The following is a 57,671-nucleotide window of genomic DNA, read 5'->3' as shown; positions in this document are numbered from 1 at the left end:
CATAATTGTCAAATGGTTCGCCGATGCCCATGATGACCACATGACTCACGCGTTCTCCAAGCTCATCAAGTGCCTTCTGTACTTTTACGACCTGTGCAACGATTTCTCCTGCTTCTAAATTGCGTTTTAATCCGCCAAGTGTAGATGCACAGAACGTACAGCCAATCCGGCATCCGACTTGTGTTGTTACACAAACCGAATTTCCATATTCATGGCGCATCAGTACGGTTTCAATCGAATATCCGTCATGAAGTTCAAATAAAAACTTCATTGTGCCGTCATTTGAAGTTTGCTGAATGATTGTTTTAAGTGTTGTTAAAACAAAGTTCTCATCAAGCTTGCTTCTCAGCGCTTTAGGTAAATTTGACATTTCCTCAAAAGAGGATGCTCTTTTAATATAAAGCCAGTCAAAAATTTGAGCAGCTCTGAACGGCTTTTCGCCTTTCTCTGTTAACCAATCTTGCAATTCTCCGAGTTCAAGAGAATAAATGGAAGGTTTTACTTGATCTTTGATGACTGTTTTTTTTGTGCGTTTTACTTCTTCCATTTTTACACCTTCTTTCTTAAGCTTGCTATATAAAATCCGTCCGTGCCGAAATAATGCGGCAGTATTTGAAGCTGTCCATCAGCAGCAAATGGTTTTGCGGGCTGCGGCAAACGGTCAATTAATGAATGATCGAGCTCGTAATCACTGTGTTTTTCTAAAAATGCCTGTACGACTTGTCCATTTTCTTCATGATCAATTGTACATGTGCTATAGATTAGTGTACCATCTTTTTTCAATAAAGGCGCGACTGAAGAAAGAATTGCCAGCTGAATTTCAGAAAGACGCCCTACATCCTCTTCTGTTTTTGAATATTTAATATCCGGTTTTCGGCGAATGACGCCAAAACCCGAACAAGGTGCATCCACTAAAATTTTATCAAACTGGCCGTTTTTAAATCGCGTATGAGCCTTTCTGCTGTCGAGCGCTTCTGTCTCAATATTGCTCAGGTGAAGACGTTCTGCCTGCTCTTTAATTAATTTCACCTTATGCTCATGCAGATCAAGTGAATGAACGGATCCTGTGTTCTCGAGGATCTCAGCAATATGTGTTGATTTCCCGCCTGGTGCAGCGCATGCGTCAAGCACACTGTCGCCTTTTTGCAATCCAAGCGTTCGTGCTACAAGCATTGAGCTTTCGTCCTGGATTGTAAAGCAGCCCTTTTTAAATTCTTCTGTTTGAGCAAGATTTCCCTTCAGGCTTTTAATGGCGTCTTCTGTCAGGTCGCCTTTTTCAGTTTGAATCCCTTTTCGCTTGAGCATGTCCATCAATTCCTCAGGTGATTGTTTCATTTGATTCACCCTTGCTGTCACACTTGGCGCTGTTATATTTGCCTCGCACATTTTTCTTGTCTCGCAGGTTCCAAGCTGGCTAATCCAGCGCTGAACAAGCCAGAGCGGATGACTTGTTTCTACTGCAATCCGTTTTGCATCATCTTTAATGGAATCAAAGGATGGAACACCTTCACGCTGAAGCGACCTTAAAATTCCATTTACAAAAGAGGCAATGCCTTTATGCCCCCTGGACTTGGCAATTTCCACCGCTTCAAATAATACGGCCCTCTCAGGCACCCGGTCCAGATAAACCATTTGATAAACTGAAAGGCGAAGCAGATTCATGACCCACTGTTCTGTCTTTTTGGCATTTTTCAAGAACGGTGCCAGGTAAAAATCAATCGTATCTTTGCGCTGCAGAGTTCCATAAACCATTTCAGTCAGCAGAGGAATATCGATTTCTTTCACGTTATTCTTCTTTATCATAGAATTTAAAAGAAGATGGCTGTATGCCTGATTTTTTTCAATTGTCAGCAGTGTTTCCAAAGCAACCTCGCGGACATTATTTGTTTTCTTCATTTTGCTCTCCCAACTTTTCTCCTGCCTGCATTTGCGTTCCTCTCAGAAAATCTTCTCCGCTCATCTTTTTCTTTCCGGATGGCTGAAGCTCTGTAATTTTGATTGCCGTGCTGTCACCTGTTGCCACAACAAAGCCATCAGAATCGATTCCAATGATTGTTCCAGGTGCTGCTGTATTTTTATTTGGCAGTTTTTCACCCCACCAAATCTTTACAACTTGATTATTCATATGGGTATAGGCAACTGGCCATGGATGCAGACCACGGATATGATCATAGATTTCCTGGCCGCTTTTCGTCCAGTCAATCTTCTCTTGTTCGCGCTTGATGTTTGATGCGAATGTTGCTTTTTCATTATCCTGCTTGCGCGGAGTCAGCTTTCCTTCAAGCAGCAGGGGCAGCGTTTCTGCCAATAGATCAGCTCCGGCAGCACTCAGTTTATCATGTAGAGTCCCTACATGATCACGCTCTTCAATTGTCACTTCTGCCTGAGTCAGGATATCACCGGCATCAAGTTTTTCAACCATGTACATGATCGTGATGCCCGTTTTCTTTTTGCCCTGAAGAATGGAATAATGAATAGGAGCTCCGCCTCTTAGTTCAGGAAGCAATGATGCATGAACATTTATGCAGCCGAACTTGGGCGCTTCTAATAATTCATTCGGGAGAATTTGACCGAATGCAGCTGTTACGACCAGGTCCGGTTTGAGAGCAAGCACTTGTTCGAGCTCTTTTTTATCTCTGATTTTTTCCGGCTGAAGCACAGGAATCTTCTGTTTTTCTGCTTCTACTTTTACTGGAGGAGGTGTCAGTGTTTTTTTACGGCCTTTAGGACGGTCAGGCTGAGTGACAACTCCAACAACTTCATATCCTTCTGCCACGAGTCTTTTTAAAACAGGAACTGAAAAATCAGGCGTTCCCATAAAAACGATTCTTGTCATGCCAATCATCCTTCCAATTCTTCTAGCTCTTCTTCTTTAATGTATTTTTTCACTTTAGACGTAAACAAAATTCCGTGCAGGTGATCAATTTCATGCTGTATTGCTCTAGCTAAAAAACCATTTGCTTCAATGACAAATGGTTTGCCTTTTCGATTTTGAGCTCTTACTTTAACAAAATCGCTGCGTTCTACTTCTCCATATAATCCCGGGAAGCTTAAGCAGCCTTCTGGTCCTGTCTGAGAGCCGCTCTTCTCTATAATAACTGGATTAATCAGTTCGATTGTTCCATGATGATCATCTATGTCAACAACAGCTGCCTGAATGGGTACTCCCACTTGAGGAGCAGCAAGACCCACCCCGTCAAGTTCAATCATTGTATCATACATGTCTTTTAATAACTTTGAAAGCTTTCTGTCAAAGACGGTGACAGGTTCGCATTCTTGCTCCAGCACTTCTGCCGGGTGCACTACGATTGGTTTTATAGCCAATGAAACATCCTCCATATTTATCTTTATTTTATTTAGTTTAGACGCATATACTGCATCTAAACCCTACATCATTGTATTTGGATTTAAATCGATGCTGATGGATAATTGATTTTTATTCATATCCTGCTGATAGCGTTCGATAATCATTTTAAGCGATGCGTGCAGATTTTCTTCCCGCTTGTATTTTATCATGCATTGATAGCGATATCTATCGTTTATCCGTGGAATGGGTGATGCTACAGGTCCAAGGATCTGCACAGTATCTGAAAGTCTTTGATTCAGGTGCTTCGCTATTTTTTCTGTGACGGAAACAGCCTTCAGGAGATCGGGATGAGACACCGTGACTAAAGCAAGATAATAAAAAGGAGGATAAGCATGCTGCTTTCTTGACAGCATTTCCTGCTGATAAAATGAATCATAATCATGATGGCTTGCAAGCTGAATGCTGTAATGCTCAGGTGAATAGGACTGAATCACAACCTCGCCCGGCAATTCATGCCTGCCTGCTCTGCCGCTTACTTGTGTCAGCAGCTGAAACGTTTTTTCAGATGAGCGGAAATCCGGCAGATGCAGCATCGTATCTGCGGTTAATACCCCTACAAGGGTTACATCCGGAAAATCCAGGCCTTTTGCAATCATTTGCGTGCCTAAAAGGATATCTGCCTCTTTATTGCCAAACTGCGTCAGTAATTTTTCATGAGACCCTTTCCGGCCGGTCGTATCCACATCCATGCGGATAATTCTTGCTTCCGGCAGTACTTTTGCAAGCTCTTCTTCTACCCGCTGGGTTCCCGTTCCAAAGAAACGGATATGTTCGCTGCTGCATTCAGGACAAACCTTTGGCATCGGCTCCTCATGTCCGCAATAATGGCACTTTAATTGAGAACCATGTTTATGATAGGTTAAGGAAATATCACAATGCGGACAGCCGGTCACACAGCCGCAGTCTCTGCACATGACAAAAGAAGAATATCCCCGTTTATTTAAAAATAAGACGGATTGCTCCCCTTTTTGGGTTCGGTCCTGAAGCTTTTCAAGCAGGGATGATGAAAACATCGTTCTGTTCCCGCTTCTTAATTCATCTCTCATATCAATCACTTCAACTTGGGGAAGCGGCCGCTGATTCACACGCTCTTTTAAGGAAAGCAGCTGATAAACCTCTTTTCCTGCTCTTGCAAACGATTCTAGTGAAGGAGTTGCACTCCCTAAAACAACTGGACATTGATGAAATTTTGCACGGTAAACGGCGACATCCCGCGCATGATAGCGGGGATTCTCTTCTTGCTTATAGCTTCCTTCATGCTCCTCATCAATAATAATCATTCCAAGATTCGTGAATGGAGCAAATACGGCAGATCTTGCTCCAACGACAAGTTTTACCTCACCGCGATGAATTTTTCTCCATTCATCGTACTTTTCTCCGACTGAAAGACCGCTGTGCAGCACTGCCACAAGTGAACCAAATCTGCCTTTAAACCGATTGACCATTTGCGGGGTAAGCGAAATTTCTGGAACAAGAACAATTGCTTCTTTCCCCTGATTGAGGACAGACTCGATTGACTGCAGATAAACCTCTGTTTTCCCGCTGCCTGTTACACCATACATTAAAAAGACATCATGCCGGTTTTGTTCAACCGAGTTCAGAATTGGAGAAATGGCAGTCTGCTGCTCAGCTGTCAGTGCAAGCGGCTCTGTCTTTTTAAAGGTGCGATCCTCGTATGGATCACGATAAACCTCTATATTCTCTTCTCTTAACAGTTTCTTTTTAATAAGCGTTTTTACAGGAGAGTCTGTAATGTTCAGCTGTAAAAGAAGTTCCTGAAGCGGCACAGATAGACCGCTATTTTCAATAAAGTAATCGAGAACAAGCTTTTGTTTTGCTGCCTGCGAAGTACAAGAGTCTGATTCCTTCTTTAATTCGGCTATTTGTACATTCGAAGTGATATACTTTTGAGTCTTTTTTTTGTTTTTTTGTTTTACCTGGTAAATCACTTCAAGGACTCCCCGTTCGATTTCCAGCTGAAATTCTTTTACAGAATCGCTTTTTTCGATCTCTTTCCAATAAATGCTTCTTCTGCTTTGAAACCATGGAAGGACTTTCGGATGAAGGTTCGGTCTGTAATCATCAGAAACAAGGACGATTTCCTTCTCATATTTCGCTTTCATCGCAGCCGGCAGCATAGCCTGGAACGCGGAAATCTTAAAGCATAACGTTGTTTGAGTAAGCCAATGGCCGATATCGAGCAGTTCCTTTGTTAATGCAGGCGTAATATCCATCACTTCAGCAATTGGCTTTACCCTGTCAAATTCACTTTCATTTTTAAGGCCAATCACAAACCCCTGAACTTTGCGGGGGCCAAACGGCACGATTACACGCATACCGGCTTTAATAAAACCTGTCCATTTATCAGGAATGAGATAATCAAATGCTCTGTCTGTCTGCATTGCTTTCACATCAACGATTACGCTTGCGAACCTCATGATTTATACTCCTTTATCAAGACGGCTGATTTCTCCTAAAATTTGCTTTGCAACTTCTTGCTTAGACAGCACAGGAAGCTCGATTTTTTCACCGCTCTTTTTGTATATGGTCACAATATTTGTATCCGTTCCGAAACCGGCTCCGGTTAGCGTCACATTGTTTGCCACTATCATATCCAGATTTTTCTTCTGGAGTTTTCTTAACGCATATTCCTCCACATTTTCCGTTTCGGCTGCGAATCCTATGAGAATCTGGTTTTCTTTTCGCTCTCCCAGATCTTTTAAAATATCTTTTGTCCGTTCCATTTCAATCGTTAATGAACCGTCCTGTTTTTTCATTTTCTGATCAGAGACGATGCGCGGCCGGTAATCGGCAACTGCCGCAGATTTAATGACAATATCCATTTCACTGAAGCGGTTCAATACTTCATGATGCATTTCTTCTGCTGATTCAACCTTCAAAACCGTCACTCCAGAAGGAGGAGCAATCGAAACCGGGCCTGAGATCAACGTAACTTCCGCACCCATTTGATATGCAGCCTCTGCAATGGCATAACCCATTTTCCCTGAGGAATGATTAGTAAAATAACGGACTGGGTCTACTTTTTCACGGGTCGGTCCCGCAGTAATCATCACGTTTTTGCCTTTTAAAGTCTTCAAGTCCTTATCAGAAAAAAAACCTTCTATTAAAGAGACAATTTTCTCAGGTTCTTCAAGTCTTCCTTTTCCGACATATCCGCAGGCTAAATAGCCTTCACTCGGCTCAATATATTGATATCCATACTGAGATAACGTCAGAATGTTTTTCTGAACGGCCGGATTGTCATACATATGAACATTCATAGCTGGAGCAATCCAGACAGGTGCAGTTGTCGCAAGCAATGTCGTTGTCAGCATATCGTCTGCAATTCCATTTGCTAATTTACCGATCGTATTTGCAGTGGCAGGTGCGACAACAACAAGATCTGCCCAATCCGCAAGATCAATGTGTGAGATAACGGCAGGATTTTTCTCGTCAAATGTATCAAAATAAACGTCATTTCTGGATAAAGCCTGAAATGTCAGCGGGTTAACAAATTCTCGCGCTGAGTTTGTCATGATTACTTTTATTTCTGCCCCAGCCTGAATGATTTTGCTTGTTAAAGCTGCTGCTTTATAGACGGCAATTCCTCCGCTTACGCAAAGAAGAATTTTCTTCCCCTTCATTTCACATTCCCCCATCAAAGTCATAATAGCTACTATTATAGCTGTGAATTATCAAGAATGAAAAAATAACAACCCATATTGTTTCAGGTTGTTATTTTAAAGTGCCATTTAATTAGTCTTGTTTTTCATAATCCAGCAAGCCTGAATTAATTTCTTCAAGTGCTTTGCCGACATATTTATGAGAGACAGGCTTCACGATTTGCTGGTCGTGATTTTCCTGCATTTCCCGTGCGCGTCTTGCCGCCACTGTTACGAGTGTATATTTTGAATCAAGCTTATTCATGAGTTTATCAATAGATGGATATAACATATTATTTATTCAACCTCCAGCATTTTCTTATAACGAAGTGCAATGCGGTCACGTCTGCAATGTTCAGCTGTGACAATCGCACGAATACGTCCGCAGGCAAGATCCACATGATCATTTTCAACGACGTAATCGTAAGCATCCATCATTTCAATTTCTTCTTTGGCAACCTTCATGCGATTATTAATGATATCCTGTGTTTCTGTTCCGCGTGTGACGATACGGTTTTTAAGCTCGCTTAAGCTCGGCGGCATAAGGAAGATGAATAACCCTTCCGGAAATGCCTTTCGCACCTGCAATGCTCCCTGAACTTCAATTTCAAGGAAAACATCTCTTCCTTCGCTTAACGTTTTTTCCACATAGTCAATCGGGGTTCCGTAGTAATTGCCAACGAATTCCGCCCACTCCAATAAACGATCTTCTTTAATTAATTGTTCGAATTCCTCTTTTGATTTAAAGAAATAATCAACTCCGTCAACTTCGCCTTCACGCGGTTTGCGTGTGGTCATGCTGATCGAATATTGAAAATCTGTATCATTCTGTGAAAAGATAGCTTTTCTTACAGTACCTTTACCAACACCAGAAGGACCCGAAAGCACGATGAGTAATCCTCTTTCTTTCATATCCAGAACTTTCCCTACCCTTCATCTGTTAACTCGTCTTTATTTGAAAGCCTGTGGGCAACCGTTTCTGGCTGAACCGCAGATAGTATAATATGATCACTGTCCATAATCACAACCGCTCTCGTTCTGCGGCCATACGTCGCATCAATAAGCATGGCGCGGTCACGGGCGTCTTGAATGATCCTTTTAATCGGAGCTGATTCAGGACTTACAATGGATATAATGCGATTGGCTGAGACGATATTGCCAAAGCCTATATTAATTAACTTAATACTCATCTGTTCGCTCCCCCTAGTAAACGACAAAACTATTTTTGCCCTAAATGGCCCATTATAAACGATTTAACTGCTAATTATTCAATATTTTGAACTTGCTCTTTTAATCTTTCTATGACGCTTTTCAGTTCTACTGAACATTTGGATATATCTTTATCATTTGCTTTAGAACCGATCGTATTCGCTTCTCTATTCAGCTCCTGAACAAGAAAATCTAATTTTCTTCCAATTGATTCTTCTTTTTGCATCGTTTCACGGAATTGTGAGAGATGACTTCTGATTCTCGTAATCTCTTCTGCAATATCCGCTCTGTCAGCAAAAAGGGCAGCCTCTGTTACCAATCGGCTTTCATCAATTGTGCCCTCGGAGAGCTCAGCCATCTTTTTTTCCAGCCTTTGTTTGTAGCGGATTACGACCTGGGGTGCATATTTCTCAATATCAGATACATAAGATTCCAAAAATGCCAGCTGCTTGTGCAAATCGTTTTTTAGATGTGCACCTTCTGCCATTCTCATATCTTTCAGCTTTTCTGCTGCATCCTGCACAGCCGCAAAGATCATAGAATGAATTTCTTCATTCCCTTTTGCCTGTTCTCCAACTGCAATAACATAATCCAGCTTAAGGAGATCTGTCAGCTGCAATCCATTATGTAAATCATACCGGCTTTGCATCGAAGCAGCCGCCTGAACATATTGATCAAGCAAATTCCAATCAACTTCGATAAACCGGTCTGCCAATGATTCGCCTTCAATTGTTATGTATACTTCCACGCGTCCTCTATTAATGATAGAAGAGATCACTTTTTTGATTTTATCCTCTATGGACATCAATTGTCTAGGCATTCTTACGTTAATTTCAAAAAAACGGTGATTAACCGATTTCATTTCGGCTGTAATGGTCAATTTATCATTCCCAATTGATGAACGTCCGTATCCTGTCATGCTGCAAACCATATATTTCACATCCAATTCTTTGATCAAATCATAAGAAATGCTCTTTGATTCAGTTCCAAAAGGCTGTTTTCGCATAGATTGCTGTTTTTCATGATAAATGTTGTCCGTTCCTTGCAGCGAGAGGAACTTGCTTTCCGCGGGGAGCATGGGAGCCTCCTCGGCGTTGCCTGTGGGGTCTCCCATTTTGCTCTAATTCCCGCAGGAGTCAAGTTTATCCGCTACAATACACTTAAGGTTTTAAACATTTAGTTCATTAACAACAATATTTACGAAAAGAGCTTCTAACAAAAGAAAAGGTAATAGACTGAGCTATTACCTTTCGAATTATAGCATATTTTAACTTTTTTTTCTTGTCAAAAGTGATCCTGCCAGCAAAAAAGTTGGAATGGCTGATAACCCAAGCACCAAGAGCCAGTCTCTTGCCATGATTGGCACTGTATGGAAGATCGGCTGCATCGGGGCATAGTAGATCACAGCAAGCATCAGCAGCACAGATGATATAACCGCGCCAACAAGGTAGATATTCTCAAACGGATTTCTCAAAAACACAGACCTTTCGCTTCTGCAGTCAAACACATGAATCAACTGAGCCATAACCAATGTTGCAAACGCAATGGTCTGGGCATAAATCAAATTCTCAGGATCACGGTGATAGACAATCATAAACGCAGCCAGGGTCACAATTCCAATCAGGAATCCCCTAGAAATGACTTTCCAGCCAAGACCCCGTGCAAATACCCCTTCCTTATGATGCCGCGGTTTTCTCTGCATTAAATCTCCCTCTGGCTGATCTAAGCCGAGAGCCATCGCAGGCAGACCATCTGTCACAAGGTTGACCCACAGAATCTGGATTGGAACAAGGGGCAGCGGAAGCGCGAGCAGCATGGCAAAAAGCATAACCAGAATTTCGCCGACGTTCGAAGCAAGCAAATATCGGATAAACTTCCTTATGTTCTCATAGATATTCCGGCCTTCTTTAATAGCAAGCTTGATCGTGGCAAAATTATCATCCACTAAAACAAGGGCAGATGCTTCCTTTGCCACATCTGTTCCTGTAATCCCCATTGAAATGCCAATATCAGCAGCTTTAATAGCAGGTGCATCGTTTACTCCGTCCCCAGTCATCGCAACGATATGCCCTCTGCTTTGAAGCGCTTTAACAATTTTCAGCTTGTGTTCAGGCGATACCCTTGCAAACACATAAATATCGTCTACAATCTGCACAAGCTCTTCATTTGGCATGGCCGAAAGAGCTGCCCCATCTATTACTTTTCCATTTGGCGGAAGGAGGTCGAGCTGTTTGGCAATGGCTCTTGCCGTATTGACATGGTCACCTGTGATCATCACCGTTTTTATTCCGGCCTGCCTGCATTCTTTCACTGCTTGTTTCACTTCAGGACGCGGCGGATCGATCATTCCCTGAAGTCCCAGGAAAACCAAATTCTTTTCAGCTTCATGCTGATGATAAATGGTCTGAGCAGAGACAGGCTTAAAGGCTACCGCAATCGTCCTTAGTGCTTGTGATGCCAGATTGTCGATTGCTTCATTTATTTTCGTTTCGTATTTAGAAGATATATAGTGCTGTTTTTCGTCCCACAGCACAAAATCTAATTTCTGAAGAAGAATATCAGGCGCACCTTTTGTAATAACAAAGCGCTTGCCGTTTTTATCCTCGATGATGACGCTCATCATTTTCCGGATGGAGTCAAATGGAAATTCCTCGATGATTTTAAACTGCTTGGAAAGCGCTTCTCTTGAAAGCCCTGCTTTCATCGCAGCTACAACAAGCGCCCCTTCCGTCGGATCTCCGTCCAGAATGTAGTCATCATCTTTCTCATAAATGTTTGCCGTATTGCAAAGCATGCCAAATGTAAGAATTTGCTGAAGGGATTTATTGTCCTTTACTAATACCTTTTGTTCATTGGCGAAGAATTCGCCTTTTGGCTGATAACCTGTTCCGCTGAGCTGCCAAGTGCGTCCGCCGGACCATATATGCGTAACGGTCATCTTGTTTTGTGTCATCGTTCCAGTTTTATCTGAACAAATGACGGATGCACAGCCAAGCGTTTCTACAGCAGGCAGCTTTCTGACAATCGATCTTTGCTTGATCATTCTTTGTACACCTAGTGACAAAGCAACCGTTACGATGGCCGGAAGTCCTTCTGGAATCGCAGCTACAGCAAGAGATACACCTGCAAGGAACATATCGTAGAGCTCGTGCCCTTGAATAACTCCGACTGCCACTACTAAAAAAGTTAACGCAAGAGCAACTACAATTAAGATTTTTCCGAGCTGTTCAAGTCTTCTCTGAAGCGGTGTTTCCATCGTTTCAGCAGACTGAAGCAAGTCGGCGATCTGTCCCATCGCCGTATTCATGCCCGTTGCAACAACAACTCCAACCCCATTGCCCCGAGTGACCAAAGTTCCCATGAAGGCCATATTGGTTAAATCCCCAATACCCGCATGACCGTCTGACAGAGCATTCGTAAATTTAGATACAGGAAGTGACTCACCCGTTAAAGCAGATTCCTCTATTTCCAGGCTTTTTGCTTCAATCAAGCGGAGATCTGCACCAATTCTGTCCCCGCTTGTAAATTTCACAATATCTCCGGGAACAAGATCCTTCGATTGAATCCTTGTCCATTCGCCTTCTCTAAGTGCCTGAACTTGAGGCGCTGACATCTCTTTTAGTGCTTCAAGTGATTTTTCCGCACGCCGCTCCTGAAAAAAACCAAGTATGCCATTAATTAAAACAATGGCAATGATGGCAATGGCATCAATATATTCGCCAAGCAAACCCGAAATCAGTGTTGCCGCCAGCAAAACCAGCACCATAAAATCTTTAAACTGCTCCAAAAATAATAAAAATGCTGAAGGTTTTTCAGCTTCCTTAAGTTCATTGAAACCGTGATGCTTCACTCTTTTTTGAACATCTTTTTCCGTTAATCCGTTTTCTCTGCTTGTATTAATTGACTGAAGAACTTCTTCCGGTCCAATTTCATGCCATTTCATGAATTTTTTTTACACCTCTCAATACGTGGAATAGTTGGACAATCTCTTATAATGTCAATTTATTCAGCCCTGTCCAAAAAAATGCTATAATAATTTGAATGTGGAGATTTGATCCAACTTACCTATAGAAAAGGGTGCTTGCGATGTCATTTGATGGCATGTTTACATATGCGATAACAGAAGAATTGAAAAAAGAACTGGCAAATGGAAGAATTTCAAAGATCCATCAGCCGTATAAAAATGAACTGATTTTTATCATCCGGGCAAATGGGGGCAATCACCGTCTCCTGCTGTCAGCCCATCCAAGCTATGCAAGAATTCACTTAACAACGGAAAGCTATGAAAATCCGAGTGAACCTCCAATGTTCTGCATGCTGCTCAGAAAGCATCTCGAAGGCGGAGTCATAGAAAGAATCGGACAAATCGAATTAGAACGGATTCTGTATATTGATGTGAAAGGCAGAAATGAAATCGGCGACGTTACTTATAAGCGCCTGATTATTGAAATAATGGGCAGACACAGCAACATTATTCTAATCGACCGTGATCGGAATATGATTCTTGACAGCATTAAGCACATCTCACCTGCTGTTAATCGTCACCGCACAATTATGCCGGGACAGGAATATGTTCTGCCTCCTGAGCAGAATAAACTGAATCCCTTTGAAGCGACAGAAGAAACGATTTTGCGCAAAGTGGATTTCAATTCAGGAAAATTAGATCAGCAGCTTATGCAGAAGTTTGCCGGAATCTCTCCTCTTTTTGCAAAAGAGATCCTGTTCAGGGCAGGCCTTGCCAGCAGAATTAGCCTGCCGGAATCCTTTTTAAAGCTTGTTTCTGAGATCAAGAATAATGACATCAGAGCATCTATGATTGAAACAAGTGATAAAGAATATTTCTATATTCTTCCACTTACTCACTTAAACGGGACGAGCAAGGTTTTCCCTTCGATTTCTGAGATGCTTGACCGCTATTACTATGGAAAAGCAGCCCGTGACAGAGTGAAGCAGCAAGGCAATGATCTAGAGCGTTTTGTACAAAACGAACTGAAGAAAAATAAAACAAAAATCAAAAAGCTGCAAGCGACGCTTAAGGATGCCGAAAAAGCAGAGAAATACAAGCTTCGAGGCGAGCTGATTACAGCTAATATGTATGCAATAAAACGCGGGGATAAATTGGCTGATGTCATAAACTATTATGACGGAGAAATGGTCAGCATTACCTTGAACCCGCAAAAGACACCGTCTGAAAATGCACAGGCATATTTCCAAAAATACAACAAGGCGAAAAAATCGGTTGCTTTTGTTGAAGAACAAATCAGACTCGCTGAAAATGAAATCCTCTATTTTGAAAACGTGTTTCAGCAAATTGAATCCGCTTCTCCGAAGGACATCGAAGAGATTAGAGAAGAATTGATGGATGGCGGCTATTTAAAGAAAAAACAAGCAAAAGGAAATAAAAAGAATAAGCCGGCAAAAATAATCCTTGAAAAATATGCGGCAACTGACGGCACGGAAATTCTAGTTGGAAAAAACAACAAGCAAAACGATTACTTAACAAACAAAACAGCAGCACGGGATGATATTTGGCTCCATACAAAAGACATACCAGGCTCTCATGTTGTTATCCGAAGCCAGGAACCAAGCGAGGAAACGATTTTAGAGGCGGCGAGTCTTGCAGCTTATTTCAGTAAAGCAAAAGGATCAAGCTCTGTCCCGGTTGATTTCACAAAAATACGGCATGTCAAAAAGCCAAATGGATCTAAACCTGGTTTCGTCATTTATGACAACCAGCAAACCGTATATGTGACACCTGATCCGGATTTGGTCATAAAATTAAAAAAAGCATAGACTCTTTATGAGTCCATGCTTTTTTTTGCAAGCTGAATTAATAGTCTTTTCTTTTCATCCTGACTAAGATCGGCAGCTTTTATTTTTTCCCGTTCTTTAAAGAGTTCTTCTAAGAGATCAAAAAACGCATCATCAAACTGATCAATAAATTGCTTCGATAAATTTTTGGCGAGAGTCGGACTTGCGCCGCCGGTGGACACAGCAAGTGTCAATCTTCCACGCTGATGAAAAGAAGGAACTTGAACATTGCCAAGCTCTGACTCACCGGCAAGGTTGACAAGCTGATGTTCGCCCGCCTCCCTTGCCGCCCAGGCATTCACTTCTTTGCTGTCAGTTGCAGCAACAATTATGAATGCTTCTTGTAAATCATCTATATCTGCTTCTTTTTGCTTCCACTCAATTTGTGATTGAGCGTGGAGGAGGCTGATTTCTTCGATCACGTGCGGGCTGATCACCTTTATTTTGGCACCCTGCTTTAAAAATACAGAAAGTCTTCTATATGCAATTTTTCCGCCGCCGATGACGATAACCAGGCGATTTCGGACATCAACCATTAATGGCAGCATTGCATGTATCTCCATATCTGAAGGTGTATTTTGAATCATGATTATTGATTGCGGACTGGACTCTCTCGGCAAAAACTTGTTCAACTTCAGAGTCATAGCCCAGATACCGGCAGAGCTTGATTTTTTCATGGTCAAGCTTATCAGCCTTTGTCTGAATTTCCCTCATAAGCAGCCCGGTAAATAATAAATAGGGAACCAGGAAAACCGTTTTCTCTTTGAGAAGCGAAAGTTTTGAAAGCATCTCATCAAGACTCGGTTTTGCAGCAGTCAGAAAGCAGATTTCCACATTGCTGACACCGGCCTCACTCTTTACAAGTTCACTTATGGCAGTCAAATCTCTTACTACGTCCGCGTCTGAGCTGCCTCGTCCAATCAGAACGATGATCGATTCAGCATCTGGTCTGCCCTGTTCATAGATTCGGTTCGTAATGCTTTTTGCCATCTTTTGGTGCACGCCGATAGGCAGGCCATATGTAACAGCAACTTCCGGATGATTTTCTGCAGCCTTTTTCACTTCCAGAGGAATGTCCTCTTTTGCATGAACAGCCGTAAGCAATAATAATGGCACAACGGCAACATGGGTGGCCCCTTGCTTGATGCAGGAAGCGAACCCTTCTTCAATAGAAGGCTCAGCCAGTTCAAGAAATGAGATTTCCTGAATATCAGCATGAATATGCTTTTGCGTTCTCTCGATAAAAGCAATGGCCTCATCACAGGCTTCTTTCACACGGCTGCCATGGCAAACATATAATACTGCTTGTTTCATTTTATAACGCCTCGCTGATTGGAGATGAAGTCTGCATTTTCTCTTCAAACCATTTAATCTTTTCGCGGTAGCGGACTACTTCTCCAATAATAATCATACTTGGATTTTTTATATTCTCTTCTCGGACAACATCCAGAATATTTTCAAGTGTGCCTGTCACCGTTTTCTGAACATCTGTTGTTCCCCAGTGTACCAGCGCAACAGGAGTTTCTTTGCTTTTTCCATTTTTCAAGAGCTGCTCCTGAATATATGGAAGATTGCCGACGCCCATATAAATCGCTAACGTATCTATGCCTTTTGCAAGGCTTGCCCACTTCTCATCTTCTTTTTCATCATTTTTGTGATGGCCTGTTACAAAAGCCACGCTTGCACTTACGTCCCTGTGCGTGACAGGAATTCCTGCATAGGCAGCCGCTGCTATGCCCGAGGTGATGCCAGGCACAATTTCAAATGGAATCTTCTGTTTTGCAAGTGCTTCTGCTTCTTCTGCACCGCGCCCGAATACAAACGGATCTCCCCCTTTTAAACGGGTAACGATCTTGCCGCTTTTCGCATAACGGATTAAGAAGTGATGAATCGTTTCCTGCTTCATTAAATGATAGTCAGGAAGCTTGCCGCAATAGATGAGATCTGCTTCCTTTTTGGCATAGGAAAGCAATTCTTTATTGACCAGGCGATCATACAAAATAACATCTGCCTGCTGGATGCATTTGATGGCTTTGAGCGTGATCAGCTCAGGATCTCCGGGCCCCGCTCCAACTAAATAGACCTTTCCCATGGATAGACACTCCTTACTCATCCGCAAATGTCCCGCGCTTCATTTTGAGACAGCTGCCTTCATTGATGATTTGATATACTTATAGAATAATATATCAATAAATTTAAACTTTTTGAGGATTTTTTTCTTGGTTATTCAGCCCTTAGTAGAAAACCTTTAAATTAAACCCTTCTCAATTAAGGTTTTCGTCAATTGTTTGACACAGTCGTCAATTGAATGTTTTTCTGTATCCAGAACAATTTCAGGGTTAGCAGGCTCTTCATACGGTGCACTGATTCCTGTAAAATGTTTGATCTCTTCATTTCTCGCTTTTTTGTAAAGTCCTTTAGGATCGCGTTTTTCACATTCTTCAATCGAACATTTAATATAAACCTCGAGGAATTCATCCTTTTCAACCAATTCTCTTACAAGGTCACGGTCAGCACGGTAAGGAGAAATAAAAGCTGTTAAGACGATCTGTCCGCTTTCAACAAACAGTTTCGAAACTTCTCCAATCCGTCTGATATTTTCCTTGCGGTCTGTCTCATTAAAGCCAAGATCCTGATTCAGGCCATGGCGAACATTATCCCCATCAAGAACAAATGCCTGAGCGCCACGGTCAAATAAAGTCCGTGCAAAAGCGTTCGCAACAGAAGATTTGCCGGATGCTGACAACCCTGTAAACCAGAGTATAAAACTCTGGTGCTTATTTTTATCTCTTCTCTCTTGTTTTGAAATAGAGGATTCGTGCCATACAATATTGCTGCTCATCGCTGTTTCTCCCTTCTTATGAAACGACTTCTTTTTTAAGTCCGTTTATTAAAACCTCAATGACTTCAGGACGGCTGAACGTGCTTGGCGGAACTTCACCATTTCTCAGCATTTGCCTTACCTTTGTTCCTGATAGAATGATATGTGCCGAACTGTCATGTGGACAAGTTTTCGTTGTCGCCATTCCTTCGCATTTGCTGCAGTAGAAACTGTGATCGAATTTCAGCGGCTTGATTCCAAGCTCCTGCTCTTCAAACTGATCAAAAATCTTTTGGGCATCATAAGTTCCGTAGTAATCACCTACACCGGCGTGGTCTCTTCCTACAATAAAATGAGTGCAGCCGTAATTTTTACGGACAATGGCATGGAAGATGGCTTCTCTTGGTCCGGCATATCTCATCGCTGCAGGGAAGACGCCAAGCTCAACCCGTTCTTCCGGATAGTAGTTTCTTAGAAGAACCTCGTAGCTCTCCATTCTGATTTCGGCTGAAATGTCATCTGATTTTGTTTCCCCTACAAGCGGATTTAAAAATAATCCATCTACTGTTTCAAGGGCTGATTTTTGGATATATTCATGAGCTCTGTGAACCGGGTTTCTAGTTTGGAATCCAACGACCGTCTTCCAGCCTTTGCTTTTGAAAATTTCACGAGTTTCAATTGGATCGAACGTGTATTGCTTAAACGGCTTTACAGGTCGTTTAAGCAGTGTAATTTTGCCGCCTACATAGACATCTTCCCGTTCATGCATTTTTTTTACGCCCGGATGCGCAAGGTCTGCAGTTCCATAAACGTTTATGGCTTCAATCGCTTTGTCGGGTTCATAAACATCCTCAACCTGTATCAGGCCATATACCTCTCCTTTGTAAAGAAGTCTTGCTTTTTCTCCGACTATTAATCTCTCAGCTGACTCCTTGGAAACAGGCAATGTAATCGGGATGCTCCAGACAGTGCCTGAGGCCAGTCTCATCTCATTTACGACCTGCTCATAATCTTTCTGAGAAAGAAATCCTTCAAGCGGACTGTATGCTCCAATTCCTATTAATTCCAAATCACTTAATGCCATTGCATCAATTTCAATTTCTGCGTGAATCTCCTGATATTTTTCCTCTGGGTTATATGCTTGTATTAACAAACCTCCGTGCGGCTGTAAACTCATTATTATAATTCCTCCTAAACATACCATTTTAATTGGTTTTAAAGTTAAATGCCCCCGCCTTCTTCATGCACAGCCCGCTTTTCCTCTTTGATGGCCTTCATCAAACTGAGGGCTCCTAAGGTTGCAAGCATGACACTGACAAGAACGGTGATTGAGTAAAGATCACTTTCTAAAAATAATTTGACTAAGAAATAAGAAATGGCCAGTGAAAACAGAGGTGAAACAATCCATATGCGGACAATCTTCTTCACGATGTGCTTATGAAGAATTTCGCTTCCATTTTTCGCCATTCCAAGACCGATAATCGCTGATGAAGTGACCTGAGTGAGCGGAACCGGCAATCCGAAAATGGAACTGATAATGACGAGACCGGCACCAGTTCCCGAGATTAATATCCCTTCAGGCTTTGAATATCTGGTAATCTTCTTGCCGTTGGTCTCCAGTACTTTTTTTCCCAGGAAAATAGCTCCGAGTGCTACAAAAGCTCCCCCGATCCAGGTTCCTTTTGAAACAGTGATCAAGCCTGCTCCCACAAGAGGACCGACTGCATTCGCTACATTATTCATTCCCGCAGAGAAGGCTTCAAGAAATCCTGCAAGAATCAAAATGCCGGTAAGCCACGGACGATCATGCAAAAACCCCTTATTCTGCAGCAAATAGAGTCCTTTCCCGAAAATCCAGGCTAAACCGAAAGCAGCAACAGGAACGATCACCCAAAACATCATAATGACCAGCAGCGAATTGACAAACAGCACCTGATACGCAATACCGACTCCTACTACCGCCCCTACCGTAACTTCACTGGTAGAAAGCGGAATGCCGAGCAAGTTTGCAAAAAACAGGGAGCTTGTCGCAGATAGAATGATAATCAGCACGATTTTTACATTAATAATGTCCTGAGGTATGATGCCTCCGCTGATTGTCTTTACAACTTCTCCGCCTCCGAGCACTGCTCCGGCAAAGACCCCTGCTGCACAAATGAAAAGGGCATGCCTTGCTTTTGGGACTGCACCTGACCCATAAGCAACACCCATCGAGGCAGCAGCACCGCTTGCCCCTATATTCATTGCAAAAAAGAGACTGATGGCAAGAGCCGCTATTTCAAGCACGGCGCATGCTCCTTATCCATGTAATCCGCATTCTGTTTTACCCTGCCCGCTCCATCTTCCGGAACGCAAATCATCAGCATTAAACGCAGGTGCGGTGCAGTGAGAGCAGCCAATGCTCGGGTAGCCCCTGTCATGCAGAGGGTTATAAGGCAAATCATTTTTGTGAACGTACCGCCACACATCTTTCCATGTCCAGTGAATCAGCGGACAAATTTTCACCGACTGAAATTTATCATCCCGGTTAATAAATTGAACATGTTTCCTTGTTTCTGACTGCTCTCTGCGCAGTCCCGAGATCCATGCTTCAGATTTAGATAACGTCTCGTTCAGAGGCTGAAGCTTTCTGATTTGGCAGCACTTATTCGGGTTGGTTTCCCAAAGTTTATCTCCATGTTCCGCTGCCTGTTCCTCTAATGTGAGTTCCGGCTTCTTCATCACGATATTCAGGCTCGGATATTTTTCCTTTACCCGGTCAATCGTTTCATATGTTTCTTTAAAATGAACGTCCGTATCCAGAAAAACAATGGTTGCATCCGGCTCTACTTTCGAAATTAAATCAACAAGCACAATCCCTTCTATTCCAAAGCTGCAGGCATAAACAATCTCTTTGCCATAATGACTGTAGCTCCACTTTAAAACGTTTAATGCGCCTTTATATGTGTCATCAACTTCAAAGTCAGCGGCTGGCTCCTGCCAGGTTTCATACGTAAGCATGTGAATTCTTCCCCTCTATCAGCCAGGTCCCGTTAAAAAAAGACATTTTAACAGAATGACGGAACCCGTTCAGTGTTAAAATGCCTCTAGTTTATCTAGTCAGCACATTATTTAATTCTTACTTTTTCGTTTTTCTCAAGCTGTATCACTTTTCCGTCCTGAACAATCAATGTGACAGAACCATAATTCATCGTTTTCAGCATTTCCCTTAATCTTTCGATGACGAGTTCTAGCTGTTCTTCATTTCCCACTGCAGTCCCCCATTTCATTTCTTATCCGCTCTTTTTTTCTGAGAAATGCACCGCAATCTGAGAATGTAAAAAAGCCTTCCAACTTGAAAGACTGTTCAGGTAATGTACCTTATCTTTCAAAATGGGTTTACATTTTGCTGGATTTAGCACCTTGCCAAACGCAGGTTGCCGGGCTTCACAGGGCCAGATCCCTTCGCCTCTCTGGATAAGTTTATTATATTTTTCTAAATTTTATCACAATTACCCGTTATGTCAACCCTAGTTTTTCGATCGGAATTAAAAATTTTCTTATTTTCAAAAATAGAAAATTTTTTCTTGACTAATTATTGGAAAATCATTAATCTGAAGTTAGCTACTTTGTTATGCAAGTTAGTGTAATGATATCAACTACCTTGCAATGCAATATATCAAAAGGATGTGAAAGCTTGTCGACGAAAAGTCAGTTGCTAAAAGGTATACTTGAAGGCTGTATTCTTGCCATTATTGAAAAAGAAGATGTTTATGGGTATGAGCTAATGCAAAAGCTCGAACAGCATGGTTTTACATTCGTAAGTGAAGGCAGTATTTATCCTCTGCTTTTGCGGCTTCAAAAAGAGAAATTGATTCAGGGAGAAATGCGTAAATCAGATACAGGTCCAAACCGGAAATATTACTTTCTGACAGACACAGGACGCTGTACCCTTGCCACAATAAGAAAAGACTGGGTTGAAATCAGCACGCCTGTGACAAGCCTTCTATTTCAAAAAGGAGATGATTGAATGAAATCCAAAGATCTTAGAATACGAATGAAAGAGCTGCAAGATGACCTTTCTGCTGAAAACAGGGAAGCCTATATGAATATGTCCCTTTATATATCCTCGAGTTCACGATCTGAGAGGGAAAAACAAGAGTTATTATTGGAATTACTTGAGCATTTAGTGATCGCACAAAATAAAGGAAAAACGGCTTATGAAATTTTTGGCAGCGATCTAGAGGCCTATTGCAGAGATTTGCTGTCGAATATGGAAAAACCGGGAATGAAACTTAAGGCAATGGACTTTTTCTTTTTTGGTTTGGGAGCTGTTGGATTTTTCGCTCTAACAGAAGGGATTATGAACTATTTGTTCGCTCCATTTTTTTCGGAACTTATAGGTGAAAGGAATTTAGTCCCGCTTGTCTTTTTGTTTTTAATGACATACGCCATGACAGCCATCATCTTTTCCTTGTTCAAACACTATGTTTTTAAGAAAAACGGAAAAGTGAAGATGATTCTTATACCTGTAATCATTAGTTTTGCCTTGATAAGTATACCTGTTTATATTTTTGCTGCCATTGATCTTCCGCAAATTGCTGTTCCGCCTTTACCGAATTATACTTATATTCTGGCTGGTGCAGTTCTTATAGCATTTTCTTTTACTTGGATATTCAAATTCAGAAATGCATAGAGGGAATGCTGTCATATTATTGATTAATTCCGCATAAAGTTAATGGATTAAAGAACACTTCCGCGGGGTGATCAATATCCTATTCTCTTACATCATCACTATTTTCACTTTCTTTCTAGGCGGATTTTCATTAGCATATGCCGTGGTCTTGCTCGATGATCATCATATTTTTCAAAAAATCAAAAAAGAACAATCTGGACTTTTTTGGATATTTGGCTGGATCGGCCATGCGAGCTTTTCGTTTTGCAAAAGGTTTCTTAAAGAAGCATGGCAGATAAAAATGTTCCGAACTGGTTATCTGCTTATAAGCCTTGTTTCTATACTATTTTCTATTTTGATTTGGATATAAAAAAGCAAAGCCAATAATGGCTTTGCTTTTTTTGCCTATTTAAACAGTCATCCATGCTTCATTTGCCGGATTTTCACGCCATTTTTTCAGCTTTTCCAAATCTTCTTTTTCAATGGATCCCTTATTCAGAGCTACATCAATCAATGAAGAATAATCGGTAAGAGATACAGCATGAATGCTTGCTTCTGCAAGCATTTCTGCGCCTTTTTGCAGTTCATATGTGAAGATGGAGACAACTCCTATAACCTCACACCCTGCCTCTCGCAGAGCCTGAACAGCCGTAATAACGCTTCCTCCTGTTGAGATTAAATCCTCAACGACTACGACTTTTTGACCTTCGTTCACTTTCCCTTCGATCTGATTGCCTTTTCCATGGCCCTTCGGCTTGCTTCTTACATAACACATCGGCAGATTAAGAAGATCACTTACCCATGCAGCATGCGGAATACCGGCTGTTGCCGTTCCTGCGATCATTTCAGCTTTTGGGTACTCTTCCCTGATCAGCTTTGTCAGCCCCTCTGCAATGTCTTTTCTGACTTCAGGATAGGATAACGTTAACCGATTGTCGCAATAGATTGGAGATTTGAGGCCGCTTGACCATGTAAATGGTTCATTTGGACTTAAAAAGACGGCTTCAATTTTTAACAGCTGCTCAGCAATTTGATGTTTCATACAGGCAGACCCTCCCATGCGTTTTTCATTTGTAAGTATACTTTCAGCGGATCATCCGCTTTTGTGATGCTTCTGCCGACAACAATGGCAGTTGATCCAAGCTCTCTTGCCTTCTCAGGAGTCGCCACTCTCACTTGATCATTCACTGAGTCTTGCGCCATGCGGATTCCAGGCGTAATGGTTTTAAAAGAACGCTTCAAATGATGATAGATTTCTGGTACTTCAAGCGAAGAACAGACAATCCCATCGAGTCCGCTCTCATTCGCCGATTTTGCATAGTGCAGAACAGTTTCATTGAGGCTTTTATCAATGAGCAGTTCATGTTTAAGCATGGACTCTGATGTACTTGTTAATTGCGTGACAGCAATACAATCAGGCCTTTTTGCCCCTGCCCGCGTTCCAGATTCCAGCCCTTCTATCGCAGCCTGCATCATCGCGCTTCCCCCTGCAGCATGAACATTGACAAGATCCACTTCAAGCTTTGCAAGTCCTTTCATAGCCTGTTTGACTGTCTGCGGAATATCATGGAGCTTCAAATCAAGAAAAATGTCATGCCCGTCTGATTTAAGCTGATGGATAATCGCAGGACCTTCCTGATAAAACAGCTCCATTCCCACTTTTACATAAAGCTTTTGATCAGGCAGCTTTTTTAAAAATCCGTCCACTTCTTTTCCGTCCGGAAAATCAAGCGCGATAATTAGCGGTCTTCCTTTCATTTTTCCAGCTCCTTCCGATGCATTCTGAAATATGTTCAAATCCATATTCTTTTAATGTCTGAGGCAATTGTTCGATGATTTCAGGACAGACAAACGGATTTACAAAGTTTGCTGTTCCGACAGCGACTGCACTTGCACCTGCATACATAAATTCAATGACATCTTCAGCTGTCTGCACGCCTCCCATGCCGATAATCGGAATGGAAACAGCCTGGCTTACTTCATACACCATTCTGATCGCGACAGGCTTAATGGCAGGGCCTGATAATCCGCCGGAGCGATTGGCGAGAATTGGTTTTGCCGTTCTCATGTCGAGCCTCATCCCAAGCAGCGTATTAATCATCGTTAAACCATCAGCACCTGCGTTTTCAATCGCTTTAGCGATTTCAACAATGTTGCTTACATTTGGAGAAAGCTTCACATATACAGGCACATCTGATACTTCTTTTACTGCCCTTGTCAAAGAGGCGGCAATCTCAGGGTTCGTTCCGAAAGCAATTCCCCCCGTTTTTACATTCGGGCAAGAGATATTCAGTTCAATTGCGTGTACATTTTTTGCCCTGCTGATTTCTCTTGCTACTTCAACATAATCCTCCTGTGCGGAGCCCGCTACATTCGCAATAATAGGCACGTCATAAGACTCGAGCCAGGGAAGCTCTTGTTCGAGGACTCCCTTGAGGCCCGGATTTTGAAGGCCAATGGCATTCAGCATGCCAGCCTCTGTTTCCGCCACTCTTGGCGTCGGGTTGCCAAAGCGTGCTTCTGCCGTGGCAGCTTTAATCATAATCGCACCAAGACTGCTCAAATCGTACAGGTTTGCAAATTCTTTACCGAAGCCAAAGCAGCCTGAGGCCGGCATAACCGGATTTTTCAGGGATAAACCGGGCAATTCGATGTTCAGCATGATAAAAGCACCTCCCCCGCTTTAAATACTGGACCGTCACTGCACACTTTTTTATAAGAAGTGCCAGCAGGATCATCAGCTGTATGACATACACATGCGAAGCATGCGCCAATTCCGCAGCCCATCCGTTCTTCGAGTGACAGAAAGACAGGCTTGTCAGGAAAAAGTCTTTCTATGTTTGCAAGCATCGGAGTGGGTCCGCAGGAAAATAAAGCATCAAAAGCGAGTTCATATTCTTTAATCAAATCTGTGACGAACCCTTGCATTCCATAAGTGCCGTCTACAGTCGTTACATAAGTTTCTCCTAGCTTTTGAAACTCTTTTTCATAGAAAACGTGCTCTTTTGATTGAAAGCCCAGAACATGCTTGACCGTTACCCCTCTATTAATCAGGCGTCTTGACAGTTCATATAAAGGAGGCACGCCGATCCCGCCTCCGACAAGAAGGGCTGTATCGCCTTTTTCCATCTGTTCAGGATCAAATCCATTGCCGAGCGGTCCAAGTACATCAACGAGCTCGCCATTCTTTCTTGCAGAAAGGAGCTTCGTGCCTGCTCCCTCTGCTCTGTATATCATGGTAAATTCCTGATTCTCTTTATCTATTTTCGCTATGCTGATTGGTCTTCTTAATAACGGTGAGGCCGTCTCTGAAACTTTTACATGTACAAACTGCCCTGGCTGATTCATGTGATCGACTAAACTGCCTTTTAATGTGATTTCATAAATGCCTGCTGCCAATTCCCTGTGATCTGCAATCGTCATCCATTCTTTTTGTATCAAGCGTATGTCACCTCTTTGCTGATAGCACGCTTTGGCATTTCGTCTGTAGAGAAAGTCATGGACTCAAGCACTCTTAATATCGCTTTTGCTGTATCGAGCGATGTTAAGCACGGAATGCCGTTTTCTACAGATTCACGGCGGATTCGGAATCCATCCCGCTGCGGCTGTTTTCCTTTTGTCAATGTATTGATGACAAACTGTGCTTCGCTTGTGCGGATGATGTCAAGCATGTTTGGCGCCTCGCTGCCGATTTTATTCACAATTTTTGCAGAAACTCCCTTGGCATGAAGGTATTCCGCCGTTCCGCTTGTCGCCATAATCTGATAGCCGATGGCGCTGAAGCGTCTTGCAACTTCAAGACCTTCTTCTTTATCTTTATCTGCAATCGTCAGCAGAACCTGTCCGTAATTCTGCACTTTCATTCCGGATGCAATCAGCCCTTTATACAGAGCTTTTTCAAGCGTTGTATCCTTGCCCATGACTTCTCCGGTAGATTTCATTTCAGGGCCGAGTGTAATATCGACTCTGCGCAGCTTTTCGAAGGAGAATACCGGAACTTTCACATAGACGCCGGCACTCTCAGGCTGAATGCCTGTTTCATAGCCAAGCTCATGAAGTGTTTTTCCTAAAATCACCTTTGTAGCGAGATTCGCCATCGGGACTCCCGTAATCTTGCTTAAAAATGGAACCGTGCGGCTTGATCTTGGGTTTACCTCAAGCACATAAACTTCATTTTTGTAGATAACAAACTGGATATTCAGCAAACCTTTTATATTTAATCCTTTGGCAAGAGCGATTGTTCTTTCAATAATCGTTTCCTTTAATTCTGCAGACAGAGTTTGCGGCGGATAGACAGCAATTGAGTCGCCTGAGTGAACACCTGCACGTTCGATGTGTTCCATAATTCCTGGGATAAAGACCGTTTCGCCGTCTGAAACCGCATCTACTTCGATTTCTTTTCCGGTTAAATATTTGTCAATGAGAACGGGATGCTGCGGATTTACTTTTACCGCATTTTTCATATAATGCAGCAGGTCTTTTTCTTCATATACAATTTCCATTGCCCGGCCGCCGAGAACATAGGATGGTCTAACTAATACCGGGTAGCGGATCTCAGCTGCAATTTTAACTGCTTCTTCAACAGAAGTGGCTGTTTTACCCAGCGGCTGAGGGATGTTAAGTTTGCCTAATGTGTACTCAAACTTATCTCTGTTTTCAGCGCGGTCCAAGTCTTCAAGGGATGTGCCAAGGATCTGCACGCCTCTTGCTTCAAGCTCTTCTGCAAGATTAATAGCTGTCTGTCCGCCAAATTGAACGACTACGCCGCGTGGTTTTTCAAGTTCTACAATATGCATGACATCTTCTACAGTAAGCGGTTCAAAGTAAAGCTTATCTGAGATGCTGAAGTCTGTAGAAACAGTCTCAGGGTTATTGTTGATAATGATTGCCTCATACCCGGCCTCTTTGATGGCCCAAACAGAATGTACCGTTGCATAATCAAATTCCACGCCTTGGCCGATTCGAATCGGTCCTGACCCCAGGACAATCACACTTTCTTTGTCTGTTACAGCAGATTCGTTTTCATCTTCGTACGTGCCGTAGAAGTAAGGAGTTTCTGATTCAAACTCGGCTGCACATGTATCAACTGTTTTGAAAACCGGGAACAGCTTAAGCTGTTTTCTGTATTCATAGACTTCACGTTCAGTCAGGTTCCAGAGCTTTGCGATTGCAATATCCGAGAAGCCCATTTTCTTAGCTTGCTTTAGGACATCAGCATCAAGCTTTGCTTCTTTCAGCATATTTTCAAACTTGATGATTTTTTCTATTTTCACTAAGAAGAACAGATCAATCGCACTCCACTCATGAATCGTTTCAATGGATACCCCTCTTCTGATTGCTTCAGAAAGATAGAATAGACGCTCGTCTCCTGCTTTCCTGATTCTCTTTTCGATAAGTTCATTGCTGAATTCATCAGCATTCTTCAGATCCAGATGATACTCATCTGATTCAAGTGAACGTACAGCTTTCAACAATGATTCTTCAAATGTTCTGCCGATCGCCATTACTTCTCCTGTCGCCTTCATTTGAGTTCCAAGGCGGCGGTTTGCTGACTCAAACTTGTCAAAAGGCCATCTTGGAATTTTCGTCACGATGTAGTCAAGTGCAGGCTCAAAGCAAGCATACGTCTTGCCTGTAACAGGGTTCATCATTTCGTCAAGCGTCAAACCGACAGCGATTTTAGCTGCAAGCTTTGCAATTGGATAGCCAGTTGCTTTTGAAGCAAGGGCAGATGATCTGCTGACGCGCGGATTGACCTCGATGATGTAATATTGAAAGCTGTTTGGATCAAGTGCGAGCTGAACGTTGCAGCCGCCTTCGATTTGCAGAGCCCGGATGATTTTAAGCGAAACATTCCGGAGCATTTGATACTCCCGGTCGCTTAAAGTCTGGCTGGGTGCAACGACGATTGAGTCACCTGTGTGAATGCCGACAGGATCGATGTTTTCCATGTTGCAGACCACAATCGCACTGTCATTTTTATCGCGCATGACTTCATATTCAATCTCTTTAAAGCCTGCGATGCTTTTTTCAAGAAGACATTGAGTGACTGGGCTGTACTTTAATCCGCTTGTTACGATCTCAATCAGCTCGTCTTCGTTCGAACAGATACCTCCGCCTGTACCGCCAAGCGTATAGGCAGGTCTTACAATAACGGGATAACCTACTCTATCTACAAAAGTGAACGCTTCTTCAAGGTTATGCACGATGTCACTTTCAGGCACAGGTTCACCAAGTTCGTTCATTAACTGGCGGAATAGATCACGGTCTTCCGCTTTTTGAATCGCGCTGAGCTTTGTTCCTAAGATTTCAACATTGCACTCTTCAAGTACACCGGCATTTGCAAGCTCTACTGCCATATTCAATCCGGTTTGTCCTCCAAGTGTCGGAAGAAGGGCATCCGGCCGTTCTTTTCTGATGATTTTTGTTAAAAATTCCACTGTTATTGGTTCAATGTAGACTTTATCCGCCATTTCGGTATCCGTCATGATCGTTGCCGGATTGGAGTTTACTAGAATAACCTCATAGCCTTCTTCTTTTAAAGCAAGACATGCCTGTGTTCCGGCATAATCAAACTCTGCTGCCTGGCCAATAATAATCGGACCTGAGCCTATTACTAGAATTTTTTTAATATCTACGCGTTTTGGCATACTTTGACCCCTTCTTTCTTGTGAGTTTCAATCATGTCGATAAATTGATCAAAAAGTCCGTTTGCATCTTCCGGTCCTGGTGATGCTTCCGGGTGATACTGAACTGTAAATGCAGGAAGTTCTTTATGTTTAAGGCCTTCAACTGACCCATCATTCAGCGCAATATGTGTTACTTCAAGATCAGTTGAAGCAACTGAATCAAGAGTGACAGTGTAGCCGTGATTTTGAGAGGTTATCGCAATTTTTCCTGTAGCTAAATCTTTTACTGGATGATTTGAACCGCGATGTCCGAATTTCATTTTTTCAGTGTTTGCTCCTCCCGAGAGAGCGAAAAGCTGGTGGCCAAGACAAATTCCGAATAACGGAATTTTCCCGAGCACTCCGTTGATCATATCAAGTGCATGCGGCACATCTTTTGGATCCCCAGGTCCATTTGAAAGCATAATGCCGTCTGGATTCAATTGAAGGATTTCTTCTGCTGTCGTTGTGTGTGGAACAACAACGACGTCACAATCGCGCTTATTGAGCTCGCGCAAAATGCCATGCTTCATTCCAAAGTCCACTAATGCAACTCTGCAGCCTCGTCCAGGACTTGGATAAGATGTTTTTGTTGAAACGGTTTCCACTTGATTGGTTGGAAGGTTTGCTGCTTTTAATTTTGCAAGCACCGCCTCCGTATCTGCATTCTCTGAGCAAAATGCCCCTTTCAGGGTTCCATATGTCCGGATAATCCTTGTGAGTTTACGAGTATCGATTCCTGCTAATCCAGGTATTTTTTTTAGTTTAAAATACTCATCAAGTGAATACTCGCTTCTGAAGTTTGATGGTACTTCACATAATTCTTTTACGATAAACCCATTAATGAAAGGCGAGATGGTTTCAAAATCATCGCGGTTAATTCCATAGTTTCCGATAAGCGGATAAGTAAGTGTGACAATTTGTCCGCAATAAGATGGGTCAGATAAAATTTCCTGATAACCTGTCATTCCAGTGTGGAAAACGATTTCCCCAATCGTATCTTCTTCGCTTCCAAATCCTTGTCCTGTGAAAATGGTTCCGTCTTCGAGAATTAGATGTCTGATCATGCGTTTACTCTCTCCTTTTTCCAAACTAGCTGTCCTTGCGCGATTGTTGCAATTGGCCATCCTTTGCATTTCCATCCTCCAAACGGAGTGTTCTTGCCTTTTGACAGAAATGCTTCAGGATCAATTTCTTTTACTTCTTCTAAATCGATGATTGTAAGATCTGCCGGACTGCCAACTTCTAATTTTCCATATGGAAGGTTAAAAGCTTTACTCGGCTTAATAGTCAGATAGTCGATTAGCTGCTTCAGTGTCCATTCGTTCGACTCTACAAATCGTGTATATAGCAGAGGGAAGGCGGTCTCCAAACCTACGATCCCAAATGGCGCAAGCTCCATGGTTTCTGCTTTTTCCTCTTTTGTATGCGGAGCATGGTCTGTTGCTATAAAATCGATGGTTCCGTCAAGCAGTGCTTCAATTAAAGCATCCGTGTCATCACTTCCGCGCAGCGGCGGATTCATTTTGTAGTTCGTATCAAGTTCAGGAATATCACTGTCGCAAAGCAGCAGGTGATGTGGCGTAACTTCAGCCGTGACGTTAATGCCCGCTTTCTTTGCATCTCTCACCACTCTTACAGATTCCTTTGTGCTGATGTGACAGACATGATAATGACAGCCTGCAGCTTCTGCAAGCAATACATCTCTCGCAATCTGGACTGCCTCACACACGGATGGAATACCGTTTATGCCATTTCTTTTTGCAAATTCTCCGTCATGCAAAGCTCCCTTATAAATCAGCGAGTTATCTTCACAGTGTGCAACAATACTCACTCCAAGCGCGGCAGCTTTTTTCATTGCCTCAAACATCATGCCGGCTGACTGCACTCCTACACCGTCGTCTGTAAAAGCAAACGCACCTGCCAGTTTTAATCCCTCAAAGTCTGTCAGCTCTTTCCCTGCCTGGCGTGTTGTAATTGATGCGTATGGCAGCACGCGGACTGAAGCCGTTTCTTTTATGCGACTTTGCAGCCAGTTCATTTGTTCAGGATGATCCGGCACTGGTTTCGTGTTGGGCATCGCGGCAACCGTTGTGAATCCTCCCGCTGCAGCTGCTTTTGTGCCCGTTTCAATGGTTTCCTTATGCTCTCCTCCTGGTTCTCTCAGATGGATATGTAAATCGACAAAGCCAGGAGAAACAATATTGCCTTTAGCATCAATGACCTGTGCCGTTTCATGCTTGATATTTTCTTCTATTTGAACAATGATTCCATCCTGAATCAGAATATCCGCTTTCTTCTCTGCACCGCTGTTATCTAAAATCCGTCCATTTTTAATGATAAAATGCATAAGTATTTTCCTCCTCGCTTAATTTGGCACTTTCTAAAGCCCGCTTCAGTACGGCCATTCGGATAAAAACGCCATTTTCCATTTGCTTGAAAATCCTTGATTTTCTGCTCTCAACAAGCTCGCCTGCAATTTCTACTCCGCGATTAACCGGTGCAGGATGCATGATGATGGCACTCGGCTTCATGTTTTTTTCTCTTTCAATAGTTAATCCAAACTTGCTGTGATAGTCTGAAAGACCATCATTTTCACCGTGGTGTCTTTCATGCTGAATTCTAAGCAGCATCACCACATCTGATGTCTTTATCGCTTCATCTGTCGGTACGTATTGTCCGTACCCATTTGATGAGTCTCTCCATTCCTCCGGCCCTGAAAGTAAAACGTTTGCTCCGAGACGCTTCAGCACTTCTGCATTTGACCGTGCTACCCGGCTATGTTTGATATCTCCGTGAATGGAGATTGTCAGACCTTCAAATTGTTTGAACTCCTGCTGAATCGTAAGAAGATCCAGCAGCGACTGTGTCGGGTGATGACCGCATCCGTCTCCGGCATTTAATATCGGAATCTTTACTTTATCTTGCAATTCTGTAAAGTACTCATCGTTTGGATGTCTGATGACAACTGCGTTTGCTCCAATCGCCTCAAGTGTCCTTACCGTATCGTACAAGGTTTCTCCTTTTTGAACACTGGAGTGAGAGGCGTCGAAATTGAGCACATTCAGTCCAAGTCTTTTTTCTGCAACTTCAAAGCTGAATCTTGTTCGTGTGCTTGGTTCAAAAAACAGATTAGCAACAAATGCCGGTGTCTCGTGCAGCAAGGTCTTCCCTGCTTTAAATCGTTCTGCATCTTTTAATATCTTCATGATTTCATCTGCAGGTAAATCAGTCATTTTCAATAAGTGCCTCAAAGTCATCTCTCCCCATTTTTTTATAAGAAAAGCGCAAGCGTCTGTTTAGGTTCCAGACATCAATGCCCAAAACTTTATCCTTTCTTTTCTTCAAAAAAACACCCTGATCAGAGATTCAGGGTGTGAGGAAGCATGACAAATCATCAGGCTGATCTGCCAATGCTCATCCACCCTTAAAAGCCTCTCTGGACTTTCGTTAAAAGGTGATTATGCAGCTGTGTTTTCATTCATGTTCTGTTCCTCTTCAGCGTCTTTCCGTCCAGGCAGGACCAGGTTTAAAAGAATGCCGATGATGGCTGCAAGCGCCATGCCATGCAGTTCAAATTGTTCACTTACTTTGATCATTGCACCGCCGATGCCGATTACCAGAATGACGGATGATATCACAAGATTACGTTTGTTTCCGAAATCAATTTTGCTGTCTGTCAGCATTCTGAGTCCTGATGAAGCAATGATTCCAAACAGCAGGATGGACACACCGCCCATGACCGGCGTTGGAATGGAGCTGATCAGAGCCGAAATTTTCCCGATAAATCCGAACACAATCGCCATCACAGCAGCGCCCGCGATGATATAGACGCTGTAAACTCTCGTTATGGCCAATACTCCGATATTCTCGCCGTAAGTCGTATTTGGAGGGCCGCCAATAAGTGACGCAATCATTGTGGCTGCGCCATCTCCTAAGATTGATCGGTGAAGACCCGGCTTTTCAATATAGTCACGGCCGACAACTTTTCCAAGGACAAGCTGATGACCAATATGCTCAGACAGTGTGACAATTGCGACCGGCACCATCAGCAGGATGATTTCATAAGAGAAGCTCGGTGTATATGTGATAAAAGGAAGAATAAAGTCCGGTTTTTCAAACACATTTGCTTCTGCTACTTTGCTGAAATCCACAAGTCCGGCGGCAAGGGCATAAACATATCCCCCGACAATTCCAATCAGTACTGGGATAAGGCTGATAAATCCTTTAAAGAAGACCGAGCAAATGATGGTTATCGCAAGTGTGACTAATGCTGCAGAGAAGTAAGTCAGGCTGTATTCCCCATCCGGATTATTCATCGCCATGTCAACTGCTACGTTTGCAAGGCTGAGTCCGATGACGATAATCACGGGTCCGACTACAATCGGCGGCAAAAGCTTCATTATCCATTTATGGCCGACCATTTTTATCAGTAAAGCGACAAGGCCATAAACAACACCGGCCAGAAAGCTGCCGACCATTGCTCCTTCAGGGCCAGCCGCAGCTTTTGCTGCGATGATCGGAGCAATAAAGGCGAAGGATGAGCCAAGGTAAGCAGGCACTTGGCCTTTCGTAATTAAAAGGAAGGCTATTGTTCCAAGTCCGCTTGAAATCAGCGCTATTGCCGGATCGAGACCCACAAGGAAAGGTACTAGTATCGTTGCACCGAACATGGCGAACAAATGCTGAAAGCTGAGTGTGATCCATGTGAGCGGCTTTGGAACCTCATTTACATCCAGCTGTATGGCATTCTCTTGATTCTTTTTCATTTTCATTCCTCCGCTTCTTCTCTTTTTGAGAAACAAAAAACCTCTTTGCATGAGGTGCAAAGAGGCAGAATAATCCCGCCTGACTCAAACTGATTACAGGCGTGTGATTTTCTTTCCCTTTTGCAGCCTCTCTGGACTCCATTAAAAGGTCTTTATTCTTTTTCGTAGATGGTTACTTGATCTGTTTCGTCCACTTCCAGCAGTTCAACTACAATTTTTTCAGAGCTTGAAGTCGGAATGTTTTTCCCTACATAATCTGCTCGGATCGGCAGTTCGCGGTGACCGCGGTCTACAAGAACTGCCAGCTGAATTTGCGACGGTCTGCCTATATCGATAAGAGCATCAAGTCCTGCTCTTACTGTTCTTCCCGTGTATAAAACGTCGTCTACAAGGATGACGGTTTTGTTTGTAATATCTGCCGGAATGTCAGATCCTTTTACAAGAGGCTCCTGATCGTCCGTTTTTTTTGAAAGATCATCACGGTAAAGCGTGATATCAAGCTCTCCTACTTCAACTGGCTTTCCTTCAATCTGTTCGATGCGTTCAGCGAGCCTTTTGGCAAGGTGAATCCCCCTTGTCTTGATGCCGACAAGAATGACTGAATCAATTCCTTTATTCCGTTCGATAATTTCATGTGCGATTCGGGTTAAAGCTCTTCTTATGGACTGCTGATCTAAAACGATCGCTTTTTGCGGCATGATTCTCACCTCTTTTTTTAGAACCTTAAAAAGAAAAATCCCTCTCGCCGTTTTTGGCAAGAGGGATTTGGATGCATAGCTTAAAATACGCAGTATTAGCGTATAAGATCCGTTTCCTTCTCAGCCTCACGGGACTGTTTTAAAGGTTCATTTTTGAACTATAGTCATTATGTCAGAATAACATGAATGTGTCAATGGTTATTTTTAAGTTCTGAAATAACTTCCTCAAACTCTGCCGGCAGAGGTGCTTTAAACTCCATATATTCACCTGTTCTCGGATGCTTGAATCCAAGTACGCCTGCATGAAGCGCCTGACCGTTTATTTTCATTGTTTTCTTAAGTCCGTACTTTGGATCTCCTACAATCGGGAAACCGATATATTTCATGTGTACGCGAATTTGGTGGGTTCTTCCCGTTTCAAGCTGACATTCGATTAAAGTATATCCTTCAAAGCGTTCAAGCACATGAAAATGGGTAACAGCATCTTTACTGTGCTCATTTGTTACCGTCATGCTTTGGCGGTCCTGCTTATCTCGGCCAATTGGAGCATCGACTGTTCCCTTATCATGCTGAATCACTCCATGAACTATTGCCTGATATCGTCTAGTAACTGATTTTAGAACAAGCTGATTGACTAATGATTCATGAGCTTTATCATTCTTAGCAACCATTAGGAGCCCAGACGTATCTTTATCAATTCTATGAACGATTCCCGGTCTCATGACTCCATTAATGCCAGACAGGTCTTTACAGTGAGCCATCAGGCCATTGACTAGAGTACCTGATAAGTGTCCTGGTGCAGGATGAACAACCATTCCTTTTGGCTTGTTCACTACGAGGACATCACCATCTTCATAATAGATATCAAGATTCATCTCCTCAGGCATCACATCAAGCGGTTCAGGGTCTGGAATGAGAAGTGTGACTGTATCGCCTGGCTGAACCTTGTAATTGCTTCTTGATTCAGCATCATTCACTTTAACATGCCCTTCTTTAATCCAGATCTGCACCTGGCTTCTCGACCAATCGGAATTCTCTGCTGCAAGCAGCTTATCCAGTCGTTCAAATTTATTGCTGTCATCAATCTTAATTTCTATGCTGTTCATTCACTTTCTCCTTCTCTTGTTTCCCTTCAAAAAGCATGACAATAAATAACAAAGCAACCCCTACACAAAGAGCCGAATCTGCTATGTTAAAGATAGGAAATGGGTATGTTCCTATGTAAGTTTGTACAAAATCCACCACTTCCTGATGAATAACACGGTCTATAAAATTGCCAATCGCTCCGCCAAGCATAAGTCCGAGCGCAATTCCCATCAATCGCTGGTCTTTTGCAAATTTTTGAATATAAATCACGAGTCCAATTACGACGATAACGGTAATGACATAAAAAAACCACATCTGACCCTGAAGAATTCCCCAGGCAGCCCCCTGATTCCGATGTGATGTAATATACAATACGTTTTCAATAACAGGTATTCTTTCTCCGATTTCCAATTCGTTGACAATCAGCCATTTAGACAGCTGATCGAGCGCAATAATAACAAGTGCGATGATATAGTAAAGCACAAGCTTTCCCCAACTTTCCTATAATGTACCTTTGAATTGTATCACAGGCAAAAAAGAAGAGTAAAGCTTGTATCTCATGAAAGCAGTGTTTTAATGATATTCTCCCACTTCATAGTGAGATTGCTGATTGAGATAGAGATGAGGCAGAGATTTTCTTTCATAAAGTTCTTGAAAAGCAAAATCATGAATGGTTCTAGCTGTGGGGATTATAGCTAATTTATCAAGCGAAATTGGAATACCTGTCTCTTCACAAATGCCAAACGTGCCGTTTTCAATCTTCTGTAGAGCTCTTTCTACATCATTTAACTCCTCTTTCACATGAATCATAATCGTTTTTTCCTTGAATGGATATAATAAATTTTGTTCATTCATATCCACTTCAAACAAACAATGATCAAACAGCCTTGTTTTCAATTCCTGCTGCATAATTTGAAGCTCATACCAAATGGCGTCTAAACTCATAGCGGACAACTCCTTGTGTACTTGCTTTGTACTCATAGTGTATCCGTTCTCCCGCCGCTCACGCTTTTAAGAATTTTCCTGTTATGACAAAGAAAAGCGGAATCGCCCGTTTAGCTCTGACAGACAGATAAGGATCCGACAGAAAAGGCGCTTTTTGCCTTTGCTGGGGGATCCGTTCTGGCCGAGGAGTTGGGCGATAGAGCTGGACACCATGAAACCGACTGTTCAGGCCGAGGGGCTAGGAGGTGGAGCTGGACACTGTGTAAATGTAGAACCGACTGTTAAGTTATTAGCGAAAATAAAGATTTCAACAGCTATTTTTTCTAGCCTGTTTCTTGAATGAGTCAGCTGAATATTGATTTTTTCTAGCCAAGCGATTTTTTCAACTAGCGAAGTTTATGCGTTATTATCCGAATTTCCGTATAATAAGCGAGATATAGAAATTTCCAACCGCTAAATAGCTTTGTTAGCGGAGGCTGTCCAAACGTTTTTAATAAAATAAACCGCTGAACAAAAAGTCAGCGGTTCCCTAAAATTTAAGCAGTTGTATAATTTTCATCCACAATGGCTGCACAGCGGCTGCAAAGGGTTTTATGGTTTTCGCTGCTGCCGACATCCGTTGTAACAACCCAGCATCGTTCACAAGTTTCACCTTCAGCCGGTTTAACGGTAATTTTCACATGATCAAATACATGAGCATCACTCGGCGCTGCATCATAATCTCCTGCAAGTTTAAAGCCTGATACGATAAACAGCTGCTTGAGGTTTTCTTCAACTGAATCAAGCAATTGCTTCGTTTCAGCATCAACATAAAGCTCAATGCTTGCTGTTAATGACTTGCCGATTACTTTTTCGTTTCTTGCCACTTCAAGAGCCTTCAGTACATCATCGCGCAGTTCCATGAATGCATCCCATTTTTCTTCTAATGCATCCGCATTTTCAAGTGTTTTCACTTCAGGCATATCCACAAGCTGAACACTTTCTTCAGTTACAGAATCAATATGTGCCCAAACTTCATCAGCTGTATGAGGAAGGATTGGTGTTACCAATTTCACTAGAGAAAGAAGTGTTTCATGCAAGACGGTTTGAATCGCACGGCGCTCTTTATTGTCTGGCGCTTCGATGTACAGGACATCTTTTGCGAAATCAAGATAAAATGAGCTGAGTTCAATCGTACAGAAGTTATGAACCGCATGGAAAATCGCTGCAAATTCATACTCTTCATAGGATTTTTTCACTTTATCTGTTAATTTATTCAGCTTTACAAGCATGTAACGATCTACATCGCGCAGTTCGTCATAAGATAGAGCATCTTTTGACGGATTAAAATCTGCAAGGTTTCCAAGAAGGAAACGGAACGTGTTGCGGATTTTTCTGTATACTTCAGCAACCTGCTTTAGAATATTATCAGAAACTCTTACGTCTGCCTGGTAGTCAACAGATGCTACCCATAGACGAAGGATGTCTCCTCCAAGCTGATTCATGACTTTTGAAGGCAGTACAACGTTTCCTAATGATTTACTCATTTTTCGTCCTTCTCCGTCAAGAGCAAATCCATGGCTCAGCACTCCTTTGTAAGGCGCTTTCCCAGTTACAGCAACTGCTGTTGATAAGGATGAGTTAAACCAGCCGCGATATTGATCAGACCCCTCTAAATAAAGATCTGCCGGACGCTGCAGGTCATCTCGTTCTAATAAAACAGCCTGATGGGATGAACCTGAATCAAACCATACATCCATAATGTCCTGTTCTTTCGTGAACAATCCATTCGGGCTGCCCGGATGAGTAAATCCTTCAGGAAGTAAATCTTTTGTTTCACGTTCAAACCAAACGTTTGAACCATGTTCGCGGAACAAGTCTGAAACATGATTGATTGTTTCATCTGTGATGATTGGTTCCCCGTTCTCAGCATAGAAAACTGGAATTGGAACGCCCCATGCACGCTGTCTGGAAATACACCAGTCGCCGCGGTCGCGTACCATGTTGAATAATCTTGTTTCTCCCCATGCAGGAACCCATTTTGTTTCCTTGACTGCCGTGAGTAACTCTTCACGGAAATCTTTAATGGATGCAAACCATTGAGCCGTTGCTCTGAAAATCGTTGGTTTTTTTGTTCTCCAGTCATGCGGGTATGAGTGAGTAATAAACGATAGTTTCAGCAATGCGTCTGCTTCTTCAAGTTGTTCTGTAATTGGTTTATTTGCTGCATCATAAAACATGCCTTCAAAGCCTGGTGCTTCATTTGTCATATGGCCTTTTTCATCTACTGGGCAAAGGACGCCAAGACCGTATTTCTGTCCGACAATGAAGTCATCTTCCCCGTGTCCAGGAGCCGTGTGAACACATCCGGTACCTGCTTCTGTTGTTACATGCTCGCCAAGAACTACAAGCGATTCGCGGTCATATAACGGATGTTTCGCAACCACTTTTTCAAGCTGTGCACCTTTAAGTGTTTTTAATACCGTATAAGTTTCCCATTCAAGTTCTTTAGCAACCGTTTCTAAAAGAGCAGATGCAACAATGAAAGAATCATCGTTTACAGATACAACACTGTATTCAAGCTCAGGATGAACGGCAATTCCAAGGTTTGCAGGAATCGTCCAAGGTGTTGTCGTCCAAATTACGATTTTTTCTCCGCCGTTTAATACATCATTTCCTTCGGTTACTGTAAACGCTACATAAATGGAAGCAGATCGTTTATCATAATATTCGATTTCTGCTTCAGCTAAAGCAGATTCACTTGATGGAGACCAATAAACAGGTTTTAAACCTTTGTAGATATAGCCTTTTTTCGCCATTTCACCGAATACTTTAATTTGCTGTGCTTCATATTCAGGATTTAATGTCACATATGGATTTTCCCAGTCTCCCCGAACGCCAAGGCGCTTGAACTGTTCACGCTGGTTATTGATCTGCTCCCATGCGTATTCAGCGCATAGCTTGCGGAACTCAGCGACACTTAGTTCTTTCCGGTTCACTTTTTTGTTTTTTGTTAAAGCTGTTTCAATTGGAAGACCGTGTGTATCCCAGCCTGGCACGTATGGTGCATTATAGCCCGTCATCGACTTGTAGCGGACGATAAAATCTTTCAGCACTTTGTTTAATGCATGCCCCATATGAATATCGCCATTTGCGTATGGAGGTCCATCATGCAAGATGAACATTGGACGATCCTTCGTGCGCTCTTGAACTTTTTGATAAATATTCATTTCTTCCCATTTTTCCTGCATTTGAGGCTCGCGGTTCGGCAAGTTTCCGCGCATTGGGAATTCAGTTTTTGGCATTAGCAGTGTATCTTTGTACTCCATGGGTATTCCTCCAAACAATTTTTAAATAGGCTTAGATGCCAGCCATTAAATCAGAAAACACAAAAAACCTTCTCATCCCATAAGGGACGAGAAGGTTTTCTCGCGGTACCACCCTTTTAGATAACCGGCATTCTAGTTATCCTCTCGACATTCGTAACGTGAATAACGCGTCTTTGCTTACTTTCTATATTGTTTCAGCAAAAAACTCAAGGGTGATTTTCACTTATTCTCCTATGCCGGGCTTTCACCAGTTCCGGCTCGCTTAAAAAGGATAAAATGAGCTACTCTCCCTCTCATCGTTTCAATTTATGATAATTGTTGTAGTCATCGTATTATATGTGAAACTATGTACGCAAGTCAAGATTACACTTTAGATTCTTCGCGTTCTTCGTAAAGTGCTTCCACTTCATACTCTAATAAATGATCCCAGTCGTCATTTTTAAGGAGATCAAGCTGTGCTTCAATCAGCATTTGGAACCTGGTGCGGAAAACCTTAGACTGCTTTTTGAGCTCTTCAATCTCAACTGCGATTTTCCTTGATTTAGACAGCGATTCATTAATGATGCGGTCTGCGTTCTTTTCTGCTTCTTTTACTATTAATTTCGCTTCTTTTTGAGCGTGGCGGCGAACCTCTTCAGCTGCTTCCTGAGCAACTAGAATCGATTTATTTAGTGTTTCTTCAATGTTTGCAAAATGACCAAGTTTCTCGGTTAATTCTCCAACTTTTGATTCAAGTTCTTTGCGTTCGCGAATCGCCATTTCGTAATCCTTTATGACTTGATCAAGGAATTCGTTCACTTCATCTTCATCATAGCCGCGGAAGCCTTTGTTGAATTCTTTGTTATGAATATCTAACGGTGTTAAGGGCACTTGTGCCACCTCCATTATGTATTGAATGAAACGTTTCTTTTAAAACAGTATAATTCATAATTAGACAGAAATGTCAAAATTCCTGCTAAATCCCTAAAATTATTTTTGTTTTCCAATGGTCAGCTTCCATTTATCCTTCTTTGTTCTGCCATCAATCGACATAAGCCTGGATCTCCCAAACCCTCTGACAGAAAGGGTGTCTCCCTCGCGGCATTCAAAAGAAGTCTGTTCAATCACTTTCCAGTTTACTTTTACATGTCCATTTTGAATGAGCAAGCCGATTTTTTGTCTGGATACATTATAAATAGAAGCTGCGACAGCATCTAGCCTTAAGGAGCTGACAGTTGCAGACAGTTCTTGGATTTCTTCATCATGCGGAATTCTTTCACTCCAGTCAAGCTTGCGAAGCGAAACCTTAGCTCTGCCGATTTCGGTTACATTCATTAAAATAAAATCCTCAACCTCTTTGGCTGCCACAAGCTGAATCCGTTCTCCAAAGAACAATAGATCTCCAAACTTAGACCGTTTCAGTCCAAGAGACATAAGTGACCCCAAGATATGGCGATGCTCAAGAGAGATAAATTTAACCGGATATTGAATTTCGATCAGGGATAACTGAAAATCTTCCAAAGAAGGCGTAAAGTAATCCGGGTAAAGGAGAGCTCGCTTTCGCTCCATGTCATCTTCTGAAAACATGACGTTTACTTCCCCATTTGAACCGACTACTGCCTGTACCATTTCCTGCTCTCTCGGATCAAGAAAGTCAGTCAATTTAGGACTGTATTGATTCAGTACATTTTCTTTCCACTCCATCACCTGATCAATAAAGTGACGCTCTTCTTGTCTAAAATGCTGATAAACATGGTTCACTTCATACAGCTCCAAACCGTTCTAAATGAAAACAGTGCCGCATAAACGGCACTTGCAGGACAATTTTATCCAATCATGCTGAATATTGAATTCAGCCCATATCCCGCAAATCGAAGTGCTAGAAGCGCTACGATCGGGGAAATATCAATCATTCCAAGAGGCGGAATGAATTTGCGGAATGGCTCCAGGTAAGGTTCAACGATTTTAGCTAATAATTGGCCAAAACCGCTTTCTCTTGCATTAGGAAACCAGGAAAGCAGAATATAAATAATAATCGCATACGAATAAATCTGCAATAATGTAAATAATACATCAGCTACTATGCCCATCTAGACTTACCACCTCTGATCTTCTTCAGTTACAATTTCAGATATCGATCCTGCGACATCCACATTATCAGGAGTGCAAAGAAAAATATTTGCCCCTATCTTTTGAATGTCTCCACCTATAGCGTACACAGTTCCGCTTAAAAAGTCTACAATCCGCTTTGCCTGATCATGCTGAATCCGCTGCAGATTGACAACAACAGCTCTCCGGTTTTTAAGCTGATCGGCTACATCCTGAGCTTCAGCGTAAACTCTAGGCTCACATAATACCACTTTAGATGATTTTTGAACACTTTGCAAACTTACAACATTCTGTTTCGCTTGCGGTTTTGCGGCAAACGGCTGCTCGTCTTCATAGTCATCTTCCTGATAACGATCCTGCTCAACATACTCATACTCTTCTTCATCCAAGGCAAAAAAGCTTTTAAACTTATTTTTAATACTCAACTTCTGACACCTCCGATTTCTTATCCTACCAGGGCAGAGCCTATACGTATGAAGGTTGCGCCTTCTTCAATCGCGATCTCGAAATCATTCGACATGCCCATTGAGAGCTCTTTGCACGGGGCATAAGGCAAGTGCAGCGCTCTTACTTCTTCGCCTAACTCCCTTAATCTGCGGAATGATTGCCTTAAAACACCTGTATCGTCTGTATGAGGGGCCATTGTCATTAATCCTGCCACATTTATGTACGGAAAGGTTTCAAGTTCTTTAACAAATGGCAAAACCTCATCTGGAGCCATACCGTGCTTTGATTCTTCCCCTGATGTATTTACCTGGATAAAGCAGTCTATTTTATTATCGGCACGTTTGCTGATTTCTTTTGCCAGTGAAAGTCTGTCAAGCGAATGAATATAATCCGCTATCCCGATGATATCTTTCACTTTTCTCGTTTGCAGAGTTCCGATAAAGTGCCATTTCGCCTCTGATCCAATTGCTGTATATTTTTCGTTAAGCCCTTCATTCCTGTTCTCTCCAAGATGGCTGATGCCAGTACTTAACGCTTCTTTAGCACGATTTATATCCACATACTTTGTAACTGCAATGATTTGAATTTCATTAGGATTTCGTCCTATTTTGGAACATGTATTTTCAATTCGGGCATGAATTTCATTTAAGTTGTCTGCTACACTCATAGCTGCTTGTGCCTCCTCGTTAAACCGATAAAACTGAACATTCTTCCAGTCGATCCTGCGTCTTTGCGATGTGAAAAAAACATGGAAGATTCACAGCTTGTACAGAAAGAACTCGTCAAAATCCGGTCCTCTTTTACACCTGCATTGATCAGCAATTGTTTGTTCAGCTGTTTTAAATCAAGTGAGTACTGTCCTTCAGATACTTTTTGATATGGCAGAGGATCCGTATTCCGAATAACTTGATTTACCCGGTCAATAACGTAATCGTCAACTACATAGCAGCACGCTCCGATTGATGGTCCAATTATGGCGCAGATTAAATTTACATCAGCTTCTTCGTCCTTTATCCATGTTTGGATCATTTTTCCGCCTATATCTTTGACAGTGCCCTTCCAGCCTGCATGTGCAGTTCCAATCAGCTTTTTATTGTGTTCATAAAAATACAAAGGAACACAGTCAGCATAGCAAAGAGCAAGCATCAAATTTTCTTCTCTTGTATAAAGGCCGTCTGTTCCAGGAATGGCTGAATGATAATCGAGTATTCCTTTGCCTCTATCAGATTGCGTAACTTTCTGGATACTGCTGTCATGGATCTGATCTGCACAAACCCAATTTTCAAGCGGCATATTCAATTCTTCCGCCAGCCGTTTTCGATTTAAAACGACATGTTCAGGCTTGTCATTTACATGCAGGCCAAGATTCAGCGAGTGAAAATCTCCGCTGCTTATGCCTCCGTTTTTTGTAGTAAAACCGACAATCAGCTCATCATTTAATTTTTCCCAGACCGGGCTGTTCAAATGGGTTTCATGCTGCAGTTGAAACGGCTGCTGAGTCATAAAATGTTCATTCCTTTTGTTTACAGATTGCTGCATGTTTTTGATATACACGACTATATTTTACCACATCTTTCCCATTCCGACAGAAAGATTGTTAAATTAATTCATTATTTTGGTCTATCTCCCTATTTACACGCACTAAAATGACATCTTCTCCGATTTTCACGATATGTCTCCAGGGAACAACCAACTCTTCATCTTTCCCGAAAAAACCCAGCACTTTGCCAGTTCCGCTAATAATCACTGCCTGAATTTTCCCTGTTGTCACATTTATATCAAAATCTGAAACAATCCCAAGCTTTTTGCCATCTGAAACATTGACAACATCTTTCGTCTGAAATTCAGATATATTCATCACCGAAACCGCCCCCTGTTCTTACTTTAACTATATGATTGTACGTCCTGAATCTATTCGAGCTTTTTTACGCAGTATTTTCCAATAAAGGTTGACGTCAGGACAGATAAAAAGGACTGTTCAGATGAACAGTCCTAATTTTGTATGTTCTTATTCATTTGTTTGATTGCAGCTTTCTCAAGTCTTGAAACCTGTGCTTGAGATATACCTATTTCTTCTGCTACTTCCATTTGAGTTTTCCCTTGGAAGAACCGCTTTCTGAGAATCAGTTTTTCACGGTCATTCAGCCGTCTCATTCCTTCTTTTAAAGCGATTTCTTCTATCCAGTGAGAGTCTCGGTTTTTCTCATCGCTCAGCTGATCCATTACATATATCGGGTCGCCCCCGTCATTGTAAATCGGTTCAAACAGAGAAACGGGATCTTGTATAGCATCTAAAGCGAAAACAATTTCTTCATGAGGAACTTCGAGCACCCTGGAAATCTCCTCAGCGGTAGGTTCCCTTGAGGTTTTGCTCATTAATTGTTCTCTGACCTGCAAAGCTTTGTAGGCAATATCGCGAAGAGATCTTGATACACGGATTGGATTATTGTCCCGCAAATATCTTCTGATCTCCCCAATTATCATGGGTACAGCATAAGTAGAAAATTTTACATTTTGGCCAAGATCGAAATTATCAATTGATTTCATAAGTCCAATGCAGCCTACTTGAAACAGGTCATCAACAAACTCTCCCCGATTGTTAAAACGCTGAATGACGCTTAACACCAGGCGTAAATTGCCGTTTACCAGCTTTTCTCTGGCTGATAGTTCACCGCTTTGCATTTGCCTGAACAAAATTCTCATTTCCTCATTTTTTAGGACTGGAAGTTTGGAAGTATCTACTCCGCAAATTTCAACTTTATTTCTTGCCACATCTTTCCCTCCTAACAGGAGCTGCTGTACAGAGTTAAGTATCTCCTTAGGTGGGAAAAATATGCACATGTCCAAACGGTGAAAATTAATCATAAATGACCGAAACCATGCAGGTTCTGGAAATTATCTGGATAAAAAATTTTTTAGACCATTTTATTGAATTCTTTGCGCAATCTTTTGATAATTCTTTTTTCAAGTCTCGAAATATAGGACTGGGATATACCAAGCATATCTGCGACATCTTTTTGAGTTTTTTCTTCTCCCCCCTGAAGCCCAAAGCGGAGTTCCATTATTTGCTTTTCCCTGTCATTGAGCTGCTGAAGAGCTTTCAATAGCAATTTGCGGTCAACATTTGCTTCCAGATCTTTCGTAATAATATCTTCTTCTGTTCCAAGCACATCCGATAGGAGGAGCTCATTTCCATCCCAATCAATATTTAATGGTTCATCAAAGGAAACTTCTGAACGAATTTTATTATTGCGGCGCAAATACATTAAGATTTCATTTTCAATGCACCTGGATGCATATGTGGCAAGTTTAATTTTCTTTTCCGGATTAAAGGTATTAACTGCTTTGATTAAACCGATTGTGCCTATGCTTATCAGGTCTTCAATATTGATGCCTGTGTTTTCAAATTTCCTGGCAATGTATACAACTAAACGGAGATTTCTTTCAATAAGAATCGATCGCGCTGCCTGATCGCCGCCCGGCAGTTTTTTGAGAAGAACTTCTTCCTCATCCTTTGAGAGCGGGGGCGGGAGTGCTTCACTTCCCCCTATGTAGTGGATTTCATCCGTTTTCAGGCCAAGCTTCATCAGTAATTTATACCAGAGATACGTAATGTGCAATTTTAGTTTTTTCATGGTTCTCCCCCTTCTATTTTCCGATTGATCTGAGTACACTACTACAGGATGATGATCACGAAACGTCCTGAACGGCACCGCTCTGAAGCATCTTCGGATGAACAATGCAGTCGTATTCCCCTTCAGGCGACAGGCTTGTTCGGTTCAATCCAATAATGGCTTTTGGAACCAGTATGGTTTCATCTTGTGTTGTAATCATCACTTCATCAGGTTTAAGGCCAATTAAAAACTGATTTGTTTTTCCAACTACACGGAACGGAATAATCCGCACCCTGTTCTCTAGAGGATGTGATTCCTCCGAAGATGACAATGCCGTCATGACATCTTCCTGAAGGGCTATATTCAGAAGAGCATCCGGCAGGAAACCTCTGAGCTTGCCTGCATCTGCAATCATCACGGGAGACTTTGAAATCGGATCATATAGCTGATTGCCGCTGTCGATAAAACCTTTTAATGGAATTGTCGAGTCCCCTACTTTAATGAATACACTGACGATCTGATCATACTGGATTTTTTTCATTTCCAGATCATCAAGCCGCTTTCTTGAAAACATCCAGGCAGCAGGAAAACCGACCAGCACGAAAAGCCAGCTGACAGGGTCACCAAAGCCTCCTGAGTTTGTCATGAGAATGCCGTCAGCAAATCCAATTTCCGTCTGAATAAAATAGTGTGCTCCCATCATCCCCCCGCCTACCATAAAGGTGACAAAGTAAAAAGTGAACAGCGACTGTGCAAAAAACTTAAACCTTTTAAAACCAAAGGCAGAGAGCACCATAAGAATAGATACAAACAGCTTTCCAAATGGATGCATAGCTAAAGGAGCAAGCGGCGTAAAAAGAAGAACAACAATACTGGATCCAATTAAAGCCCCAACAATAATTCGAAGCTTCATGATCTTTCTTTTCAGCAAAATCGCTGTAAGAAGCAGCAATAGCAAATCAAACGAAAAATTCAAAAACCAGATTACATCCAAATAAATGGCCACGTGAAACTCCTTTCCGAAGGTTTTCACATACATATAAAAAAGGATGAAGGCACTGTCCGATTGGATAGTAATAGTATAGCTGAGCAACGCCGGTGAAGTCTGTCAGTTACTGCCGATAAAATAGAGTATTTTTGATAGATATCGCTGCTATTTGTCGATGGAAAAGGGTGGAAAAGCATAAGGAATTCTGTTTACTGATCAGCTATGGTCTTTTAAAAAACTGAGGGAAAACGAAAAAACTCTCATTCCCGTTTTGCTGGAATGAGAGTTTTCCCTGTCCTTAATTCTTCGCCGGCTTCTTGCCGCCTATAAACAGCTTTCCTTCTGCGACGGCTCTTGTTACGTTGCCAAAATCATCTTTTGCAATGACTTCGATTCTCGCACCGTCAGCCTTCATATTGGATGTTGCTGTGTAGTATCCTTCGTAATGACCAGGTGCCGTTTCTCTCAGTGGAAGCTCTGTTGCATTTTGGATGCCCGCATTAGTCAGCGGCATATGGAGAACGAAGGTTGCATCTAAATCTTCTTCGCTGTTAAATTCTATTTTCACACTTTCCCCTGACTTGATGTACTTGTCTTCGGAAGGTTTTAGATTTTCAATGACTGGTGCATCGTATTTTACATATACTTTAACGGTTTTCTTTAAACGATTTCCTGCTTTGTCTGCTGCAAGAACGGTAATCACGTTCTCTCCGTTTTCAAGCAGAATCCGTTTAGAGAATTTGCCGTCTTTGACTGCTGCCTTTTGACCATTGACTTTTATCCAGTCTAGATGGTCATCTGAAACGGTTCCGCTGACAGTCAATGCCTCTGTATTCAGTTTTTGGCCGTCTTTTGGGTTTTCAACAGTAAACTGCGGTTTTGTTTTGTCCAAAGTAACTTTTACCGCATTAGACGCATCAGTCATGCCTGCATCTGTGCTGGATTTGGCTGTCAGTACATTTTCACCTGCATTAAGTGTTACTTCTGCACGGAATGTACCGTTTTCAGAAGCTTGTACAGAAGCTGCTTCTGTTTCTCCATTGTAAATATGAACGGTTGTAGTCTGTGATGCATTCCCCTCAACAACAGCTGTTTTTTGTTTTGTAAACGAACCGTCTTTAGGTGACGTAATTTCAGGTGCTGTCACCTCATAATCCACAATTGCCCGGATCATATAGTTTCCTTCGTCAGCAGGTGACGGTGACCAGGCTCCGCTTACCATCTGCCAGCTGCGGCCTGCATTTTCTCCATCTTCATCTGTTGCAAGTCCAGGTGAGTTAGGGTTTGCTTTTGTTTGGATGTAAACCATATAGAAGTCTCCATCGACGACTACACCCTGGTCAAGCAAATCAACCATTGTCCATTCTCCGTTGCGCAGAGCCGTTGCATTGATTGGTCCTGCAAGCTTTTTGCCCGGGGCCCCGTCAGTTCCTGATGCATCGTAGATCGCAACCTGGAACTCAGTGCCTCCAGGTACAGGCCACTCTGTATCCCAGAACCTGAACAGTCCGCCTGTTACCATTGCTCGTTCGTTTCCTTCAGCCAGAGACATTTTAACCGCCCAGCCATTGCCTGCTGCATTAAAGGCTCTAGCGTTTTCTGCAGTACCGTCGTCATATCCGATTTCACCAGGATACCCAATGAATGGCTTGAGCGTAATATTTTGAACAGTTGGCTGTTCTGCATCAATCACGATGCTTGTATCCTTAGCATAATAGGAAGGTGCCATCGCTTTTAACGTATAGTCTCCTTCATATGCTTCAATCGAATATTCCCCTTGTTCATTTGTCTGAACAGGTGTAATTGCTGCATCTTCAACCAGCAGAAGCGTTGCGTTTGGCACAGGCTCCCCAGTTGCTTCGTTTGTAACTACACCGCTGACTGTTCCTTGAGGAAGTTCTTCAAGAACAAAGTTCGCTTCTGTTATGCCGTCGTTTTCAATCATGACTGGCTGAGTTTCTGTTGCGTAACCGTATGCTTCTGCCTGTAGAGTAAATGATCCAGCGCCATGAACAATTTCATAGCTGCCATCCTGCAGACTTGAGTATGTGGACCTTCCAGTTTCAACAATGCTTACTTCTGCTCTCATCGGAAGGGCAGCAGGCAACGCAGTTTCCTGGGATCCTTCCACAGCCCCGCTGAATGGTGCAGGCTGAATTTTATTTGGATAAACCTTTTCCTTTTTCTCCTTGGCTGCTTTATCCGCACTTGCAGATTTGCTTTCTAAGCCCAGACTTGCTTTGTTTTGAATTTCAATGGCCGTATCAGACAATTTAACATCATCGATGTACCAGCCGTCTTTTACAACGCTTCCGTCAGCGGTTACATTGAAGGCAACATAAATCCGCTGGCCCGCATACTGGCTGAGATCAACCTGGCCGTCTATCCAGCTGGTTGTATTTCCATTAACCCTAAGGGCCTGTGTCCATGTTTCCTGATCGGTTGAAACGAAAACATGGCCATAGTCATATCGCGCTTCAAGTTCATGCCACTGCTTAAATTGAAGGAAGGCTGATCCTTCTGCAGGCAAATCAATAGGAGGCATAAGCAAATTCATATTTGCTCCATTTTCATAATCGCCATCAAGATTCGTAGCAAAGACTTTTTCACCTGAAGCTGCATTGCCAGGACCGTTTACAGGCGCTCCATGCTCCCAGCTGTTTTTCACTCCGTAAGAAGTCCAGCCGGCTGCGCCAGATTCAAAATCCTGCTCATAGCCAGTCGTAATGCCAGGCTGAACTGAGACTTCATACTCTTCGGAAACAACTTCATTTGCCCCAAAATCAACTGCTTTCCACTTATAGACAAGTGTGCCTTCGGCGATTGCTTCACCCGGGATCACCGCTTCGTAATTTCCATCAAGGAAATCTCCTGAAATTCTGGAAGCTTCAGCTGTCTGCCATTCTCCGCCGTTGCTTTGATAGTGAAGAGAAACATTCGTAACGCTTATATTATCGCTGACAGACACTCTAAGAGATAGGTTCATTCCTTCAAATGTTTCAGCAGGTGCCGTGTGCTCCATAACCGGAGCCTCGGTATCTTCCCCTTCTTTCGCAACTTGTCCTTTCACTTTTCCAAGACCTGTCATCAGAGAAGAGACAGCATCATATGCATTTACCAGGCCATGGCCATAGCCATTATTAGGCGAGCTAGTAAACGTTGAATCAGTCAAAGGTGTCGCTGTTGTAGTCAGCACGTTTTCGATTTCATCAACCGTAATCGATGAGTCAACCTGCCTCAGCAAGGCAACGACAGCCGAAACGTGAGGACCTGCCATTGATGTTCCATTCCAGCCGCCTTCATAAACACCGCCAGGAACAGATGACCGAATGTTTACTCCCGGTGCAGCAATATCAGGCTTTGTTTCATCATACGGTGAAGGCCCTTGCAGAGAGAAACTTCCTAATTGGTTATTTATGTCCGTTGCACCTGTAGCAAACGATTCTGGATAGTTTGCCGGATTGGCAATAGAACCTGGACCACCCGGGTTAAATAATGTCGTGTTGCCGGCAGAGAACTCTGGAAAGATGTCTGCGGCCCGCCATGCATTAACCATCGGTCTGTACCATTCATCAAGCCCAGCTCCGCCGCCCCATGAGTTGTTGACTACATCTGGAGCCATTTCTGGATGAGGGTTACCTTCGGCATCTTTTGGAGCTAAAATCCATTCACCTGCTTCAAGCAAATCAGCATCTGTTCCGCCATTTGCAGTAAAAGCTTTGACAGCAATCCATTTCGCTCCCGGAGCAACCCCGATTTGATTATTTCCATTCGGTTCTGCCCCAACCATGGTTCCAGTTACATGTGTTCCGTGCCCTTGATCATCATATGGCACTGCCTGGTTTGCCGTTGCATCAAACCAGCTAAATTCATGATTGGGCGAACTTGGTGAAGCTGGATTAAAGCCGCGGTACTTTTCTTTTAATGCCGGATGGTCCCACTGCACTCCGGTATCAATGGAAGCAACCACCGTTCCGCTTCCGTCTATGCCCAACTCCCATGCTGCTTGCGCACCGATCTGATTAATGTTCCACTCGGTTGCAGCAGGAGATGCTTTTGCATCAGCCTGTTTCCCGGATGTTTTTTCTTTCTCTGCAGTTCCAGATGCCAGCTGCCGGACTTCGTTTGGAAGGACCTTGTCCACCTCAGGAAATGCAGCAACCTTTTCCATGACTTCCTTTGTAGCCGTAACGGCCATTCCATTTACAATGTAGTATGATCGGATGTCTTTGGCATTGCCTGCCTTTTCTTGTTTCGTTAAGTACGTTTTCAGGTTCTGCTGCGTTTCAATGGCTTTTGCGCGAAGAGAGGATACAACAGCCGAACGCTTCTCATACTTAGCTTGAGTCTTTGATTCTTTTGATGCGGCTTTTGCAGCATTCTTTGCGACTTTTGCCGTATCAACCTGTTCTTTCAGCTTAATGAGAAACGTTACCTTCTCTTCCTTCTTAAAAGACTCAGCTAGCTTCTTTGAAACTTTTTCAGGAGCTATGTTTTTTTGGTCCTTTACTGATGTACTGACGCTTGTGCTTGCCATTGAAACACTCGGAGCAAGCAAAGTAAGCAGCAGGATACAAATTGACAAAATACTGACCCATTTCGCATGTTTCTTCCGCATTCCTTAAATTCCCCCTTAATTTGTAGGTCGCCGTAAACGTTCCCCCTTTCTATATAAATGTCTGTCAGTTCTGGGCTGTTAACTTAAATGTATAGAAAATTTTTAGAAAATTTTGTCATTTTATGTAACCAAATTCTTCCTGTTAATAAAACAAGTGTTTAGTAGGATATTTATGGAAATCAATCTGAGGCTAAAGCATGTCAACTAAAAATCGCGGTCCTGGATAAAGCAGGCTATTACTGGATTTATAGAAGATGGACATGGAGGTCAAACTATCTATATCAAAAGAAAAAACAAAAAATAAACATTTATTACCTTATTTAACTTTTATTGGCTAGTGTTGAATTGAACAAGCTGTGGCTTTAGTAATAGAAAAAGGGTTGGTTTTTAAAAAAAGTGATGGTTATATGAGGACTTTTAGAGGAAGCTGCAAAGAGGATTGGGGCAAATGGTATATTTAAAAAATTTGGAGAAAAATAAAAAAGACATGGCACTTGGGCCATGTCTTTAAGTTTTATCGGCGTTTATTGCGGTTTCTTAAGAATGTTGGGATATCAAGTGTATCTTCACCTTGCTGCATAGAACGGTTTGTCATTTCTTGTGCAGGCTCTTCGCGCTCCCGCTCACGCTTCATTTCTCTTACGTCGCGAGGCTTTGGCATAGGTTTTGCCGATGTATTATTCCCGAAAGGTCTTGATGCCGGTTTGCTGTGATTGATTTCAACTTCATTGAAACCAGTTGCAATAACCGTAACGACAATTTCATCCTTTAAGTTTTCATTAATAACAGATCCGAAAATCATGTTTACATCTTGATCAGATGCAGTCGCTACAATATCAGCAGCTTCCTGAACTTCGTACAAGCTTAAGTTTGAACCGCCTGTAATATTCATCAGGACACCTTGAGCACCATCAATTGATGTTTCAAGGAGAGGACTTGAGATTGCCTTCTTAGCAGCTTCTGCAGCTCTGCTTTCTCCAGTTGCAACACCGATACCCATTAATGAAGAACCTTTATTGGACATGATTGTTTTAACATCAGCAAAGTCAAGGTTAATTAATCCAGGTACAGCGATCAAGTCAGAAATACCTTGTACACCTTGGCGTAAAACGTTGTCCGCTTCACGGAAAGCTTCAAGCATAGGAGTATTTTTATCTACGATTTCAAGAAGACGGTCATTTGGAATGACGATTAATGTATCAACTGATTCCTTCATAGAAGAAATTCCGCCCGCAGCCTGCATTGCACGCTTGCGTCCTTCAAATGTAAATGGACGAGTGACAACACCTACTGTTAAAGCACCTAAGTCTTTAGCGATCTGCGCAATAACCGGGGCTGCTCCAGTTCCGGTTCCTCCGCCCATTCCCGCTGTAACGAAGACCATATCAGCGCCTCTTAAAGCTTCTTCAATCTGTTCTTTGCTTTCTTCAGCTGCTTTTTTCCCTACTTCAGGGTTAGCACCCGCGCCAAGACCTCTTGTAAGCTTTGAACCAATTTGCATTCTTGTTTCTGCTTTAGACAGGTTCAGCGCCTGTGCATCAGTGTTCACAGCGATAAAGTCTACCCCTTGAACACCGTGTTCTATCATACGGTTAACAGCGTTGTTTCCTCCGCCGCCAACACCTATTACTTTAATTGTTGCCATGCCATCAATATTGCTTTCAAACTCCAACATACAAAATCCTCCTAATCCATCGAATGACTTCCTCTTGATGCAGGTTATTCAAAGAAGTAACCAAAGAATTTTTTTACTTTGCTTTCTTTTTTTTCTTCTTTTTCTTTTGGTTTTGAACGCTGCTGCTGATGCTGCTGATGCTGAGGTTCTCTTTGAGACGCTTTCTCAAGCTTATCAGGAACAACATTCGAACTGATGCTTCTGCCTTGAATCTTCGCATTTTTATAAGCAAATTGGATTAAACCTACACCGGTCATATATTGAGGTTCCCTTACACCAATATAATCCGGGCTTGCAATGCGGACATTGTTTTGCAGAACAGCCTGTGAGATCTCAAGAACTCCCGGCATGCTGACCGTTCCTCCAGTCAGAACAAATCCGCCGGGCAGGTCTCTTACTCCAAGTCTCTTAATCTCGTGTAATACTAATTCAAACATTTCTTCAAGTCTAGCTTCTATAATATCAGATATTTCAAGCTGATTGAATTGCTGTTTTTGGTCTGTGCCAATAATAGCAGCTTCAAACACTTCTTCTTCAGAAGCATAATCATAGAAAGCATGTCCATGTTTCACTTTAATGCGTTCAGCCTCATCCGTTGTTGTGCGAAGTCCGATTGAAAGATCCTTCGTAATATTCTCTCCGCCAATTGGAAGAACGCTGGTCGTTTGCAGATGACCTTGATCAAAAACTGCGATCGTCGTTGAGCCTCCGCCAATATCAACCAATGCTACACCGAGGTTTTTCTCATCTTTCGACAGTGCAACGGCTCCTGAAGCAAGCGGCTGCAGACAAATATCCGTTATTTCAAGTCCTGCTTTTTCTACACAGCGAAGCAGATTATGTAAAATCGTTCTAGATCCAGTGATGATCGTACCTTCCATTTCAAGACGGACACCGATCATTCCGCGCGGATCGCTGATTTCATCCAAACCATCGACTATGAACTGCTGAGGAATTACATCTATTATTTCTCGTTCTGGAGGTATTGACATAACTTGAGCTGCTTCAATCACTCTTCTTATGTCCTCATTAGCTATTTCACGATTGTCACTTGAAACTGCAACAACACCGTGACAATCCTGCAACTGAACGTGATTGCCAGTCACCCCTACTACGACTCTTTTAAGCGGAATGCCAACCATTCTTTCTGCCTGCTCCACCGCTTTTTTAATAGAATGAACGGTCTCGTCAATATCAACGATAGACCCTTTTCTTAATCCTTCAGATTTCACATTGCCTACACCTATAATGTTTAAATTATCATCTGCCATTTCACCGATGATAACCTTAACACTGGATGTACCGATGTCTAGACTTACAAAGATTTCATTGTTGTTCATTCTATGGCACCTCCTTAACTTATCATTTCCATTCTATTATTAGAGGAACAACAATACAATGAATCTAGTTTTACATATTTGTAACAATGGTGAAAAATATTGTGATAATTGACTTCTCATTGTCACATTTATTTTCCGGCCCGTAATACGGACTCTTTTTAATAAATACATACTAAAGTGAGTATTCGTCAAATCCTTGATTTTCCCTCTTAAAAAATCAACTTTTTTTTAGTTTTTGGCGCGATTGAGTCCAATTGGAAATTAATATTCGTCTAATCACAGCAATATTTTGAAACAGTCTGACTCCAAAAGCAAATATTGCTACCAAATACAAGTCTACACCAAGATGAACACCTAGAAAAGCTAAACTTGCAGCCAATATGATGTTAAAGAAAAATCCGGATACAAAAACCATCTCATCGTACATGTTTTGCAGATGAGCACGAATTCCTCCAAGCAGAGTATCGAGGGCTGCGAGAATAGCAATGGACAGATAATTCGAATATTCACCGGGAATTCGGAAATCAGTCAGCAGTCCCAATGTTATTCCTAGTATTAATCCTAAAATGGGAAGCCACATTATGATTTCTCTCCTTCCTCAACCGGCTTCATATTTTTTATCCGGATCGCATCGTCATACGGCGGTATGACAATCCGGTTCTTTGGCTTAGATATTGAAAGCCGCAGATTGTCAATTGCAAAGGTGTCCATTGTCGTGGACCCGTTCAGGCGGCTGAATAGCTTTTCTGCGTCTTCTGAAATGACTTTTATTTCAATTGGATATGAATTCAAACTGTACCCGTCCATTTTTGTCTGGCCATTAATATCACGGATGACAGTTGTATTCACAACTCTTCTGTCTGAAATAGCGACATGCTCGGCACCATATGAATTCAGCTCGTTCAACAATCGTTTCAGCAAATCAGGCGCTATGTTTTCAACCTCAGTCTGTGAAACTGCTGCATCAAACAGCGGTTCTATAGTAATGACTACACCCGCTCCCGTAACTTCCGTTAAGCCCGCTTCATTTTTAAGTTCCTCAAGAGTCTCTTTCAGCGTTTTTTCTGCACTTTGATTTTCATCATTTTCGTATGTATCAATCAGCTCTTCGTATTTGCGGATCTCAAGCAAAAGGCTCGACTGAGTCTCTTGTTCCTGCTTGAGCGCCTCCCTCAATTGCCACATGTCACGTGTATCTCTTACAGCCGGTTCCTGGATCGATTGAAATTGAACGGCAAGCATTAAGCCAAATATCATGGTCAGCAGTGAAAAGCTGACACCCTTAAGATTTTTCTTCAAGGCAACCACCCATCAAGATTTCTTTTCTTGCAATAAAGGATTCATCTTTATTTCATTTTTCTTCTCAAGGGTTATTACGATATTATCGTAAGCAATCTGCTCGACAATACCGCCGGCGATATTTAATGCCTGGTCCAGAACAGCAGGCTCGCCGATGGCAGATATGACAAAGGGAGCTGGAAATTGATTTCCATCCACGGTGACGACAGGACCATTACAATATATATACGAATCATGTGATAATCTTTGTCCATTGATGGCTACGGCGCTTGCACCTGAAATAAGCAATTCGTTGATCACTTTAAAAATATGGCCTTCATGAACAATGTAATTATTTACATTTTCCCCTTCTGGAATGTAGGAGGAATCCTCCAGAGTCACTTCAATCCCCTCCCCTGCTACACCCAGTTCGCCTACATACATTCTGTACTTCTCAACATCTTCAACAAGATTAAAGTAAATCTGTTTTTCATTCTTCAGATTTTCTTCAATTTCTCTTACTTTTTCCTGGCTTTTAAATAGTTCCTTTTGAAGCTCGGTATTTCTTTCCTCTTGCTTGATCAGCAGCTGTCTTGTTTCATACTCTTTGCTCCACTGTTCAGAAGATATTCCATTATTCGGACGCTGTTCTTTTGTGAGCTGATAAGAAAAAGAAACTAAAAAACCGAGAACAAGCATGATTAAAGATAGAACAACATATCTACCTCTCATCTTCATTTTCATTTTGCACTGTCCCCTCCGGCTCTCCTTCTGATGCGGCGCCCTCTTCCGCCGCTTCTTCTGCAGCTTCATCTTTCTTATCGTATGATTCAAAATAGGTTCCGACTTCCATATGAATAATGCCTTTGGAATTTGGAGGCAGCTGGCTGACTATGGCTGGATAATCAATCATTTTTTTTGAAAAGCTGCGGACCGAGGCCTGCACTTCAAATCCGTCATTCATGTATAGTGTAATATGCCAAGGATCTGTTTTTTCAGGTGTATGATAGATTTCAGAAATCGCATTCTTTACACTGTCTGGAATACTCATGAGTTCCATGGCCATTTCTTCAATCTCCTCAGCCTTGCTCCAATTAATCAGAAGCGGAGCATCGTCTGGAAATGTTCCTTCAACCGGGTCAAGTGTTTTGCCGTTTTCAAGGATGGGAGAGTATTGATCTCCTTTAACGATATAGGCCACTTTATGATATTCTTCAACCACAATCGTCACCTTATTTGGCAATTGCTTGTCCAATTTCACATTTTGAATCTGATCAAAATCAGAAAGGGCATCATTCACTTCTTTTTCATTGATGCTCCAAAAGCCTGATTTTTCTGTAATTCCACTCATATTTATTATTTCTTCTTCTGATACTGTCTTATTACCGGCAACATCTACGGAAGATACTTTGCTAAGCGGAGATTGAAAGTAGATCACCAATAAAATGAGGATGAAAAAGACGGATAAAAATAAAATTAACCTGCGGTTGGATTTTTGTTTCCGATGCTCCTTGAGCTTTGGAACACGATCTTCAAGCGAAACGACTTTGCCTTTTTCCAACTTGTAATCACCCCTCATCCCGAATCACTTTCGGGGGCGTAAAATCATCTTTAAAAGAGAAACAAACGGCATATAGTATGCCGTTTAGCAACTGTACCTTTAATAAAGATAGTATACCACAATAAAAGGAAAAAGAGATAAGCATTCTCTACTCATTTACACCGACAATTTCAACTTCTGTTTCCATTTTGACAGCGTGTTTTTCATAGATTGTTTTTTTAACAAAATCAATTAAATCAAGTACATCTTTCGCTGTGGCATTGCCAGTATTCACAATAAAATTCCCGTGAAGTTCGGAAATTTTCGCACCGCCGATCTGATATCCCTTTAGGCCAGATTCCTGAATCAGCTGGCCGGCATAATGCGGCAGGGGATTTCTAAAAACGCTGCCGCAGTTAGGATGATCCCAAGGCTGTGTTTCTCTGCGGTAATCTTTATTTTTTTGAAGCTCTGCCACAATTTCTTCCCGATTGCCTTTATCAAGCTTCAGAACCGCTTCGAGACAAATGCCAGGACGCTTCTTCTGAAGCAGGGAAGTACGATATGAAAAATCTAATTCTTCCGCCGTCAGCCATTCCATTGTTCCATCTTCAAACAGAATATGCGCCTTTACAAGAATTTTAGACATATCAGAACCGTGAGCACCCGCGTTCATGTAGACAGCTCCGCCAACAGATCCGGGAATGCCTCCTGCGAACTGAAGACCTGAAAGTCCTTGTTTGCTGATGACAGTCGTTAATTTTATAAGTGAGTAGCCTCCGCCAGCGGTAATGGTATCTCCATCCACTTCAAGATGATCCAGCCCTTTTCCGAGTTTAATCACAACACCGTTAATGCCTGAATCCCCGACAAGCAGGTTTGATCCCCTGCCGATCGCTCTCCATGGAACTCCGCTTTCTGTCACGATATCCATCGTTTTTTTCAGATCTTCAATCGAATTCGGCTCTACAAAAATTTCTGCAGGACCTCCGATTTTAATCGTCGTATGCTTTGCCAGCGGTTCATTATGAACAACTTTCCCAACTTCTGCTTCTTGTAATTTCATTAGTATCTGTTCCATGACA

54 protein-coding genes, 1 riboswitch and 1 other annotated feature (1 of these 56 only partly in view) are annotated in these 57,671 nt (G+C 42.3%); of the genes, 3 read left to right on the top strand and 51 right to left on the bottom strand.

All coding sequences use genetic code 11. The annotated features are described in order from the left end of the window. The 11 genes from rlmN to GJU41_RS06465 form a co-directional block, all read right to left on the bottom strand. A protein-coding gene (gene rlmN / locus GJU41_RS06515) for a dual-specificity RNA methyltransferase RlmN (RefSeq protein WP_070879129.1) crosses the window boundary here: on the bottom strand, window positions 1-547 show its 5' portion. It extends 545 nt beyond the left edge of the window; only the first 547 of its 1,092 coding nucleotides appear in the window; its start codon is at window positions 545-547; its stop codon lies off the left edge, out of view. 2 nt (window positions 548-549) lie between these two features. Beyond that, window positions 550-1,896, bottom strand: a complete 1,347-nt coding sequence (gene rsmB, locus GJU41_RS06510; protein ID WP_154318185.1) for a 16S rRNA (cytosine(967)-C(5))-methyltransferase RsmB — start codon at window positions 1,894-1,896, stop codon at window positions 550-552. After that, the gene (gene fmt / locus GJU41_RS06505; protein WP_070879167.1) at window positions 1,880-2,836 is read right to left on the bottom strand and encodes a methionyl-tRNA formyltransferase; all 957 of its coding nucleotides are present in this window, start codon (window positions 2,834-2,836) and stop codon (window positions 1,880-1,882) included. Before fmt ends, rsmB begins: the two co-directional genes overlap by 17 nt. Window positions 2,837-2,841: 5 nt before the next feature. Continuing rightward, on the bottom strand, window positions 2,842-3,324 hold the full coding sequence (def, locus tag GJU41_RS06500) for a peptide deformylase (RefSeq protein WP_070879127.1): 483 nt from the start codon (window positions 3,322-3,324) through the stop codon (window positions 2,842-2,844). Window positions 3,325-3,387: 63 nt separating this feature from the next. Continuing rightward, window positions 3,388-5,805 (bottom strand): primosomal protein N', encoded by a 2,418-nt coding sequence (gene priA / locus GJU41_RS06495; protein WP_070879126.1) that lies wholly within the window; start codon window positions 5,803-5,805, stop codon window positions 3,388-3,390. Window positions 5,806-5,808: 3 nt separating this feature from the next. Beyond that, the gene (gene coaBC, locus GJU41_RS06490) at window positions 5,809-7,011 is read right to left on the bottom strand and encodes a bifunctional phosphopantothenoylcysteine decarboxylase/phosphopantothenate--cysteine ligase CoaBC (RefSeq protein ID WP_154318184.1); all 1,203 of its coding nucleotides are present in this window, start codon (window positions 7,009-7,011) and stop codon (window positions 5,809-5,811) included. A 112-nt stretch (window positions 7,012-7,123) separates the two neighbouring features. After that, window positions 7,124-7,321 (bottom strand): DNA-directed RNA polymerase subunit omega, encoded by a 198-nt coding sequence (gene rpoZ, locus GJU41_RS06485; RefSeq protein WP_070879124.1) that lies wholly within the window; start codon window positions 7,319-7,321, stop codon window positions 7,124-7,126. A gap of 5 nt (window positions 7,322-7,326) precedes the next feature. After that, a complete protein-coding gene (gene gmk, locus GJU41_RS06480) occupies window positions 7,327-7,941 on the bottom strand; it encodes a guanylate kinase (RefSeq protein ID WP_070879123.1) in 615 nt (204 codons plus the stop codon). A gap of 14 nt (window positions 7,942-7,955) precedes the next feature. Next, the gene (gene remA / locus GJU41_RS06475) at window positions 7,956-8,219 is read right to left on the bottom strand and encodes an extracellular matrix/biofilm regulator RemA (protein WP_029281439.1); all 264 of its coding nucleotides are present in this window, start codon (window positions 8,217-8,219) and stop codon (window positions 7,956-7,958) included. Window positions 8,220-8,293: 74 nt separating this feature from the next. Continuing rightward, window positions 8,294-9,169 carry a YicC/YloC family endoribonuclease gene (locus GJU41_RS06470; RefSeq protein WP_070879166.1) on the bottom strand — a complete coding sequence of 292 codons (876 nt, stop codon included), beginning with the start codon at window positions 9,167-9,169 and terminating at the stop codon, window positions 8,294-8,296. A 336-nt stretch (window positions 9,170-9,505) separates the two neighbouring features. Beyond that, on the bottom strand, window positions 9,506-12,181 hold the full coding sequence (locus GJU41_RS06465; RefSeq protein ID WP_154318183.1) for a calcium-translocating P-type ATPase, SERCA-type: 2,676 nt from the start codon (window positions 12,179-12,181) through the stop codon (window positions 9,506-9,508). A gap of 143 nt (window positions 12,182-12,324) precedes the next feature. Between GJU41_RS06465 and GJU41_RS06460 the strand changes: the two genes are divergently transcribed. Continuing rightward, window positions 12,325-14,031 (top strand): Rqc2 family fibronectin-binding protein, encoded by a 1,707-nt coding sequence (locus tag GJU41_RS06460; RefSeq protein ID WP_070879121.1) that lies wholly within the window; start codon window positions 12,325-12,327, stop codon window positions 14,029-14,031. Between the two features lie 5 nt (window positions 14,032-14,036). Here the strand turns inward: GJU41_RS06460 and GJU41_RS06455 are convergent, their stop codons facing one another. From GJU41_RS06455 to GJU41_RS06420, 8 genes are all read right to left on the bottom strand, one after another. Next, window positions 14,037-14,597, bottom strand: coding sequence for a precorrin-2 dehydrogenase/sirohydrochlorin ferrochelatase family protein (locus GJU41_RS06455; protein WP_170292732.1), 561 nt, complete (start codon window positions 14,595-14,597; stop codon window positions 14,037-14,039). Next, on the bottom strand, window positions 14,578-15,363 hold the full coding sequence (locus tag GJU41_RS06450) for a sirohydrochlorin chelatase (protein WP_070879119.1): 786 nt from the start codon (window positions 15,361-15,363) through the stop codon (window positions 14,578-14,580). Before GJU41_RS06450 ends, GJU41_RS06455 begins: the two co-directional genes overlap by 20 nt. A gap of 1 nt (window position 15,364) precedes the next feature. Beyond that, window positions 15,365-16,141 carry a uroporphyrinogen-III C-methyltransferase gene (gene cobA, locus GJU41_RS06445; protein WP_070879118.1) on the bottom strand — a complete coding sequence of 259 codons (777 nt, stop codon included), beginning with the start codon at window positions 16,139-16,141 and terminating at the stop codon, window positions 15,365-15,367. Window positions 16,142-16,297: 156 nt separating this feature from the next. Continuing rightward, the gene (gene cysC / locus GJU41_RS06440) at window positions 16,298-16,891 is read right to left on the bottom strand and encodes an adenylyl-sulfate kinase (RefSeq protein ID WP_070879117.1); all 594 of its coding nucleotides are present in this window, start codon (window positions 16,889-16,891) and stop codon (window positions 16,298-16,300) included. A 16-nt stretch (window positions 16,892-16,907) separates the two neighbouring features. Then, window positions 16,908-18,047, bottom strand: coding sequence for a sulfate adenylyltransferase (gene sat, locus GJU41_RS06435; RefSeq protein WP_070879116.1), 1,140 nt, complete (start codon window positions 18,045-18,047; stop codon window positions 16,908-16,910). A gap of 44 nt (window positions 18,048-18,091) precedes the next feature. Beyond that, window positions 18,092-19,114, bottom strand: a complete 1,023-nt coding sequence (gene cysP, locus GJU41_RS06430) for a sulfate permease (protein WP_070879165.1) — start codon at window positions 19,112-19,114, stop codon at window positions 18,092-18,094. Between the two features lie 54 nt (window positions 19,115-19,168). Then, on the bottom strand, window positions 19,169-19,870 hold the full coding sequence (locus GJU41_RS06425; RefSeq protein ID WP_154318181.1) for a phosphoadenylyl-sulfate reductase: 702 nt from the start codon (window positions 19,868-19,870) through the stop codon (window positions 19,169-19,171). Window positions 19,871-19,977: 107 nt separating this feature from the next. After that, on the bottom strand, window positions 19,978-20,121 hold the full coding sequence (locus GJU41_RS06420; RefSeq protein WP_224771173.1) for a YezD family protein: 144 nt from the start codon (window positions 20,119-20,121) through the stop codon (window positions 19,978-19,980). 106 nt (window positions 20,122-20,227) lie between these two features. Beyond that, window positions 20,228-20,333: riboswitch (SAM riboswitch) on the bottom strand. Between the two features lie 213 nt (window positions 20,334-20,546). On the opposite strand from GJU41_RS06420, the gene GJU41_RS06415 reads away from it, so the two are divergent. Together GJU41_RS06415 and GJU41_RS06410 are read left to right on the top strand one after the other, a co-directional pair. After that, window positions 20,547-20,879 carry a PadR family transcriptional regulator gene (locus tag GJU41_RS06415; RefSeq protein WP_070879114.1) on the top strand — a complete coding sequence of 111 codons (333 nt, stop codon included), beginning with the start codon at window positions 20,547-20,549 and terminating at the stop codon, window positions 20,877-20,879. Further along, the gene (locus GJU41_RS06410) at window positions 20,880-21,545 is read left to right on the top strand and encodes a DUF1129 family protein (RefSeq protein WP_070879113.1); all 666 of its coding nucleotides are present in this window, start codon (window positions 20,880-20,882) and stop codon (window positions 21,543-21,545) included. 388 nt (window positions 21,546-21,933) lie between these two features. Here the strand turns inward: GJU41_RS06410 and pyrE are convergent, their stop codons facing one another. The 32 genes from pyrE to murB form a co-directional block, all read right to left on the bottom strand. Beyond that, window positions 21,934-22,566 carry an orotate phosphoribosyltransferase gene (gene pyrE / locus GJU41_RS06405; protein ID WP_070879112.1) on the bottom strand — a complete coding sequence of 211 codons (633 nt, stop codon included), beginning with the start codon at window positions 22,564-22,566 and terminating at the stop codon, window positions 21,934-21,936. Next, on the bottom strand, window positions 22,563-23,282 hold the full coding sequence (gene pyrF / locus GJU41_RS06400; protein ID WP_212031431.1) for an orotidine-5'-phosphate decarboxylase: 720 nt from the start codon (window positions 23,280-23,282) through the stop codon (window positions 22,563-22,565). Before pyrF ends, pyrE begins: the two co-directional genes overlap by 4 nt. Continuing rightward, the gene (locus GJU41_RS06395) at window positions 23,251-24,186 is read right to left on the bottom strand and encodes a dihydroorotate dehydrogenase (protein WP_154318178.1); all 936 of its coding nucleotides are present in this window, start codon (window positions 24,184-24,186) and stop codon (window positions 23,251-23,253) included. The genes pyrF and GJU41_RS06395 overlap by 32 nt, the downstream gene beginning before the upstream one ends. After that, a complete protein-coding gene (locus GJU41_RS06390; protein ID WP_070879109.1) occupies window positions 24,180-24,965 on the bottom strand; it encodes a dihydroorotate dehydrogenase electron transfer subunit in 786 nt (261 codons plus the stop codon). Before GJU41_RS06390 ends, GJU41_RS06395 begins: the two co-directional genes overlap by 7 nt. Next, on the bottom strand, window positions 24,962-28,174 hold the full coding sequence (gene carB / locus GJU41_RS06385) for a carbamoyl-phosphate synthase large subunit (RefSeq protein ID WP_154318177.1): 3,213 nt from the start codon (window positions 28,172-28,174) through the stop codon (window positions 24,962-24,964). The genes GJU41_RS06390 and carB overlap by 4 nt, the downstream gene beginning before the upstream one ends. Then, window positions 28,159-29,259, bottom strand: coding sequence for a carbamoyl phosphate synthase small subunit (locus GJU41_RS06380; RefSeq protein ID WP_154318176.1), 1,101 nt, complete (start codon window positions 29,257-29,259; stop codon window positions 28,159-28,161). Before GJU41_RS06380 ends, carB begins: the two co-directional genes overlap by 16 nt. Then, window positions 29,256-30,542, bottom strand: coding sequence for a dihydroorotase (locus tag GJU41_RS06375; protein WP_070879106.1), 1,287 nt, complete (start codon window positions 30,540-30,542; stop codon window positions 29,256-29,258). Before GJU41_RS06375 ends, GJU41_RS06380 begins: the two co-directional genes overlap by 4 nt. After that, window positions 30,526-31,446, bottom strand: coding sequence for an aspartate carbamoyltransferase catalytic subunit (locus GJU41_RS06370; RefSeq protein ID WP_175443548.1), 921 nt, complete (start codon window positions 31,444-31,446; stop codon window positions 30,526-30,528). Before GJU41_RS06370 ends, GJU41_RS06375 begins: the two co-directional genes overlap by 17 nt. 207 nt (window positions 31,447-31,653) lie before the next feature. After that, entirely contained in the window at window positions 31,654-32,961 is a 1,308-nt protein-coding gene (locus tag GJU41_RS06365) for a solute carrier family 23 protein (protein ID WP_070879164.1), read from the bottom strand. Window positions 32,962-33,113: 152 nt separating this feature from the next. Then, the gene (gene pyrR / locus GJU41_RS06360) at window positions 33,114-33,659 is read right to left on the bottom strand and encodes a bifunctional pyr operon transcriptional regulator/uracil phosphoribosyltransferase PyrR (protein WP_070879104.1); all 546 of its coding nucleotides are present in this window, start codon (window positions 33,657-33,659) and stop codon (window positions 33,114-33,116) included. 191 nt (window positions 33,660-33,850) lie between these two features. Further along, complete coding sequence (locus tag GJU41_RS06355) at window positions 33,851-34,765, bottom strand: RluA family pseudouridine synthase (RefSeq protein WP_070879103.1); 915 nt, start codon at window positions 34,763-34,765, stop codon at window positions 33,851-33,853. Further along, window positions 34,746-35,228 (bottom strand): signal peptidase II, encoded by a 483-nt coding sequence (lspA, locus tag GJU41_RS06350; RefSeq protein ID WP_070879102.1) that lies wholly within the window; start codon window positions 35,226-35,228, stop codon window positions 34,746-34,748. The genes GJU41_RS06355 and lspA overlap by 20 nt, the downstream gene beginning before the upstream one ends. Before the next feature lie 90 nt (window positions 35,229-35,318). After that, window positions 35,319-35,690, bottom strand: a complete 372-nt coding sequence (locus GJU41_RS06345) for a TraR/DksA family transcriptional regulator (protein ID WP_070879101.1) — start codon at window positions 35,688-35,690, stop codon at window positions 35,319-35,321. 536 nt (window positions 35,691-36,226) lie between these two features. Beyond that, window positions 36,227-38,998, bottom strand: coding sequence for an isoleucine--tRNA ligase (gene ileS / locus GJU41_RS06340; protein ID WP_154318175.1), 2,772 nt, complete (start codon window positions 38,996-38,998; stop codon window positions 36,227-36,229). 79 nt (window positions 38,999-39,077) lie between these two features. Beyond that, window positions 39,078-39,304 (bottom strand) — a binding site (T-box leader). A 57-nt stretch (window positions 39,305-39,361) separates the two neighbouring features. Further along, window positions 39,362-39,868: a DivIVA domain-containing protein gene (locus GJU41_RS06335; protein WP_070879099.1), complete on the bottom strand. Its 507-nt coding sequence runs from the start codon at window positions 39,866-39,868 to the stop codon at window positions 39,362-39,364. A gap of 99 nt (window positions 39,869-39,967) precedes the next feature. Next, a complete protein-coding gene (locus tag GJU41_RS06330) occupies window positions 39,968-40,738 on the bottom strand; it encodes a YlmH family RNA-binding protein (protein ID WP_224771172.1) in 771 nt (256 codons plus the stop codon). A 65-nt stretch (window positions 40,739-40,803) separates the two neighbouring features. Continuing rightward, the gene (locus GJU41_RS06325) at window positions 40,804-41,067 is read right to left on the bottom strand and encodes a YggT family protein (RefSeq protein WP_070879098.1); all 264 of its coding nucleotides are present in this window, start codon (window positions 41,065-41,067) and stop codon (window positions 40,804-40,806) included. 6 nt (window positions 41,068-41,073) lie between these two features. Further along, the gene (locus GJU41_RS06320; protein ID WP_070879097.1) at window positions 41,074-41,511 is read right to left on the bottom strand and encodes a cell division protein SepF; all 438 of its coding nucleotides are present in this window, start codon (window positions 41,509-41,511) and stop codon (window positions 41,074-41,076) included. A 20-nt stretch (window positions 41,512-41,531) separates the two neighbouring features. Continuing rightward, window positions 41,532-42,200 carry a YggS family pyridoxal phosphate-dependent enzyme gene (locus tag GJU41_RS06315; RefSeq protein WP_154318173.1) on the bottom strand — a complete coding sequence of 223 codons (669 nt, stop codon included), beginning with the start codon at window positions 42,198-42,200 and terminating at the stop codon, window positions 41,532-41,534. After that, window positions 42,197-43,036: a peptidoglycan editing factor PgeF gene (gene pgeF / locus GJU41_RS06310; RefSeq protein ID WP_154318172.1), complete on the bottom strand. Its 840-nt coding sequence runs from the start codon at window positions 43,034-43,036 to the stop codon at window positions 42,197-42,199. The genes GJU41_RS06315 and pgeF overlap by 4 nt, the downstream gene beginning before the upstream one ends. A gap of 94 nt (window positions 43,037-43,130) precedes the next feature. Continuing rightward, the gene (locus GJU41_RS06305; RefSeq protein WP_070879094.1) at window positions 43,131-43,394 is read right to left on the bottom strand and encodes a YlmC/YmxH family sporulation protein; all 264 of its coding nucleotides are present in this window, start codon (window positions 43,392-43,394) and stop codon (window positions 43,131-43,133) included. Window positions 43,395-43,525: 131 nt separating this feature from the next. Beyond that, window positions 43,526-44,374, bottom strand: a complete 849-nt coding sequence (gene sigG / locus GJU41_RS06300; protein ID WP_249042921.1) for an RNA polymerase sporulation sigma factor SigG — start codon at window positions 44,372-44,374, stop codon at window positions 43,526-43,528. A gap of 74 nt (window positions 44,375-44,448) precedes the next feature. Further along, on the bottom strand, window positions 44,449-45,168 hold the full coding sequence (gene sigE, locus GJU41_RS06295; protein WP_070879092.1) for an RNA polymerase sporulation sigma factor SigE: 720 nt from the start codon (window positions 45,166-45,168) through the stop codon (window positions 44,449-44,451). A 55-nt stretch (window positions 45,169-45,223) separates the two neighbouring features. After that, entirely contained in the window at window positions 45,224-46,153 is a 930-nt protein-coding gene (gene spoIIGA / locus GJU41_RS06290; RefSeq protein WP_070879091.1) for a sigma-E processing peptidase SpoIIGA, read from the bottom strand. Window positions 46,154-46,433: 280 nt separating this feature from the next. Next, window positions 46,434-50,753, bottom strand: coding sequence for a S8 family peptidase (locus GJU41_RS06285; protein ID WP_154318171.1), 4,320 nt, complete (start codon window positions 50,751-50,753; stop codon window positions 46,434-46,436). Window positions 50,754-51,267: 514 nt separating this feature from the next. Further along, window positions 51,268-52,428, bottom strand: a complete 1,161-nt coding sequence (ftsZ, locus tag GJU41_RS06280) for a cell division protein FtsZ (protein WP_070879089.1) — start codon at window positions 52,426-52,428, stop codon at window positions 51,268-51,270. A 44-nt stretch (window positions 52,429-52,472) separates the two neighbouring features. Further along, a complete protein-coding gene (gene ftsA / locus GJU41_RS06275) occupies window positions 52,473-53,768 on the bottom strand; it encodes a cell division protein FtsA (RefSeq protein WP_070879088.1) in 1,296 nt (431 codons plus the stop codon). A gap of 217 nt (window positions 53,769-53,985) precedes the next feature. Then, the gene (locus tag GJU41_RS06270; RefSeq protein ID WP_070879087.1) at window positions 53,986-54,348 is read right to left on the bottom strand and encodes a small basic family protein; all 363 of its coding nucleotides are present in this window, start codon (window positions 54,346-54,348) and stop codon (window positions 53,986-53,988) included. Beyond that, the gene (locus tag GJU41_RS06265; RefSeq protein WP_396653179.1) at window positions 54,348-55,067 is read right to left on the bottom strand and encodes a DUF881 domain-containing protein; all 720 of its coding nucleotides are present in this window, start codon (window positions 55,065-55,067) and stop codon (window positions 54,348-54,350) included. The genes GJU41_RS06270 and GJU41_RS06265 overlap by 1 nt, the downstream gene beginning before the upstream one ends. A 12-nt stretch (window positions 55,068-55,079) precedes the next feature. Beyond that, window positions 55,080-55,778 carry a DUF881 domain-containing protein gene (locus GJU41_RS06260; RefSeq protein WP_070879161.1) on the bottom strand — a complete coding sequence of 233 codons (699 nt, stop codon included), beginning with the start codon at window positions 55,776-55,778 and terminating at the stop codon, window positions 55,080-55,082. Further along, the gene (locus tag GJU41_RS06255; protein ID WP_070879086.1) at window positions 55,768-56,607 is read right to left on the bottom strand and encodes a cell division protein FtsQ/DivIB; all 840 of its coding nucleotides are present in this window, start codon (window positions 56,605-56,607) and stop codon (window positions 55,768-55,770) included. Before GJU41_RS06255 ends, GJU41_RS06260 begins: the two co-directional genes overlap by 11 nt. A 148-nt stretch (window positions 56,608-56,755) precedes the next feature. Further along, window positions 56,756-57,667, bottom strand: a complete 912-nt coding sequence (murB, locus tag GJU41_RS06250) for a UDP-N-acetylmuramate dehydrogenase (RefSeq protein WP_154318170.1) — start codon at window positions 57,665-57,667, stop codon at window positions 56,756-56,758. Between the last annotated feature and the right edge of the window lie 4 nt (window positions 57,668-57,671).

It is taken from the genome of Metabacillus idriensis (assembly GCF_009674765.1).
Lineage (GTDB): Bacteria > Bacillota > Bacilli > Bacillales > Bacillaceae > Bacillus_P > Bacillus_P idriensis.
Note: the sequence above shows the minus strand (reverse complement) of the source record. Positions and strands in the feature narration are given on the sequence as shown.

Bases quoted from the DNA above. Each gene is read 5' to 3' on its own strand.
- GJU41_RS06450 (WP_070879119.1), bottom strand. From the start codon at position 15,363: ATGAAACAAGCAGTATTATATGTTTGCCATGGCAGCCGTGTGAAAGAA.
- GJU41_RS06345 (WP_070879101.1), bottom strand. From the start codon at position 35,690: ATGAGTTTAGACGCCATTTGGTATGAGCTTCAAATTATGCAGCAGGAA.
- cysP (WP_070879165.1), bottom strand. From the start codon at position 19,114: ATGAATATAGGGGCAAGCGGTGCTGCTGCCTCGATGGGTGTTGCTTAT.
- pyrE (WP_070879112.1), bottom strand. From the start codon at position 22,566: ATGAAACATCAAATTGCTGAGCAGCTGTTAAAAATTGAAGCCGTCTTT.
- GJU41_RS06455 (WP_170292732.1), bottom strand. From the start codon at position 14,597: ATGCTGCCATTAATGGTTGATGTCCGAAATCGCCTGGTTATCGTCATC.
- gmk (WP_070879123.1), bottom strand. From the start codon at position 7,941: ATGAAAGAAAGAGGATTACTCATCGTGCTTTCGGGTCCTTCTGGTGTT.
- sigE (WP_070879092.1), bottom strand. From the start codon at position 45,168: ATGAAAAAACTAAAATTGCACATTACGTATCTCTGGTATAAATTACTG.
- GJU41_RS06375 (WP_070879106.1), bottom strand. From the start codon at position 30,542: ATGCATTTTATCATTAAAAATGGACGGATTTTAGATAACAGCGGTGCA.
- GJU41_RS06425 (WP_154318181.1), bottom strand. From the start codon at position 19,870: ATGCTTACGTATGAAACCTGGCAGGAGCCAGCCGCTGACTTTGAAGTT.
- GJU41_RS06355 (WP_070879103.1), bottom strand. From the start codon at position 34,765: ATGAACAGCATAGAAATTAAGATTGATGACAGCAATAAATTTGAACGA.
- rpoZ (WP_070879124.1), bottom strand. From the start codon at position 7,321: ATGTTATATCCATCTATTGATAAACTCATGAATAAGCTTGATTCAAAA.
- ftsZ (WP_070879089.1), bottom strand. From the start codon at position 52,428: ATGTTGGAGTTTGAAAGCAATATTGATGGCATGGCAACAATTAAAGTA.
- GJU41_RS06260 (WP_070879161.1), bottom strand. From the start codon at position 55,778: ATGAGAGGTAGATATGTTGTTCTATCTTTAATCATGCTTGTTCTCGGT.
- GJU41_RS06365 (WP_070879164.1), bottom strand. From the start codon at position 32,961: ATGAAAAAGAATCAAGAGAATGCCATACAGCTGGATGTAAATGAGGTT.
- fmt (WP_070879167.1), bottom strand. From the start codon at position 2,836: ATGACAAGAATCGTTTTTATGGGAACGCCTGATTTTTCAGTTCCTGTT.
- GJU41_RS06270 (WP_070879087.1), bottom strand. From the start codon at position 54,348: ATGTGGCTTCCCATTTTAGGATTAATACTAGGAATAACATTGGGACTG.
- GJU41_RS06285 (WP_154318171.1), bottom strand. From the start codon at position 50,753: ATGCGGAAGAAACATGCGAAATGGGTCAGTATTTTGTCAATTTGTATC.
- priA (WP_070879126.1), bottom strand. From the start codon at position 5,805: ATGAGGTTCGCAAGCGTAATCGTTGATGTGAAAGCAATGCAGACAGAC.
- cysC (WP_070879117.1), bottom strand. From the start codon at position 16,891: ATGAGCAGCAATATTGTATGGCACGAATCCTCTATTTCAAAACAAGAG.
- GJU41_RS06465 (WP_154318183.1), bottom strand. From the start codon at position 12,181: ATGAAATGGCATGAAATTGGACCGGAAGAAGTTCTTCAGTCAATTAAT.
- pyrR (WP_070879104.1), bottom strand. From the start codon at position 33,659: ATGCCGCAAAAAGCGATCGTTTTAGATCAGCAGTCCATAAGAAGAGCT.
- cobA (WP_070879118.1), bottom strand. From the start codon at position 16,141: ATGGGAAAGGTCTATTTAGTTGGAGCGGGGCCCGGAGATCCTGAGCTG.
- rsmB (WP_154318185.1), bottom strand. From the start codon at position 1,896: ATGAAGAAAACAAATAATGTCCGCGAGGTTGCTTTGGAAACACTGCTG.
- GJU41_RS06395 (WP_154318178.1), bottom strand. From the start codon at position 24,186: ATGCTGAACATCGAATTGCCCGGTTTATCCCTGAAAAATCCGGTTATG.
- pyrF (WP_212031431.1), bottom strand. From the start codon at position 23,282: ATGAAAGGAAGACCGCTAATTATCGCGCTTGATTTTCCGGACGGAAAA.
- GJU41_RS06460 (WP_070879121.1), top strand. From the start codon at position 12,325: ATGTCATTTGATGGCATGTTTACATATGCGATAACAGAAGAATTGAAA.
- GJU41_RS06325 (WP_070879098.1), bottom strand. From the start codon at position 41,067: ATGGGCATAGTAGCTGATGTATTATTTACATTATTGCAGATTTATTCG.
- GJU41_RS06315 (WP_154318173.1), bottom strand. From the start codon at position 42,200: ATGAGTGTAGCAGACAACTTAAATGAAATTCATGCCCGAATTGAAAAT.
- murB (WP_154318170.1), bottom strand. From the start codon at position 57,667: ATGGAACAGATACTAATGAAATTACAAGAAGCAGAAGTTGGGAAAGTT.
- sat (WP_070879116.1), bottom strand. From the start codon at position 18,047: ATGAGTTTACAGCCGCACGGAGGTTTGTTAATACAAGCATATAACCCA.
- remA (WP_029281439.1), bottom strand. From the start codon at position 8,219: ATGAGTATTAAGTTAATTAATATAGGCTTTGGCAATATCGTCTCAGCC.
- ileS (WP_154318175.1), bottom strand. From the start codon at position 38,998: ATGGAGTACAAAGATACACTGCTAATGCCAAAAACTGAATTCCCAATG.
- GJU41_RS06380 (WP_154318176.1), bottom strand. From the start codon at position 29,259: ATGATCAGACATCTAATTCTCGAAGACGGAACCATTTTCACAGGACAA.
- GJU41_RS06470 (WP_070879166.1), bottom strand. From the start codon at position 9,169: ATGGTTTGCAGCATGACAGGATACGGACGTTCATCAATTGGGAATGAT.
- ftsA (WP_070879088.1), bottom strand. From the start codon at position 53,768: ATGAACAACAATGAAATCTTTGTAAGTCTAGACATCGGTACATCCAGT.
- GJU41_RS06410 (WP_070879113.1), top strand. From the start codon at position 20,880: ATGAAATCCAAAGATCTTAGAATACGAATGAAAGAGCTGCAAGATGAC.
- carB (WP_154318177.1), bottom strand. From the start codon at position 28,174: ATGCCAAAACGCGTAGATATTAAAAAAATTCTAGTAATAGGCTCAGGT.
- coaBC (WP_154318184.1), bottom strand. From the start codon at position 7,011: ATGAAGGGGAAGAAAATTCTTCTTTGCGTAAGCGGAGGAATTGCCGTC.
- sigG (WP_249042921.1), bottom strand. From the start codon at position 44,374: ATGTGCATATTTTTCCCACCTAAGGAGATACTTAACTCTGTACAGCAG.
- pgeF (WP_154318172.1), bottom strand. From the start codon at position 43,036: ATGACTCAGCAGCCGTTTCAACTGCAGCATGAAACCCATTTGAACAGC.